At 37.1% G+C, this 57,671-nt stretch carries 51 protein-coding genes and 2 tRNA genes (1 of these 53 running past the window's edge); 32 read left to right on the forward strand and 21 right to left on the reverse strand.

Annotation, left to right across the window (positions count from 1 at the left end):
- Both BM141_RS22935 and BM141_RS10855 read left to right on the forward strand, forming a co-directional pair.
- Window positions 1–319 (forward strand): hypothetical protein (locus tag BM141_RS22935; RefSeq protein ID WP_394331679.1); only part of this gene is annotated, 319 nt, incomplete at its 5' end.
- Window positions 320–347: 28 nt separating this feature from the next.
- Entirely contained in the window at window positions 348–2,018 is a 1,671-nt protein-coding gene (locus tag BM141_RS10855; RefSeq protein ID WP_091545085.1) for an amino acid permease, read from the forward strand.
- A gap of 26 nt (window positions 2,019–2,044) precedes the next feature.
- On the opposite strand, the gene miaB is transcribed toward BM141_RS10855, so the two are convergent.
- The 4 genes from miaB to BM141_RS10880 form a co-directional block, all read right to left on the reverse strand.
- Window positions 2,045–3,541 carry a tRNA (N6-isopentenyl adenosine(37)-C2)-methylthiotransferase MiaB gene (miaB, locus tag BM141_RS10860; RefSeq protein WP_245764043.1) on the reverse strand — a complete coding sequence of 499 codons (1,497 nt, stop codon included), beginning with the start codon at window positions 3,539–3,541 and terminating at the stop codon, window positions 2,045–2,047.
- A gap of 120 nt (window positions 3,542–3,661) precedes the next feature.
- The gene (locus tag BM141_RS10865) at window positions 3,662–4,270 is read right to left on the reverse strand and encodes a metallophosphoesterase (RefSeq protein ID WP_091545089.1); all 609 of its coding nucleotides are present in this window, start codon (window positions 4,268–4,270) and stop codon (window positions 3,662–3,664) included.
- 356 nt (window positions 4,271–4,626) lie between these two features.
- Entirely contained in the window at window positions 4,627–6,720 is a 2,094-nt protein-coding gene (locus tag BM141_RS10875; RefSeq protein ID WP_091545093.1) for an OmpA family protein, read from the reverse strand.
- Window positions 6,721–6,916: 196 nt separating this feature from the next.
- Window positions 6,917–7,900, reverse strand: a complete 984-nt coding sequence (locus tag BM141_RS10880) for a M23 family metallopeptidase (protein WP_091545095.1) — start codon at window positions 7,898–7,900, stop codon at window positions 6,917–6,919.
- 418 nt (window positions 7,901–8,318) lie between these two features.
- Here BM141_RS10880 and BM141_RS10885 point away from each other — a divergent pair, with 418 nt between their 5' ends.
- Together BM141_RS10885 and BM141_RS10890 are read left to right on the forward strand one after the other, a co-directional pair.
- Window positions 8,319–8,666, forward strand: coding sequence for a 4Fe-4S dicluster domain-containing protein (locus BM141_RS10885; protein WP_091545097.1), 348 nt, complete (start codon window positions 8,319–8,321; stop codon window positions 8,664–8,666).
- A gap of 98 nt (window positions 8,667–8,764) precedes the next feature.
- On the forward strand, window positions 8,765–10,723 hold the full coding sequence (locus tag BM141_RS10890) for an ATP-binding protein (protein WP_091545100.1): 1,959 nt from the start codon (window positions 8,765–8,767) through the stop codon (window positions 10,721–10,723).
- Window positions 10,724–10,741: 18 nt separating this feature from the next.
- Here BM141_RS10890 and BM141_RS10895 read toward each other — a convergent pair whose 3' ends face one another.
- Entirely contained in the window at window positions 10,742–11,812 is a 1,071-nt protein-coding gene (locus tag BM141_RS10895; RefSeq protein WP_143090892.1) for a hypothetical protein, read from the reverse strand.
- 202 nt (window positions 11,813–12,014) lie between these two features.
- Window positions 12,015–12,806: a metal ABC transporter ATP-binding protein gene (locus tag BM141_RS10900; RefSeq protein ID WP_091545106.1), complete on the reverse strand. Its 792-nt coding sequence runs from the start codon at window positions 12,804–12,806 to the stop codon at window positions 12,015–12,017.
- 71 nt (window positions 12,807–12,877) lie between these two features.
- Here BM141_RS10900 and BM141_RS10905 point away from each other — a divergent pair, with 71 nt between their 5' ends.
- A complete protein-coding gene (locus BM141_RS10905) occupies window positions 12,878–13,420 on the forward strand; it encodes an RNA methyltransferase (protein ID WP_091545108.1) in 543 nt (180 codons plus the stop codon).
- On the opposite strand, the gene BM141_RS10910 is transcribed toward BM141_RS10905, so the two are convergent.
- The 3 genes from BM141_RS10910 to BM141_RS10920 are packed head-to-tail and all read right to left on the reverse strand — an operon-like array spanning window position 13,390 to window position 15,452.
- Complete coding sequence (locus BM141_RS10910) at window positions 13,390–13,941, reverse strand: hypothetical protein (RefSeq protein ID WP_091545111.1); 552 nt, start codon at window positions 13,939–13,941, stop codon at window positions 13,390–13,392. The genes BM141_RS10905 and BM141_RS10910 overlap by 31 nt on opposite strands.
- 12 nt (window positions 13,942–13,953) lie before the next feature.
- Window positions 13,954–14,715 (reverse strand): sulfite exporter TauE/SafE family protein, encoded by a 762-nt coding sequence (locus tag BM141_RS10915; protein WP_091545113.1) that lies wholly within the window; start codon window positions 14,713–14,715, stop codon window positions 13,954–13,956.
- 23 nt (window positions 14,716–14,738) lie between these two features.
- Window positions 14,739–15,452 (reverse strand): hypothetical protein, encoded by a 714-nt coding sequence (locus BM141_RS10920; RefSeq protein ID WP_091545115.1) that lies wholly within the window; start codon window positions 15,450–15,452, stop codon window positions 14,739–14,741.
- Window positions 15,453–15,665: 213 nt separating this feature from the next.
- On the opposite strand from BM141_RS10920, the gene BM141_RS10925 reads away from it, so the two are divergent.
- The 3 genes from BM141_RS10925 (at window position 15,666) to BM141_RS10935 (ending at window position 20,952) form a co-directional block, all read left to right on the forward strand.
- Window positions 15,666–17,786: a peptidylprolyl isomerase gene (locus tag BM141_RS10925; RefSeq protein WP_091545117.1), complete on the forward strand. Its 2,121-nt coding sequence runs from the start codon at window positions 15,666–15,668 to the stop codon at window positions 17,784–17,786.
- Window positions 17,787–18,395: 609 nt separating this feature from the next.
- Window positions 18,396–19,583 carry a porin gene (locus BM141_RS10930; RefSeq protein WP_091545120.1) on the forward strand — a complete coding sequence of 396 codons (1,188 nt, stop codon included), beginning with the start codon at window positions 18,396–18,398 and terminating at the stop codon, window positions 19,581–19,583.
- A gap of 67 nt (window positions 19,584–19,650) precedes the next feature.
- Complete coding sequence (locus tag BM141_RS10935; protein ID WP_091545122.1) at window positions 19,651–20,952, forward strand: ammonium transporter; 1,302 nt, start codon at window positions 19,651–19,653, stop codon at window positions 20,950–20,952.
- Window positions 20,953–21,152: 200 nt separating this feature from the next.
- Here BM141_RS10935 and thrC read toward each other — a convergent pair whose 3' ends face one another.
- From thrC to BM141_RS22595, 5 genes are all read right to left on the reverse strand, one after another.
- Window positions 21,153–22,451 carry a threonine synthase gene (gene thrC / locus BM141_RS10940; protein ID WP_091545125.1) on the reverse strand — a complete coding sequence of 433 codons (1,299 nt, stop codon included), beginning with the start codon at window positions 22,449–22,451 and terminating at the stop codon, window positions 21,153–21,155.
- Between the two features lie 25 nt (window positions 22,452–22,476).
- Window positions 22,477–23,385 (reverse strand): PfkB family carbohydrate kinase, encoded by a 909-nt coding sequence (locus BM141_RS10945; RefSeq protein ID WP_091545127.1) that lies wholly within the window; start codon window positions 23,383–23,385, stop codon window positions 22,477–22,479.
- Window positions 23,386–23,439: 54 nt separating this feature from the next.
- Window positions 23,440–23,937 (reverse strand): hypothetical protein, encoded by a 498-nt coding sequence (locus tag BM141_RS10950; protein ID WP_143090893.1) that lies wholly within the window; start codon window positions 23,935–23,937, stop codon window positions 23,440–23,442.
- A gap of 184 nt (window positions 23,938–24,121) precedes the next feature.
- Window positions 24,122–24,613: a hypothetical protein gene (locus BM141_RS10955; protein WP_091545131.1), complete on the reverse strand. Its 492-nt coding sequence runs from the start codon at window positions 24,611–24,613 to the stop codon at window positions 24,122–24,124.
- A gap of 126 nt (window positions 24,614–24,739) precedes the next feature.
- Window positions 24,740–25,048 carry a hypothetical protein gene (locus BM141_RS22595; RefSeq protein ID WP_143090894.1) on the reverse strand — a complete coding sequence of 103 codons (309 nt, stop codon included), beginning with the start codon at window positions 25,046–25,048 and terminating at the stop codon, window positions 24,740–24,742.
- A gap of 150 nt (window positions 25,049–25,198) precedes the next feature.
- Here BM141_RS22595 and purQ point away from each other — a divergent pair, with 150 nt between their 5' ends.
- The 15 genes from purQ to BM141_RS11030 all read left to right on the forward strand — a co-directional run bounded on the left by purQ (window position 25,199) and on the right by BM141_RS11030 (window position 41,978).
- Entirely contained in the window at window positions 25,199–25,903 is a 705-nt protein-coding gene (gene purQ / locus BM141_RS10960; RefSeq protein ID WP_091545133.1) for a phosphoribosylformylglycinamidine synthase subunit PurQ, read from the forward strand.
- A gap of 214 nt (window positions 25,904–26,117) precedes the next feature.
- A tRNA-Ser gene (locus BM141_RS10965) sits at window positions 26,118–26,205 on the forward strand.
- 135 nt (window positions 26,206–26,340) lie between these two features.
- Window positions 26,341–27,132: a MotA/TolQ/ExbB proton channel family protein gene (locus tag BM141_RS10970; RefSeq protein ID WP_091545135.1), complete on the forward strand. Its 792-nt coding sequence runs from the start codon at window positions 26,341–26,343 to the stop codon at window positions 27,130–27,132.
- Between the two features lie 52 nt (window positions 27,133–27,184).
- Entirely contained in the window at window positions 27,185–27,514 is a 330-nt protein-coding gene (locus tag BM141_RS10975; protein ID WP_091545137.1) for a hypothetical protein, read from the forward strand.
- A 9-nt stretch (window positions 27,515–27,523) separates the two neighbouring features.
- Window positions 27,524–28,087 (forward strand): ExbD/TolR family protein, encoded by a 564-nt coding sequence (locus BM141_RS10980; protein ID WP_091545139.1) that lies wholly within the window; start codon window positions 27,524–27,526, stop codon window positions 28,085–28,087.
- A gap of 15 nt (window positions 28,088–28,102) precedes the next feature.
- Window positions 28,103–28,570, forward strand: coding sequence for an ExbD/TolR family protein (locus tag BM141_RS10985; RefSeq protein ID WP_091545142.1), 468 nt, complete (start codon window positions 28,103–28,105; stop codon window positions 28,568–28,570).
- A gap of 83 nt (window positions 28,571–28,653) precedes the next feature.
- On the forward strand, window positions 28,654–29,769 hold the full coding sequence (locus BM141_RS10990; protein WP_091545145.1) for a glycosyltransferase: 1,116 nt from the start codon (window positions 28,654–28,656) through the stop codon (window positions 29,767–29,769).
- A gap of 13 nt (window positions 29,770–29,782) precedes the next feature.
- Window positions 29,783–31,156, forward strand: coding sequence for an ABC transporter permease (locus BM141_RS10995; protein ID WP_091545148.1), 1,374 nt, complete (start codon window positions 29,783–29,785; stop codon window positions 31,154–31,156).
- A gap of 16 nt (window positions 31,157–31,172) precedes the next feature.
- Window positions 31,173–32,420, forward strand: coding sequence for a PP2C family protein-serine/threonine phosphatase (locus tag BM141_RS11000; protein ID WP_245764045.1), 1,248 nt, complete (start codon window positions 31,173–31,175; stop codon window positions 32,418–32,420).
- Window positions 32,421–32,478: 58 nt separating this feature from the next.
- Window positions 32,479–33,831, forward strand: a complete 1,353-nt coding sequence (gene mtaB / locus BM141_RS11005; protein WP_091545294.1) for a tRNA (N(6)-L-threonylcarbamoyladenosine(37)-C(2))-methylthiotransferase MtaB — start codon at window positions 32,479–32,481, stop codon at window positions 33,829–33,831.
- 55 nt (window positions 33,832–33,886) lie between these two features.
- Window positions 33,887–34,585 (forward strand): YjjG family noncanonical pyrimidine nucleotidase, encoded by a 699-nt coding sequence (locus tag BM141_RS11010; RefSeq protein ID WP_091545154.1) that lies wholly within the window; start codon window positions 33,887–33,889, stop codon window positions 34,583–34,585.
- A 102-nt stretch (window positions 34,586–34,687) separates the two neighbouring features.
- The gene (locus BM141_RS11015) at window positions 34,688–38,887 is read left to right on the forward strand and encodes a DUF445 family protein (RefSeq protein WP_143090895.1); all 4,200 of its coding nucleotides are present in this window, start codon (window positions 34,688–34,690) and stop codon (window positions 38,885–38,887) included.
- Window positions 38,888–39,041: 154 nt separating this feature from the next.
- Entirely contained in the window at window positions 39,042–40,373 is a 1,332-nt protein-coding gene (locus tag BM141_RS11020) for an MFS transporter (RefSeq protein ID WP_091545160.1), read from the forward strand.
- Window positions 40,374–40,383: 10 nt separating this feature from the next.
- Window positions 40,384–41,163, forward strand: coding sequence for a 5'/3'-nucleotidase SurE (gene surE / locus BM141_RS11025; RefSeq protein ID WP_091545163.1), 780 nt, complete (start codon window positions 40,384–40,386; stop codon window positions 41,161–41,163).
- Between the two features lie 47 nt (window positions 41,164–41,210).
- Window positions 41,211–41,978, forward strand: coding sequence for a segregation and condensation protein A (locus tag BM141_RS11030; RefSeq protein ID WP_091545165.1), 768 nt, complete (start codon window positions 41,211–41,213; stop codon window positions 41,976–41,978).
- A 19-nt stretch (window positions 41,979–41,997) separates the two neighbouring features.
- Here the strand turns inward: BM141_RS11030 and BM141_RS11035 are convergent, their stop codons facing one another.
- Window positions 41,998–43,980, reverse strand: a complete 1,983-nt coding sequence (locus tag BM141_RS11035; RefSeq protein ID WP_091545168.1) for a hypothetical protein — start codon at window positions 43,978–43,980, stop codon at window positions 41,998–42,000.
- An 84-nt stretch (window positions 43,981–44,064) separates the two neighbouring features.
- On the opposite strand from BM141_RS11035, the gene BM141_RS11040 reads away from it, so the two are divergent.
- Entirely contained in the window at window positions 44,065–45,540 is a 1,476-nt protein-coding gene (locus BM141_RS11040) for a hypothetical protein (RefSeq protein ID WP_091545171.1), read from the forward strand.
- The gene (locus BM141_RS11045) at window positions 45,537–46,280 is read left to right on the forward strand and encodes a glycosyltransferase (RefSeq protein ID WP_177217346.1); all 744 of its coding nucleotides are present in this window, start codon (window positions 45,537–45,539) and stop codon (window positions 46,278–46,280) included. Before BM141_RS11040 ends, BM141_RS11045 begins: the two co-directional genes overlap by 4 nt.
- 11 nt (window positions 46,281–46,291) lie before the next feature.
- Here BM141_RS11045 and BM141_RS11050 read toward each other — a convergent pair whose 3' ends face one another.
- Window positions 46,292–46,729, reverse strand: a complete 438-nt coding sequence (locus BM141_RS11050) for a hypothetical protein (protein WP_091545177.1) — start codon at window positions 46,727–46,729, stop codon at window positions 46,292–46,294.
- A gap of 220 nt (window positions 46,730–46,949) precedes the next feature.
- On the opposite strand from BM141_RS11050, the gene BM141_RS11055 reads away from it, so the two are divergent.
- The 6 genes from BM141_RS11055 (at window position 46,950) to BM141_RS11080 (ending at window position 53,072) form a co-directional block, all read left to right on the forward strand.
- A complete protein-coding gene (locus BM141_RS11055) occupies window positions 46,950–47,969 on the forward strand; it encodes a beta/alpha barrel domain-containing protein (protein WP_091545180.1) in 1,020 nt (339 codons plus the stop codon).
- A 101-nt stretch (window positions 47,970–48,070) separates the two neighbouring features.
- Window positions 48,071–48,982: a coiled-coil domain-containing protein gene (locus BM141_RS11060; protein ID WP_091545183.1), complete on the forward strand. Its 912-nt coding sequence runs from the start codon at window positions 48,071–48,073 to the stop codon at window positions 48,980–48,982.
- Window positions 48,979–49,878 carry a phytochrome family protein gene (locus BM141_RS11065; protein ID WP_091545186.1) on the forward strand — a complete coding sequence of 300 codons (900 nt, stop codon included), beginning with the start codon at window positions 48,979–48,981 and terminating at the stop codon, window positions 49,876–49,878. The genes BM141_RS11060 and BM141_RS11065 overlap by 4 nt, the downstream gene beginning before the upstream one ends.
- A 116-nt stretch (window positions 49,879–49,994) precedes the next feature.
- On the forward strand, window positions 49,995–50,600 hold the full coding sequence (locus tag BM141_RS11070) for a hypothetical protein (RefSeq protein WP_143090896.1): 606 nt from the start codon (window positions 49,995–49,997) through the stop codon (window positions 50,598–50,600).
- Complete coding sequence (locus BM141_RS11075; protein WP_091545191.1) at window positions 50,597–51,103, forward strand: dihydrofolate reductase; 507 nt, start codon at window positions 50,597–50,599, stop codon at window positions 51,101–51,103. The genes BM141_RS11070 and BM141_RS11075 overlap by 4 nt, the downstream gene beginning before the upstream one ends.
- 64 nt (window positions 51,104–51,167) lie before the next feature.
- Window positions 51,168–53,072, forward strand: a complete 1,905-nt coding sequence (locus BM141_RS11080; RefSeq protein ID WP_091545193.1) for a tetratricopeptide repeat protein — start codon at window positions 51,168–51,170, stop codon at window positions 53,070–53,072.
- On the opposite strand, the gene BM141_RS11085 is transcribed toward BM141_RS11080, so the two are convergent.
- Genes BM141_RS11085 through BM141_RS11095 form a run of 3 tightly spaced genes read right to left on the reverse strand, consistent with a single transcriptional unit; the run spans window position 53,059 to window position 56,512 of the window.
- Window positions 53,059–53,817 carry an FkbM family methyltransferase gene (locus BM141_RS11085; protein ID WP_091545195.1) on the reverse strand — a complete coding sequence of 253 codons (759 nt, stop codon included), beginning with the start codon at window positions 53,815–53,817 and terminating at the stop codon, window positions 53,059–53,061. The genes BM141_RS11080 and BM141_RS11085 overlap by 14 nt on opposite strands.
- 29 nt (window positions 53,818–53,846) lie before the next feature.
- Window positions 53,847–54,290 (reverse strand): nucleoside deaminase, encoded by a 444-nt coding sequence (locus BM141_RS11090; protein ID WP_091545198.1) that lies wholly within the window; start codon window positions 54,288–54,290, stop codon window positions 53,847–53,849.
- A gap of 35 nt (window positions 54,291–54,325) precedes the next feature.
- The gene (locus BM141_RS11095; protein WP_091545200.1) at window positions 54,326–56,512 is read right to left on the reverse strand and encodes a 7TM diverse intracellular signaling domain-containing protein; all 2,187 of its coding nucleotides are present in this window, start codon (window positions 56,510–56,512) and stop codon (window positions 54,326–54,328) included.
- A 215-nt stretch (window positions 56,513–56,727) separates the two neighbouring features.
- Between BM141_RS11095 and BM141_RS11100 the strand changes: the two genes are divergently transcribed.
- Window positions 56,728–56,801 (forward strand) — tRNA-Arg (locus tag BM141_RS11100).
- Window positions 56,802–56,904: 103 nt separating this feature from the next.
- On the opposite strand, the gene BM141_RS11105 is transcribed toward BM141_RS11100, so the two are convergent.
- Complete coding sequence (locus BM141_RS11105; protein ID WP_091545203.1) at window positions 56,905–57,351, reverse strand: hypothetical protein; 447 nt, start codon at window positions 57,349–57,351, stop codon at window positions 56,905–56,907.
- Window positions 57,352–57,481: 130 nt separating this feature from the next.
- On the reverse strand, window positions 57,482–57,671 hold the end of the coding sequence (locus tag BM141_RS11110) for a PKD domain-containing protein (RefSeq protein ID WP_143090897.1). It continues 4,292 nt past the right edge of the window; 190 of the gene's 4,482 nt are visible here — the last part of the coding sequence; the start codon falls outside the window, past its right edge — the gene reads right to left on this strand; it ends in the stop codon at window positions 57,482–57,484.

Raw genomic sequence — 57,671 nt, forward strand, 5'->3', positions numbered from 1 at the left:
AGCTATTGGCGATAAAGGGTATGTAGGGTTGGGAAAAAGGCTTGAGAATACACTTGATTATGAGCTAATTATACAAAATAGAGCAAACCAAGTAGCTAATACTGCTACTGAAAAAGCATTTCTTGGTATTTTTCGTAAAACCATTGAAACAGTAAACTCAATACTGACAGAGCAGTTTAACATACAATATACACGTGCAAAGAGTGCTTGGGGACTAACAAATAGAATTATCGCAAAAATAACATCCCTAACTTTTGCTATTTATTTAAACTTTATAACTCAACAACCTATCTTAGATATAAAAAACTTTATATTTTAACTAGCACAATTGGTTAAAAAATAATACGGTGGATATAAAGTCATTATTTCGCAAAAAATCTGTTGAACACCTATTAGCTGATGCCGAGCATGGGCATCACAGCAGTTTAGTGAAAAGTTTTACTGTTACTGACCTTACTTTGTTTGGTATAGCTGCTATCATAGGAGGGGGGGTATTCTCTACCATTGGGCGAGCCGCTTATGATGGAGGTCCTGCTATTGCCCTTTTGTATTTGGGTTTTGCAGTCGCTTGTGTTTTCTCGGCTTACTGCTATGCCCGCTTTGCCTCTACTGTACCTGTAAGTGGAAGTGCTTACACGTATGCTTATACTTCCTTAGGAGAAATTATTGCTTGGATTTTGGGCTGGAACTTGATTTTAGAATATGCAATTTCCAATGTAGTAGTAGCCATTTCTTGGTCTGACTATTTTACTACTCTTTTAGAGGGATTTGGCATTCATTTCCCTGATTTTCTTACTACAGGCTACTATACTGTTAAAGAGGCTCATGAAGAACTCCTAAACAAAGGTACAGCTACTTCGCCTCAAATTGCAGAACTTTGGAATACTGCTCCTAACTTATGGGGAATTCCTATTATCGTGGACTTACCTGCTTTTTTGATTACTATAGGGCTGACTTATTTGGTGTATGTAGGCATTAGAGAGTCCAAAAATGTCAATAATGTATTGGTTATTTTAAAAATATTGGCGGTGCTTTTGGTAGTTTTGGTAGGTTTATTTTTCATCAAGCCTGAAAATTGGATTCCTTTTGCTCCTAACGGTATTGGTGGGGTTATGGCAGGAGTAGCGGCGGTTAGTTTTGCCTACATAGGTTTTGATTCTATTTCCACTACCGCAGAGGAGTGCAAAAACCCACAAAGAGATATTCCTAAAGCTATGATGTACGCCTTACTGACTTGTACGGTGCTTTACATCGCTACGGTTTTTATTATGACAGGCATGGTTAGCTACCAAGAATTGAGAGTTGGAGACCCTTTGGCGTATATTTTCCAAAAAGTAAATATGAACTTTGTAGCAGGAGTAGTTTCTGTAGGGGCAGTCATTGCTACCACAAGTGCTATGCTTGCTTATCAAATTGGGCAACCGCGTATATGGATGGTCATGAGCAGAGATGGACTTTTGCCAAAAGCCTTTTCTAAAATCCACCCAAAATTCAAGACACCTTCTTTTTCTACTATAGTTACGGGGGCTTTGGTTGGTATTCCCTCCTTAGTGATGGACCAAGCCTATGTTACAGATTTGACGGCAGTAGGGACGCTTTTTGCCTTTGGTTTGGTATGTGCAGGGGTGCTGGTGTTGGACTTGCAAGGCATAGAGTCTAAGTTCAAAGTTCCTTATATCAATGGGAAATATTGGGTAGGCGTTTTGTGGATAGTAATTTTAGGAGTAATTTTTATTTATACAGATACGCTTGCCAACTGGCAAAAAGCCTTCTCTAATGGCGAAGGCATAGGAGATGTAGCTTTAAAAATCCTATTTATTCTTTGTTGGGCGTGGCTATCAGTAGAAAGTTTCCGCAAAAACTTCTCCTTGATTCCCGTATTAGGCTTGCTTACTAACTTTTATCTCATGACCGAACTCGGTACAGAAAATTGGATACGCTTTATTGTGTGGTGCTTAGTAGGTTTTGGAATTTATTTTGGATATAGCTATTCTAAGAGTAAGTTACATGGGAAGTAAGCTAAGTACTTCTTCCCATGTGCTTTCTATACTACCTCTCCCAACAGCGTTGCCGCAGTAAAGTCAGTAACCAATACATCCACGTATTCACCTTTTTGGTGCTTACCTTTGGGAAAAATTACTACTTTATTTTGTGAATTTCTACCTTGCAAGTGTTCCTGAGAACGTTTAGAAAAGCCTTCTATCAAGACTTTATGCACTTGACCGACATCTCTTTGGTTTCTTTGGTAAGAAAGTTTACGCTGTAAATCTACGATTTCCTGTAACCTACGTTTTTTTACTTCCATTGGAATATCGTCTTTGTATTTACGCGCCGCCAATGTACCAGGACGCTCTGAATAGAAGAACATATAGGAAAAATCGTATTGGACGTATTCCATAAGAGAAAGCGTATCTTGGTGTTCTTCCTCAGTTTCAGTGCAAAATCCCGCAATCATATCAGAAGAAATGCCACAGTCCTCGCCCAAAATCCTACGGATAGCATCTATGCGTTCTATGTACCACTCCCTGTCATAAGTGCGATTCATCAGCTCCAGTACACGGCTATTGCCACTTTGCACTGGTAAATGAATGTACTTGCAAATATTTTCATATTTAGCCATAGTGTGTAGCACCTCATCGGTCATATCTTTGGGGTGCGAGGTAGAAAAACGCACTCGTAAATCAGGGCTAATTTGCGCCACCATTTCCAACAAGTTCGCAAATGTTACCGCAGGTTTTCCTTGGGCTATCGCCAAGTCGGTTTCTTTTTTGTTTGCTTCGCCTGCCCACTTGTAGGAGTCCACGTTTTGCCCTAAAAGCGTAACTTCTCTATATCCTTGACTAAATAAGTCTTTCGCTTCCTGCACAATAGATTCAGGGGATCTACTGCGCTCACGCCCACGAGTGAAAGGTACTACGCAGAAAGAACACATATTGTCGCACCCCCGCATGATAGAGATAAAAGCAGAAACTCCGTTGGAATTGAGGCGGATAGGTGCAATATCGGCGTAAGTTTCTTCACGAGAAAGTAAAACGTTCACTGCTTTATCTCCCTCGTCGACTCGCTCTACCAAATTGGGCAAATCGCGGTAAGCATCGGGTCCTACGACTATATCTACAATTTTTTCTTCTTCTAAAAACTTGGTTTTCAAACGCTCAGCCATGCACCCCAGCACCCCAATAATCAATTCTGGTTTTTTCTTTTTCAGGCTATTAAGGTGGTCAAGGCGAAAACGCACGGTCTGCTCCGCCTTTTCTCGAATAGAACAAGTATTCAAAAAGACCAAATCAGCCTCTTCCACATTGGAAGTAGTCCCAAAGCCATGCTTTTGCATCACCGAAGCCACTATCTCACTATCAGAGAAATTCATCTGACAACCATAACTTTCTATATATAATTTTCTCTGCCCTGCCTTGAAGTTATCGGGAAGGATTTTTGTATCGCACACCTCAACTTTCTCGTCTATGATGATGTCTATGTCTGAAATTAAGTCCATTTTATCTTTGTCGTAATTATTTGATTTTGAATAATTAAACTTCATTTGTTTCTTTTATAGTATAGGACTTGCTTTGTGGGTGAGAACACACCGCAAAGGCGACCATCATGTTGCACGTGTATCACGTGCAACATTAAGCTAAAGTCCTACTTCCTATTATATTCCTTATTCATCAATATTTCTTTGTAAAATCAATTCTTTTGTATCCATATTCAAACAGCACAGATTGCCAACTTGCTTGTAATCATATATCTTATGTGGTTTGGAATATACACACCCATTGTCCAAAGGAATAATATTTTTGTTTTCTTTTATAGCAATTTCTATCTCACTCAAATAGATGACTTGATGTCCATGAATTACTTTTTTGCCTTTTAGTTTTTCTTCATCATACTCAAATCTTCTTGTTTCTAACATAGCAAGAGTATCTGAAAACGTATCTTCTATGTTGGTATTAAAGCCTGCATGAACCAGCCAAAAATCTTCTAACTCTATGAAATAAGGTAAATTTAGTACAAAATCGATGTATTTAGTTTTTAACTTTCCTTCCTCATCAAGCAGATTTGCACTTTTATTAATGCGTTCTACAAACTTTTGAAACAACTTAGGTTCGTAGTTTTTATGTGCATCAATGAGATTTTCTTCGTGATTTCCTCTTAAAGTATAAACATCATAGTCTTGTTCTTTTAAATTCATGATAAAGTCAATCACTCCTGCACTATCTACACCTCTGTCTATATAATCTCCTAAAAAAGTAGATTTTATCTTGTTTATTTAATCCAATTTTATCTACTAATGCTTTTAATGTCTTTGAACAACCATGAATATCTGAAACAACGAATCTGCTCATAAATTTCATATTTAACGCCTAACGGAGTTGTGATTTTTTGTTTTACTCTTTTTTCTACTAATATAGAAGCCCTAACAGGATAAAATATATTTTTAAACTCATTATGTGCCGTTAGGCACTTTATATTGGTAGCACTATGAAACACCGCACCTACCCCAACTCTGTGGGGAGTTGAATATCTAATCATCTACAAGGGAAACCAAGTTTTTTATTCCGCAAAATTACAAAAAAAATTTCTGACCTAACGAAGTATAAGAGGCTTAAATGTAACAACTTCTCTTTATTCCAATATCCGCAACTCCACTCTGCGGTTGCGTTTTTTACTTTCTTCATCTCTGCTGCGGGTCAGGGGTTGGCTTTCTCCTAATGCCAAAGTGCTAATTCTTTGTGGTTCAACACCTTTGCTTATCAAGTAGGACTTGATGAAATCAACCCTATCTTGGGAAAGTTTCAAGTTATTCTGAGGTTTGCCCTCTATGTCTGTATGTCCTTCTAAGCGAATTTTCATGCTGGGGTTTTCTTTTAGCGTTCGCAACAAGCGTTCTAATTCAGGGTAAGACTGAGCAAGTAAAGTAGCTGAACTTTGCTCAAAAAATATGTTATTTAGCTTGACTGCTTGCCCTACTTCTATAGGAGTTAAAAATAAATCTTTGGTAAGCTCTTGATAACTATTGATTTCAGAGAGGTCTATGTTTTCACTCATTGGTAAAAAGCCTTTTGCTTTTGCCCAAAAACCATAGCTATTGCTGGCAGGAAGAATAATTTTGTACTCGCCTGTCGTTGGGTTAGCCAGAGCGTAGCCTGCTTCTATGCCTTTTTCTAAAAACTCATAAATGATTTCTGCACTCACAGGCTGATTGGTCTTGGTATTTAAGACTTTCCCAGAGATGAGGACAACAGGGTTAGGTCTAACCTCTTGAGGGAGTTTTGCCCTAAAAATATCTGCACTTCTGTTATTTGAGTTTTGGTAAGAAACGAAATACACGTACTCCCCTTTGGCATCTATGGTACAAGAGGCGTCCCAGTCTTTGGAATTGAGGAAACTACCCATATTGACAGGCTCAGTCCAATTTTGCCAAGTATCATCTAAGCGGCGGCTCATAAAAATATCTGTTTCTCCAAAACCACTAAACCCATTAGAAGAAAAATATAAAGTGCGGTCATCTGCCGCCAAAAAGGGAGTTAGCTCTATGCCCGCAGTATTGATGATGCTTCCCAAGTTTTTAGGACTTGTCCATGAGCCATTGGGCTTGGCAAAACTTACGTACAAATCTCTTTCTCCATAGCTGTCTTCTCGTTGGATAGCTAAAAGCAATGATTTTCTGTTATTTGCTAAGAAAAACTCTGCATATTTATTTAGGTTGTAATACTCGTCAATATTGACCGGCTCTGGGAAAGTCCATTCGTCTAAAGTGTTGATTCTATGACTAATAGAAATACCTCCAATTGATTTTCCTCCTTTAATGTATCTATTTGCCACTAAGAGTGTATTGCCGTCAGGAGTTACCGTACAAACATAATTATGACTATCGTTATTAAGTGGCTCTGGCAGGTGCTTGGCTCTGCTCCAAGTGCCATCAGGGGTCAATGTGGCGTACCAAATATCGTCATTGGGAAATATTTTTCCGCTATTATCTCTTTTGCTTGGTATGTTATCCTTGTGATTTTTGCGGTCTATGTAAAGAGTGCGTCCATCAGAGGAAATAACAGGCATGATTTCATCAAACTCTGAGTTGATGCTATCGCCTAAATGCTCTATATTTTTTTCACTGCTTTCGCAAGCCAAATTGATGCTTGCTTGAATCGGAACAGGTGAGGCTGAGATACCAATAGCGTCTATGTGATTCCAGCCTTTTACATCGGTGATATTTAGCACTACTTTCACTGCACAAACATTATAGGCGGTCAATGGGAAAAAAATATGAAACATGCGTCCTAAAGAATCTCTTGCTTTAGTGTCCATGTTTTCATAGATAAGATACTCCTTATTTTTTTCATCATACAGGTACACATGGGAAACTGCCCCTGCATTAAAACTTTCCCCAATACCTACTTGCCTGATTTGCATAGGACTGCTAAACCCTACTTTTATCCACTCATTTGCTCTTGCATTTTCATTGGCGGGCGACCAAGCACAAGGACTGCTCCCCATAGCTGGCAGCTTATTGGGCTTGCCTAAAATCTGAATTGCTCTGTATTGAGGAGAGGGAGGGTCAGTAAAATACTCAGAAGAAACCTCTATTACCTTTGATGCCCACTGTACCTCTTCTTTTTGTGCAAAAGATTTTTGTTTGATAATCAAACAACTATACAAAAAAATAAATACAAAAACTAAGGAATAACAACTAATTTTTTGCCGTAAAATGTCTATCATGCCGTATTAGGATTCGTGAATTGGGTAAGTTTCTATCTCAAAGTTTTGAAACTTACTTTTAACAAAAAAATAATCTAAAATTATTCCAAATTTTTAGAGGTGCATTTTTAATACAAAAAAAGCGACACAAAACTGTATCGCTCTACTGAACTTTAATATATGAAATTGTAAGTAAGGTTTTTAAAATTAAAACTACTTAGTAACCTCCTCCCATAGACTGACGGTCTTGTTTAGCTATTTCTAATAGTTTTTCGTACTGAGCAGGCGTTAAGTCATTAAAGAAATAGTTTACAGGGTCGACCTTGTTGCCGTTGTGCATTACTTCGTAGTGTAAGTGAGGCGAAACAGACACTCCACTGCTACCTACTGCACCTATTTTTTGCCCTCTTTTTACTTTCTGTCCCTTTTTTACGCTAAAAGCAGAAAGGTGTGCGTACTTAGTAATGTATCCAAACCCATGGTCTATCTCCACCTGATTGCCGTAACCACCTACCGACTCGGCGGAAATTACCACCCCATCACCCGTAGCATAGACGGGCGTACCATGAGGAGCAGTAAAATCACAACCTGTGTGCATTTTTAACACTTTATAAATAGGGTGCATACGCATTCCAAATCCAGAGGCAAATAAGGTAAGGTCTTGATTAGAGATTGGTTGGATAGCAGGAATAGAGGCGAGCATTTGAGCTTTTTCTTTGGCTTTTTCAAACAACTCATCGTAAGATTTTGTTTGAATATACATTTGCTTTTTTAGCTTATCTAAACGTTGTACAGTGCTTATTATCAGCTCTTCGCGTTTAAGTTTTTCATCTAACAAATCTCTGTACTTTTCTGTACCTCCTGTACCTGCGTTCCTGATTTCTAATGGAATAGGCTCTGCCTCAAAAACTACTCTGTAAACTTTGTCGTCTCTTTCTTGTAAGGTTTTGAGCATATCAGCTACACCAGCGATTTCTTTATTGAGAATGTTGTATTTTAAGAGCAACTGTTGGTTTTCTTTGGCTAATTCGGCTTCTTTTTCAGAAGGGAAGTAGTTGATATATAGAGAAACAAGTCCTAAAGAAATCACCAAAGAAAAAATCATGAAACCTGCAAAGTTGATAATAATGTCGGTAGTGGAAGTCTTAACAGGTTCAAACTTGCAAGTCTCAGTGTCGTAATAGTATTTAATCCTTGCCATAAAATATGGATTAGTTTATTAATATGGTTTATCAATCAGTAAGATGACTATGCAAATCGAAAAATTGCGTTGCAAGTAAAGAAAAAAAAACGCTTTTCCAAAAAAATTACCTCTTTTTTGTCTTTTTAAAAGCTAAAAATATAAATATACCCATAAAAAATTGAACTTTTTATCTTTCATGCAAATCTAAATAAGCGTAGGACTAATTGATATTTGTTAGAATAGGGTAGATAGATAATTTGACAACTCCAAAAATAGTTATCAAATAATCAATATATCATTCGTATCTGAACATTCAAGTATGTAATTTTGTTAATTCAAAAGTTATATGATGGTTTTATACCTAATGGCTAATAAACAAAAGTAATTTTTTAATCAGGTTTGAAAAACTAAAATATAAAAATTCAAAGGAATTATCATGGCAATAATGATTACTGAAGAGTGCATCAACTGTGGTGCATGTGAACCAGAGTGTCCCAACACAGCTATATACGAAGGGGGAGTAGAATGGACTTGGGCAGGAGGAACAAAGTTGAAAACCATAGAGTTAGAAGATGGCACCACGATAGACGGCAACAAAGCGATGCCTCCTTTTTCAGACGAATTTTATTACATAGTGAGCGATAAATGTACTGAATGTATTGGTTTTCACGAAGAACCTCAGTGTGCAGCGGTATGCCCTGTGGACTGTTGCGTGCCAGACCCAGAGGTGGAGGAAACAGAAGAAGAACTTCTTGCTAAGAAAGCATGGCTTCATGCTGAGTAGCTTACTTAATATGAGGGAAAGCTTTGTGTCTGTGATATTGACGAGAAATTTGAATAGGAAGTGGCTAATTTGATAAGCTAATCTAACCAACTGGATTCATGCGTTATTCCTTTGTCTTGCTTTTATTTTTTTTTCTCTCGTTTTCTTTGGTCTTTGCTCAAAGAACAAAGATTGATAGCTTGCATAATCAAATCCGCAACTATCCTGCACAAGATTCTGTCAAAGTAGATATGTTGATAGATTTGGCATATCGCTATTACCAATCCTATCCCGATTCTACTTTGTTTTTTGCACAAAAGGGCTTGACCTTGGCAGAGCGACTCAAATATAAAAAGGGTATTGGCAGGGCATACAATAGGATAGCTATTGCTTATTCAGTCAAAGGAAAATATGCGGAAGGATTGACTTTTTATTTTAATTCGCTCAAAATAGCCGAGCAGCTTGGCGATGAGGTAGGCACAGCCAGCGCACTCAATAACATAGGATATATACTTAGGCTACAAAAGCAATACAAACAGTCCCTTGATTATACCTTACAAGCACTTGCCATCTCTCAGCGTAATCAGAATATAGGAGCGATGGCGGTCAATCTGACAAACTTAGGATGGCTGTATTCCAATATAGGAGATTACCAAAAGGCGTTGGGATTTGCGGCGAGAGGAATGAAAATGGCTGATGCCATAGAGGATAATTACCATGCGTCTATCAGCAGACACATCGTTGCCAAAGTATATGCGAAGCAAGAAAGATTTGACTTAGCACTTGTGCATTACCAAGAGGGGCTAAAAAAAGCAGAAACAGCCCAAATCAAACAGCAGATTGCTTTTCACCTCTTAGGGATAGGCGAAATCTATTTTATAAAAAAACAACTAAATGAAGCACAACTATATTTAAGAAAAGCCTTAGAAATAGCCCAAGAAGTTAAATCTCCTGAAATTGTCCAAGAAGCAAGTTTAGCATTGGTCAATTTGCATAGAAGCAAAGGGGAGTATATCAAGGCTTTTGAATATAATGACATCTTTAACATTGCTAAAGACAGTATTTTTACTTTAGAGCAGCAAACTCAGATAAATAGGTTACAATATGAATTTGAGGTGGAAAAAAATAGGAGAGAAATCGCTTTATTAGAAAAAGACAATGAATATCAAAAAGCAAAAAAAGAACTATTTTTAAATTGGCTGTATGCGGCTTTGGGCTTAGTATTTTTAGTTTCTATTTTGACATTTAGCCTTTACAGGAGCAGGCAAAAACTATGGCAGGCAAACCGACTGTTGGCTTTTCAAAAAACAGAGTTAGAGCAGAAAAACGCAGAAATAGACGAGCAGAATAGGTCTATTTCTCTCCAATCTGCACAACTCCAAGAAATGAATAAGTTTAAAGATAAGCTTTTTTCTATTATTGCCCATGATTTAAGAAATCCAGTGGTGGCTCTCAAAAATACCATTGACATTTTAGAACCTGAGATACTACATGCCTCAGAACTGACCTTTATTAAGACCGAATTGTTAAAGCAGTTCAATAGCATGGACTTCACGCTGACTAATCTATTGGAATGGGCGCGTAGCCAAATGAAAGGAGAAACTTATCTCAAAGAAAATCTCAACCTTCACGAAATAGTAGAAAATACCATTAAGTTATTGTTGCCACTTGCTCGGTTAAAAGAAATTGCGATTTGTAATCAAATACCTGTCTCGACCATTGTTCATGCAGACTTAAACCATGTTCGCTTTATTATTCGCAACCTTCTCAATAATGCGATAAAGTTTACTGATAAACAAGGAAGTATCACGATTGCTGTAGATAAAAAAGACAAACAATGCGTCATTGCAGTCAAAGATACAGGAATAGGTATGAGTAAGGAAGAGCAAAACAAGTTGTTTGCTATGAGTACAAACATAAGCACACAGGGAACAGAAGGAGAAAAGGGAACGGGCTTAGGATTGATTCTTTGTAAAGAATTTGTAGAAAAGAATAACGGCAAAATTTGGGTAGAAAGCGAAAAAGGGCAAGGAAGTACTTTTTATTTTACCTTACCTGAAGTTGAGCTAAGCAAATAAGTACTTTTAGAAAAATACTTAATCAAACTTTTCTGCTACCATTTCATAAAATTCTTTTACTTCATCTTTTTCCAAGTCCCAGCTATATTTTCGGAAATAGCGGTCTTTGATGAACATAATAGCTTCGTGGTAATTGGGGCATCTGTCTATCATTTCTAAGGCTTCCTCGAACTCTCCTATATTACCATTGAAAAGCACTCTGGTAAAACCACTTCTCTTTTCAAAAGGAATAATCTCTTTAATGCTTTGATGCTTAGATTTTTCCATGATGCTCCGAGCAAGCTCAGGATTGCTTAGTGGAGAGAATTTTTCTTCTACTATGGGTTTTTCCTCTGCAATAGGTCGCGAGTAAGAGGATGTTACATTTGACTTACTTTCTTCTTTAAAATTCAGGTCAAATTTAAGTGGAGAAATATCAAAAGTCGTTTCCTCTAAATTATTGGCAAAAAATGGGTTTTCTTGCTCACTGACAAATAGTTGGCTGTAGTTTAAAGGAATCACCTTGTCAAAGGTTTGCAAAATCAATTCCTTGTTGTCTAACATAGATTTTTGATTGAGCAATATCGCCACTAAAGCAATAGCCCTATCCGTTTTTACTATACTTCCTTCTCTTTCCAATTGGGCTAAAATGTGGTCAAATAGGGTACGGTGTACTTTGAAATACTTAGCAATTGTTTTTACTTGTAGGGCTACGTCTATCTGCTTGCCCATAGCAGAAAATTCTTTGGTGTAATAGTCAAGTGGTGAAATAGTAAGCAAGAGCGTATCTACTACCGCATTTGCCAAAATAGGCTCAAAGGTTTCTCGCTTAATGCTAATGTAACGAGAAAGTACATTCATTAGAGCGGTCATAGCTTGCATCACCTCTGGGGCAGAGTAGTCAAAATAAGGACTTCGGATATTGTTTGCCTCTTCCTGCCATTTGATATAAATGGTCTTGATAACAAAGAGGTTTATCTGACGATTTTCACATAGTTCTACAATCTGCTTGCCGTTGATAGCGGCATTGAGCCTGAAAAACTTATCACATATCACTCTGGCAAACCTTCGTGAATAATCATTAATCTCGGAAATATTGACTTTTCGCATGACCTTTCTATTTTGATACGTTCTATTAGTTTGACTTTATAAAGCCTTGAAAATACGTGAGTTAAATGCAATTCTAAGTACTTTTGTAAGTGAAAATTTGGAGGAGGTACTGATATAACGAAAAATTCCCAACAAATTATTTGATAAATCTAATCATTTCTAAGAAAAATAAAAAAAATCGTACCAATTTCTTTATTTTTCATTATTTTCTTTCTCTATTTGGATAGTTGCCTTTACGCACCAAGTCGCTCACCTCTGCCAAAATATTGAGCTTGCCACCATAAGTTTCTTGCAAGAGAGCTGTAGTAAAAACATCTTCCGTTTTTCCACTCGCTACTAACCTCATGTTCAGCAAAATAATCCAGTCAAAGTACTCTATCGCAGACTGCAAGTCGTGGTGAACTACGATGACGGTCTTGTTTTGGGAGCGCATTTCCCTAAGTAAGTCCACAATAGCACTTTCTGTAGCCGCATCTACCCCTGTAAAAGGCTCGTCCATGAAGTACAAATCTGCTTTCTGTGCCAAAGCCCTTGCTAAGAAAACCCTTTGTTGTTGTCCGCCTGAGAGTTGTGCAATTTGTCGGTCTTTAAAACCTTCCATGCCTACCTTCCGCAAGCAGTCCAAAGCTATCTCTCTATCTGACTGCCTTATATTGCGGAAAAGCCCTAATTTGGCATACCTTCCCATGAGAACTACGTCTAAGACTGAAGCAGGAAAATCCCAATCAACGCTTTCTCGCTGAGGAACATAGCTTACTCTCTCCCTAACTTCGTTCAAAGATTTGTCAAAGAGTTTGACGTAGCCACTACTGAGGGGAATCAGTCCCATGATGCTTTTGATGAGGGTGGACTTGCCCGCCCCATTAGGACCGATAATACCGACCAAAGAACCTTGGGGAATACTCAAATCTACGTCCCAAAGCACAGGCTTGCGATTGTAGCTTACTGTCAAATCGTGAACTTCTAAAACAGGGTTACTGACTTGGACTATCATTTTGTTGATGTTTTTTTACAAATATAGTATTTTGGCTAAATTGGCGGCCCAAAAAATTAAATAAAACTCCTATGCGAAAACTTACGATGGACGAGCTGAATCGGATTTCTGCCGAGCAGTTCAAGGAAGAAGCCAACGAAAACTTAGTGCTTGTATTAGACAGTATCCGAAGCATGAACAATGTAGGTTCTGTTTTTCGTACTGCCGATGCCTTTAAAGTTGGGAAAATCTATCTTTGTGGTATCACTGCCGTCCCCCCGCATAGAGAGATTCATAAAACTGCCTTAGGAGCAACTGAGTCAGTGAGTTGGGAGTATGTAAAACAAGTCAGTGAAGCTATTTTATCGCTCAAAAATCAAGGCTACCAAATCGTAGCCGTAGAGCAAACTAACCAAAGCACTTATTTGCAAGATTTTCAGCCTAAGAAAGATGAAAAGTACACTTTTATTTTTGGAAATGAGGCATTTGGCGTAAGCGATGAGATATTGCCTCTATGCGATATTGGCTTAGAAATACCCCAATTTGGCACAAAACACTCTTTTAACATTGTGGTCAGTTTGGGCATTGTACTCTGGCATTACGCTTACTTAACGGCATTTACCAACCTCAAATAATCCAACATGGTTTTGCGAAATACCTCTCTTTCGTCTTCTATGTGCATGAACTCTTGCCATTTTCTGCCTACCTTGATTTGAAAATAGTGATTTTCTTGGAGACTATGGTACAATTTTACAGCAAAATAATAGTGCGTTTCCATGTCCCCAAAGTCAAAAAAGTAAGTTCCTTGCGCTTGATTGTTAGGGTCTTGCCATTGGACTTCTAAGCGGATTTCATTCGCTATCAGTTCATTAGGCTCTAACATAATGTAAGCCTTATCATTTCGCCAATGATGCACAATCGCCAAGTTGATAACAGGGTGGTCTTGGGCTGCTATTCTATCTTTGTTTCGGTAAATGTCTGCTTTGGCTTTGGTATTTTCTTGTTTTTCGTAGTAAAGCCCTCTCACGTTTTTAAAGAAAAGCACTGAACTTTCCGTAGTTTCAAAGGAAAAATCCCCCTCTTTTACTTTTTTATGCTTGTCGACATTGCAAGCAAACAGCAGGATTAGTAAAACGTAGAATTTAGACAAAGACATATAGTATTATAGCTATTTCCAGAAAAAGATATGAATAATAGATAAAACAACCACTACAATCAACATTCTGTACGTCCAAAGACTTGCAGAGGGGTGCCTCATCGCAAAATGAGCGGCTGACCATGCGCCTATGCTTTGCCCTATGGATAACAGAATTGCTAACCCCCACTCCACTTGTCCACTCCATATAAAAATAAACAAAGAAGGAATAGTAAATAAAAATACCAAGAAGGTTTTTAAACTGATAGAGTCTTTGATAGAGTATTTTGCCCCTAATACAAAGGCTACGTGCAACAATATTCCTACTCCTGCTTGCAGAAAACCCGCATAAAACCCTACAATAAAAAATATAATGACAGTAAATATCTTGCTATTGGGCTTTCCCTCGTTTTCTACTTTGAGCCAACGCTCTGGCTTTATTAAAATCACAAAAAGCATGACCACCATAATAACTCCTATGGCAGTGTCTATTACCTTTTCACTCACATTTACAGCAAGTTGAGTTCCGATAATCGCCCCTAACACTGAAGGAACAACAAACCAACCAGATGATTGATAATTTAGTTTTCCATTTTTGTAAAATGTAGCTACGGCTACAGTACTCTGGGTTAGCACTCCCAGTCTATTGGTGGCATTGGCATAGTTAGCGGGCAAACCTACAAACATGAGCATAGCCAAGGTAACTAACGAACCACTGCCGGTAAGCGTATTGATAAAACCTGCCAATGCCCCTGCCAAGATAGAAAGAAGATACACATACCACTCGTAGTTCATAAGCAAAATTTATTTAAATAGGTTTATTTTGTAGTCGTAGAGTCTGAGGGAATTTCTTTACGTGAATCTCCTATTAGCTTGATTTTGCCTTCATTCGTAAATTGGTAGCGTTTTTCAGAAAGTATCTGTTTCTTTAAACTCAAAGCGTCTTTCTCTTTACCAAATAGATAGTCAAGCAATAAATGACTTACTACCACAGAGCTATCAGTATCAATTATGGAATAACGCTTCAACTCAGTAGGAGGTAGGGTAGATACAGGTTTGTGGAACAGTATCTCATCTATTTTTTTGCCTTCCTTATCCATAGTAGCCAAGAAAATATAAATATCATCATTGGGGGGGAGGTTATTGCGAGCATACAATACCGCAGAATAATTGGCAGTTTCAAATACTTTACCGACAAAGTAGAATTTGCAACAGGTAGTTGCTGTATGATGCGAAACTGAGTCAGGGTGTTCTTCCTTTGTCAAGCTATCTAAAACAAATACATGCCTAAAAGTAGAATCGATGTGGCGATTCTCGTCCAATAAGGCAGTAAAGGTAGAATAGCTTGAATTGTCAGTGAGCATTTCATAAGGTAGAGTTAAAGGGGCGAAATGCTCATTGAATTTCTTGTATGCACCAAAATTGCTTTGATTGCTGGTTTGCTGACCGCTGCAAGCAGATAAAATACTCAAAACAGCAAATATGAATACAAAGTATAAATTTATTTTTTTTAGGTCTATATGAGTGTTCATGCTTAGCGAATTTTGAATTTAAAAATAGATTTCTTGAAAAAATTTTTAACTACATCAAAATATGATAAGGCAAAAATAAGAGATTCATTGTATTAAAAGAGGCTTTTAAGTAGATTTCTCAAATATTCTTTCTACTTGCGTTAAAAAATCATAAGTTTTATTGACATAAAGAGAATATCTACATAACTTTGCACCCTAAAAAATTTTTAGTGTATGGCAATTATTTCAAAAATCAGAGAAAGAGCAGGGATAGCCGTAGGTGCAATCGCTATTGGCTTAATTTTATTTATCGTAGGGGGGGATTTATTTTCCTCTAACTCTTGGATTATGCAAAGTCTTAACCAACCTACTGTTGGTACTATTGACGGCAATACCATATCTTTTCAAGAGTACAACAATGAACTTAATGATTTGAAAAACAAATATTCACTCCAAGTAGGAAGGGCTTTGAATGAGATAGAGTTAGAATACATCAGACCTGAAGCCTTTAATAACTTAGTGGATAAATTGGTCTTACAAAAAGAATTTGAAAAAATCGGTCTGGTAGTTACCAAAGAAGAACTGCAAGACATGATTCAGGGCAATAACCTGCACCCCGGCTGGGCGCAGAGTTTTACCAATCCACAAACAGGGGAAGTTGATAAAAACATGATTATCAACTTTTTGAAAAATATAGGGCAAGCAAGACCTGAACAGCAAGCACAATTTTATAACTTTGAGCAAGGGCTTACCCCAGAGCGTTTGAAAGAAAAATATCAAAAACTGTTCGACCTTTCTACCTATGTAACTAAAAAAGAGGCAGAAACATACTACAAAGACCAAAATTCCAGGGTAAGCGTAAAGTACGTAGCTATTCCTTTTTATTTAGTACCTGACTCGGTAGTCAAAGTTAATGATGACTTGCTGATAGCTCAATTTAATAAGATAAAAGACAAGTACAAAGATAAAGAAAATAGAGCAATAGAATACGTGCCTTTTTCGTTTAAACCTTCGTCTGCGGACTCTGCTTCTATCAAAAAGAGCCTTGAGGACTTAGTAGCACAGTTTGAAGCAACGACTGACAATGAGTCTTTTGCCAATGCCAACTCTGATGTAAATCAAAATATTGGGTCTTTGAAGCCCTCTGACTTGCCTAAAGATTTAGCCAGTATTTCTTTGGAGGAGGGCAAAGTGTACGGTCCTTTCTTGGATAAAGATAAAGGAGTTTATGCCTTGCATAAGTTTATCGCTACTGAGCAAGATTCCGTTTACTCTGCTAAAGCAAGCCATATCCTGTTCTCTACAAAAGAAAAATCTGACGCAGATAAAGCAGAAATAAAGAAGAAAGCACAAGACGTGTTGAATCAGTTGCAAAAAGGAACAGGAGATTTTGCTACTTTTGCAAGGATATACGGCGAGGATGGCACAAGAGAGAAAGGAGGAGATTTGGGCTGGTTCACTGAAAAGCAGATGGTTGCTCCTTTTGAAAAAGCAGTGATGGACGCAAACAAATTAGGTTTAATTCCTAATCTCGTAGAAACAGAGTTTGGTTATCACATCATAGAAGTTACTGGTTTAAAGAATAAAACCAAATACAAGTTAGCAACTATTGTCAAAGAAATTGCTCCAAGCGATGCTACCAGAGAAAAAGCATATAGAGATGCGTCTAATTTTGCATCGGCAAAGAATATTAAAGAATACGTGGATAAAGTAGCAGAAGCAAAACTTATTAGTTTACAAGCACTTAACATTGCCAAAGATGCTAAGTTCATCAATAACATCAACAGCCCGAAAGTAAGAGAAATTGTACGCTGGGCATATAACGATGCTAAGTTAGGTCAAGTATCACCTATTTTTGAATTAGACGACCAATACATTGTAGCAGTTTTGAGAGGTGCAGTAGATAAAGGAGAGGCGACTTGGGAAGACGTAAAAGACGAGTTAGCCATAGAAGTCCGAAAAGATTTAAAAGCCCAATACATTATGGACAAATTGAAAGCAGTGGCTAACAGCGACCTTACTTCTATTGCCAATGCTTACGGCACTAATGTAAGCGTAACCAATATGTCAGATATAACTATGCAAACCTCAGCATTAAATGGAGTAGGTTATTCTCCTATTGCAATAGGTAGAGCTTTTGGTATGAAAAAAGGAGAGAAAACTCCACTTTTTAGAGATGAAGAAGCTATTATCGCATTAGAAGTAACAGAGGTAAGCGAGGCGGCGGAGATTGCAGATTACAACTCTTACAAAGAGCAAATCGTAGGAAGAAGGACTGCACAGACGCTGGACAGGCTATACAAAGCGGCTAAGAAAATCACTAAGACAGAAAGTGATATTGCTAAGTACTACTAATAGAATACAATAGAGTTCTCACAAAAGTACCTATTTCCCCTCTCAGAAAGAGAGGGCAGGGGTGAGGCGATAAAAAAATACTTTTGCAAGAAGTCTAATATAAAATACACTAAAAATAAGGGAAGAGGGATGGCTTGTAAAGCTACCCCTCTTTTTCTTTTTTTATCGCTTCAATTATAGATAAATACATTTAAGTTTTATCCGTCAGTGATGTGCCTTGCCAATAAGTAGTCCTACCGATTTGCTTCATTTACCCAAATCCCTCCATGCAATAAAATTATACTTTTGGTTATAAAAATACCTTTTTGGCTTCAAATAATTGTGTTTTTATTAATTTTAAGTTGATTTCAAGACTAAAATTTTCAAAAAAATATACTTTTTATTAAAAATAAGCTAAAAAAGTAAGCTAAAAATTTGAAAATTTAAAATTTGTTATTAGCTTTACATTAAGTTTTGGAAAATCAATAGTTTTTTTGAAAAATAGCTATTTATTTTAACCTACTATGTTAGAAAAAATAGCTTTTTAAAATAAAATGGATATTTTTTTGACTACTTGAACCTATTTTATCTAAATCATAACTATTAAACCTTATCTAAAATCTAACGAACATGAGAAAAAACTTCTGTTGCATTTTGACTCTTTGTTTGGTGACTCTATTCGGTTTGTCAGCAAACGCACAGGTGGTAGAGGACTCTACTGCCAGCAAAAAAAGTAAACTTTCGTTTTCAGGCTACATCGATGCCTTCTACTTTGCCAATCTCAACAATCCTCTTTCAAGGAAAAATACGGGCAATGCAGGTGTAGAGCGAGCATTTGACCAACGAGCAGGTCAGTTCCAAGTGGGTTTAGTCCAAACTAAAATGACTTATTCTACGGATAAGTTAGAAGCAGTAGCCGATTTGACTTTTGGTAACAATGCAGACTTAGGAAACTATGGAAACTTGGTAGGACCTTTGGGACCAGGAAGTACAGCTTTGGCTATCAAACAAGCCTACCTCACGTACAAGCCTACTGAAAAATTAAGCTTTACAATGGGACAGTTCAACACACACATAGGCTATGAAGTCATAGAATCTTATGCGAACTACAATTACAGCCTTTCTAACCTATTCAATAACGGTCCCTTTTACCATGTAGGTATCAAAGCAAACTTGGCAGTAAGCGATAGATTTGGCTTGATGCTCGGTGCAGTAAACGGGGTGGACAATCTCTATGATAACAACAAAGCAAAAGGTATCATCGGACAGGTATTTGTTTCTCCTGCTGAGGGGTGGAATGTTTACTTGAACTGGATAGGGAGCAATGAGTCTTCTGCGGGCAAAGACAGCACAGGGTATTTCTCTTTGTTTGACTTGACTACTACCTACCAAGTTACTGAAAAGTTCTTTGTAGGTATGAATGCGGCGTATGGTACTCAAAAAGGTGATTACCAAGGGGCTACACCTTTTTATGACAAACCTCAGTCTTGGGGTGGGGTAGCTTTGTACTCTAATGTGGCGTTCACAGATTTTGCGGGCATAGGTATTAGAGCAGAGTATTTTGACAATACAAGTGGAGTGAGATTTTTGAGAAATAACTTAGCTGATACAGGCACAGATGTATTCTCTTTTACTATTACGCCTAACTTTACTTTGGCTGATGGATTGCTCATGCTCAAGCCAGAGTTGCGAATTGATAGCTTCAAGAAAATAGCAGGGGCAGGGAACGAAGGTTTGCAACAGTTTGAGGACAAAGATGGCAACTTTACTAAAAATTCGCAAACTACTATTGGCATGGCAGCTATTTTCAAGTTCTAACCCAAACAAAAACCAATAAGGAAAACATAATCTATTCATAATCAAACTTAATTTAAAAAAACTCATTATGGAACAAGCAGTATTTACAGTAAACAATGTGTGGATGATGGTGGCTACGGCTTTAGTTTTCATCATGCACCTCGGTTTTGCCGCTTTGGAGTCTGGTCTTACTCGGTCAAAAAACACGACCAACGTCTTATTCAAAAATACTTTAATTCCTGGTATCGGTCTTTTGACTTATGCTTTGGTAGGTTTTAACCTCATGTATCCCGGTTTTGCTTCTGGGACTTCTATGGATTTCTTTGGCTTTTCAGGATTTGGATTGACGCTTCCTGAGGGCGGTGAAACCAATGCTTACAATGCAGGTTATACCTATTGGACGGATTTCCTTTTCCAAGGAATGTTTGCGGCTACTTGTGCCACTATTGTATCTGGGGCAGTGGCAGAAAGAATAAAACTACATAGCTTTATGATTTTTTCAGTGCTTTTTGTAGCTATTACCTATCCTATCATAGGTAGCTGGAAATGGGGCTATGGTTGGTTAAATACTCTTGGCTTCTTAGATTTTGCAGGCTCTACTTTGGTACACTCTGTAGGAGGCTGGGGTGCCTTGGCAGGTATCTTATTGTTAGGTGCAAGGATAGGCAAATATGAAGGCAAGAAAGTAAATCCTATTGCTGGACACAGTATGCCTTTGGCGGTATTGGGAACGTTTATGCTTTGGTTAGGCTGGTTTGGATTTAATGGTGGATCAGTGTTGAGTGCTGACCCTGGAGCAGTATCAAGGGTATTGGTAACTACTTCTTTGGCTGCCGCCGCTGGTGGGTTAGCTGCCGCTTTTACTATTTTGTTCACTACAAAGAAATATGATTTAGGGATGGTGCTAAATGGTATTTTAGCAGGTTTAGTAGGTATTACCGCAGGGGCAGACGTAATGGGGGTTTTAGACGCAGTACTGATTGGTTTGATTTCAGGGGTAATTGTAGTATTTTCTGTATTGGCATTTGACAAGTTGAAAATAGATGACCCAGTAGGAGCACTTTCTGTTCACTTAGTTTGTGGTATCTTTGGAACGCTTGCAGTAGGTATTTTTGGCTCAAAAGCAGGTTTGAACCAATTAATGATTCAAGCACTGGGCGTAGCTGCCTGCGGTGCAGCCGCTTTTGGTACAGCTTTCTTGTTCTTCTTTGTTCTGAAGAAAACCATGGGCATCAGAGTAACACCAGAAGAAGAAATAGAGGGTTTAGACCACCACGAACATGGCATGAGTGCCTATGTATTGCATAACGCAGAGGTTTCAAGCAAAGTAGAGGTAACTGCCCATACAAACGGAGCTGTAACAAAGGAAAAACCTGTAGCAGTTCACTAAAAATTGAATAAATTAACTTCTTATCTTATTAAACCTTATTTATTTGACTAAACGCTATTGGTAATTACCGATAGCGTTTTTTATTATTTGTATTTCATAAAAGTAAACACATAGGCAAATGTAAATTAATCGTACTTATCTCATTTACATTTGCCTATGTGTTCATTAACTAATTGATTATAAGCAAATAAGCTCTGTTGCTATTTCTTCATCAAAAAGGTTTTAAAATCTTCAAAGTTAGCACTCATGGGGATACTCATTTTTTCCTTTTCCAAAAGGTATCTCATGCGCTCAGGAATGGCTACTTCTTCGCCTATTTGTGGACTCACTACTTCAGCAAACTTAACTGGGTGCGCTGTTTCCAAGACAATTCCGTTAATATTTTCACCAAATTCTCCCATATAACTTTTTAAAGCCAAATAGCCTACTGCTCCATGTGGGTCTATGATGTAATTGTATTTTTCTTTGACTTCGCTCATTGCTTGCTTGGTTTGCTCATCGCTAAAAGCATAACCTTTGATTTCATTTCTCATTTTATCTACTTCTTCAAACAAATCTGCCATACGAGCAAAATTACTTGGATTACCCACGTCCATGGCATTAGAAATAGTCTGGATAGAAGGGCGAGGCTGATAAGTTCCTGATGATAAATAGTAGGGAACAATGTCATTCGCATTGGTAGCCGCTACAAATTGGCTGATAGGCAAGCCCATGCGTTTTGCTAATAGCCCTGCGGTCAGGTTGCCAAAGTTGCCACTTGGCACAACAAAAACAGTGGGTTTCTGTTTGTTTTTTATTTGTTTATATGCCTCAAAGTAATAAAAAGCCTGCGGAATAAGGCGCGCAATATTGATAGAGTTAGCGGAAGAAAGTCTTAGCTTTTCGGTTAATTCTTTGTCTAAGAACGCCTGTTTAACAAGAGCTTGGCAGTCGTCAAAAGTGCCGTCTATTTCCAAAGCAGTAATATTATTCCCCAAAGTAGTGAACTGTTTTTCTTGGAAATTGCTTACTTTTCCTTTGGGGTACAAGACAGTTACGTTGATGCCAGGGACATTCAGGAATCCATGTGCTACTGCACTGCCCGTATCTCCCGAAGTTGCTACCAATATCTCCAAAGTATTTTTGTCATCTCTGACAAAATAGCCCATGAGCTGTGCCATGAACCTCGCTCCAAAGTCTTTGAAAGCTAAGGTATTTCCATGGAAAAGCTCTAAAATATGCACATTTTCGCTTAGGCTTACTAAGGGAGCAGGAAAGTTAATTGCTTCGTAAACTATTCTTTCCAAATCCTGAGCAGGTACGTCCTCCCCCAAAAGGTTGGCGGCTACTCTGTAAGCAATTTGCTGAAAACTAAGATTTTCTAAGTTTTTAAAAAAATCATGGGGAAGTGCTGGGATATATTCAGGCATAAAAAGTCCGTTGTCAGCAGGAAGCCCTTTCAATACAGCTTCTCTCAAACTGACGGGAGGTGTTTGTTGTTTAGTGCTATAAAATTTCATGAGTAAAAAAAAAATTTGATTGTTATTACACAGTAACCAATTCCATGAATTGTCTTGCTCTTGCTTCTATTTGTTGATGAGATAGGTTGATGATCCCGTCTGTACCAAACTTTTCCACGCAAAAAGAGCCTAAGGTAGAACCGTAAATCACAGCCCTTTTCATAGCCCCAAAGTTAATGATTTCGGACTTTGCAAGGTAGCCTACAAATCCACCCGCAAAGGTATCGCCCGCACCAGTAGGGTCAAAAACCTCCTCCAAAGGTAAGGCAGGAGCAAAAAATACTTGGTTTTCTCCAAATAACAAAGCACCATGCTCTCCTTTTTTGATAATCAAATATTTAGGACCCATCGCCATGATTTTTTTTGCCGCTTTTACCAAAGAATATTCCCCACTGAGCTGTCTTGCTTCTGCATCGTTGATGGAAAGTACATCGACTAACTTGAGCGTAATCATAAGCTCGTCCCAAGCTACATTCATCCAAAAGTTCATGGTGTCCATGACAATTAGCTGAGGTCGCCTTTCCAAACGCTCCACTACGGTACGCTGGATAGAAGGGGTCAAGTTTCCCAACATCAGTATTTTGCAGTCTTGGTATTTTTTAGGGATAATCGGGTCGAAGTCTGCCAATACGTTTAGTTCTGTAATGAGCGTATCTCTTGAATTGAGGTCTTCGTGGTACTTTCCTGCCCAGAAAAAAGACTTTTCGCCTTGTTTGATTTGCAATCCTTCTGTATTTACGCCATGATTTTCTAAAAGCTCTATGTATGATTTGGGAAAATCTTCTCCTACAACAGCGACAATGTTGATTTTTGGGGTAAAGTAAGAAGCCGCCAAAGAAATATAAGAAGCCGCTCCCCCAATGATTTTATCCGTCTTGCCAAAAGGTGTTTCTATGGCATCAAAAGCTACCGTACCGATTACTAATAAACTCATCTGCTTTTATTATTTTTTGAGTGAATATAGATTTTAGATGTTTGATATTGGATTTTAGTCGTTTTCAGTGCTTGGTATGTGGCTGAACCAAAAGTAGTAAGTAACAAACCAAGCAAGAGAAATGATACTCACTAAGATATACAACCAAGCTGTGGGAATAAAAATAGCTGTTTCATTTTCATCATACACATCTATCATACCGATAATTAGCACCAAATTAAAGCAAACTCCTAAGCCCTTTGTCCATGCTTTGAGGTTCAGATAGAGTTCTTTGCGTAGATAGCTGTCCCCCATCCAAAGATGGCGTTTAGGCACAGGCATCAAAAAAGAAGGAATAAAGCGAAAAGCTCCTCCTAATAAAAGGATTGCCCCATTGATAAATGTAGCTACGGCTACTGCACTGTAAAAATATTGTGATTTTTGCAAAAACCAACTCTCTGCTCCGCTTCCTTGCACTCTCACCAAATTAGGCAGATATACATTGCTGTAAACCAGCACTGTCAAGAAAATAAGCAGAGAAATCACCCAAAAAAAAGTAGCCAACCTTCGCATAGTATAGTATAATTTATGAATAGTCCAATTGTTTATTTGCCTCAAAATCAAATAAATAACCAATATTATATGAATTAGTTTTGCAAAAGTAGAATAAGTTTTGCATACTTAGGTGAGAAAAAGCAAGATTTTAGCAAATAGTGAAGGACTTTGATAGTAAAAGTAGGCAGTGAAAATATCATTTTTATTCTATTTCTAAATTATTTTCCATTACTCTATGTTCTTTTTGAGAAAGTTGGGCATACTTGTAGAAATTGGAAGGTGTAGCTCGATAAAAGGCAAGCACCATCACCGAAGACAAGTACCAGAGAGCATACATCTGATTACCTGTGAGAAAATAGGCTGCTATGGCAAATAAGCCCCCACTTTCAATCAAAGCCCACTGTATGAGCTTGCCCCTAAAATAAGTGGATAATTTTTCCTTTAAACTATCCATAGAAGGAATTTTTTTTGCCGTTAAATCAAATAAAAAAACAGCCAAGCCAAATTCCATGATACACACAAAGGGAACGATATAATTAAAAATACTCACCAATTCCGTTGCGGAGGCTTCTAACTGATTACTTTGGAAAGCCAAATAGGTGACAAGGAAAAATATCAGCCCCCCTGACATAAAACCATAAAATAAAATATTGAGTGCATTAAAAAACTGAGTAGCATTTTTAAAGTTGTCCATTGGGCAAGTATTTTAAGTAATGATGAAATTTTATTAAAAAGCGAAGATAATTAAAAAAATCCAATATTAAGCCAACTATACCCAAAACCTAATTGATTATGTAAAACTTTTAGAAATAAGTTAGAGTTATTTGCAGCAAGCAGGAGTGGTCTTGATAGAATCATGGCTCATTCTGATATAACCATTGCCAACCAAAAAGTTATTAATCCTACGCATACTAAATCCTGTTGTATCATACTTGACTATTAGGCTACTATCCGACTTATTATAGCTTACATAGTGGATACCAGACATCGTATAAAGAGTATCTACTAATATTTTTGCACATTTTGGACAGTTAATGTCCAATTTAATTTGCTTTTCTTGTAACTTTATACAAGCAGTAAGCATTATGGCTTTGCACAGTATAATTTTGAAAAAGATATGTTTTCTCATTTTTACAAGAGTTAAGTTTTCATCAATTTTATTGGTGCTAAATGCTAAATTTTAACTTTTAAAACAAAATAATTGCCAATAATTTTTCAAACTCATAGGTTTTAATCCATATTTTTGTGTTTTGATTCAAGAAATAAAATTAAGAATAAAATGAAATTTGGTGTAGTAGTTTTCCCGGGTTCTAATTGTGATGAAGATATGTTTTACACACTAAAACATCTTCTACATCAAGATACTGTCAAACTTTGGCACAAAGACCGTGACTTGCAAAATTGTGATTTTATCATTTTACCGGGAGGATTTTCTTATGGAGATTACTTGCGTTCAGGAGCTATTGCTCGCTTTTCTCCTATCATGGAGGCAGTCATTAACCATGCTCAGGCAGGCGGCTATGTATTAGGTATTTGCAATGGCTTTCAAATTCTTACAGAATCTCACTTACTTCCGGGAGCCTTGCTCAAAAATGAAAATCATCAATATATTTGCAAAAATGTATTTCTGAAAGTAATGACCAATCATAGCCTACTTACACAAACCTTGGACAGGGATAAGGCTTATAAGATTCCCATTGGGCATGGAGAGGGTAGGTTTTACGCTCCAGCCAACATATTAGCAGAGATGAAAGCCAACGACCAAATCCTTTTCAAATACTGCGACGAGCAGGGTAATATCTCCTTAGAAGCTAACCCGAACGGCTCTTTGGAAAACATTGCAGGGATATGTAATAAGGAGCGAAATGTCTTTGGCATGATGCCACACCCAGAGCGAGCCGCAGATACTATCTTAGGAAATACAGACGGAAAATTGATTTTAGAGAGTATATTAACGGAAATTCATGCAGAAATATTGGGCTAAAATAGAAATTTTGATAGGAATATTTTGATAATTGTAAAAATCGTTTTAATCTTGAAGTCAAAAATATGCCTATTTTGCTAAGTAAGGAAGCATTTTATTAGATATTTTTCAAAAAATAGGATTATTCCTGTATCAGCAAATAAATTTTGAGCAAATATTTGGATTAAGTTAATTTTATTGATTTATTTGTGCTTATTTGCTAATGAAAATCTCAGGAGAGATGGCCGAGTGGCTTAAGGTGCTCGCCTGGAAAGCGGGTGTACCCCAAAAGGGTACCGAGGGTTCGAATCCCTCTCTCTCCGCATTCAGTTTATAGCATCTACTTTTTTAGGAGTATTGCAAAAGTTGAATTCTAATCTAATTAATAAACTAATTTTCAGTCTATTTAAACTTAAAACTCTATTAATCAATTTTAAAGTCTATTTAATGTATTGACTATGAAAAAAGTTTTCAAACTACTCGTATTGATAGGTGTTATCACCTTTTCTCTCAACTTTAGTGCTTTAGCTCAGGATGATTCTACTAAGACAGAGGAAACTCCTGCAACTACCGTTACCGAAGCTACTGCTGAGACTACTCCTGCTGAGGAAAAGACTTTTCACCAAGTTTTAAAAGAAAAGTTTATCGAGGGCGACCCCATTTGGATGACTCCCGTATTGCTTTGCTTAATCTTAGGTTTAGCCATTGCAATTGAGAGAGTAATTACCTTAAATTTAGCAACAACTAATACCAGTAAGTTGTTGAAAAGCGTAGAAGAATCTCTGGAAAGCGGGGGCATTGAAGCGGCTCGTGAGGCTACTGCCGCAACCAAGGGACCGGTTGCATCTATTTTTACACAAGGACTAACGCGTTACTCTGAAGGGGTTGATATGGTAGAAAAATCGGTAGTTGCTTATGGCTCAGTAGAAATGGGCAAGTTGGAGAGAGGTTTGGTATGGATTTCATTGTTTATCGCACTTGCTCCTATGCTTGGTTTCTTGGGTACAGTTGTGGGTATGATTGGTGCGTTTGATGCGATTGAAGCAGCGGGTGATATCTCTCCTTCATTGGTTGCGGGTGGTATCAAAGTGGCTCTTTTAACTACGGTAGCAGGTTTGATTGTAGCGATTATCCTCCAAGTATTCTACAACTACTGCGTATCTAAAATTGATAGCATTGTAAACCAAATGGAAGATGCTTCTATTTCCTTGATTGATATTTTGGTAAAATACAAGGTAAAAAGAGGGTAAGTAATTTATTTTTAATTGATTAGATTTATTTCAAATAAAAAATATATATATCATGGATTTCATTAACCTTGGCTTATGGACGACCTACATACTGTTTTTCATAGCAGTAGGGGCGGCTGTTATCTTACCAATTATCTATTCCCTCAGCGACCCTAAAAGTTTGGTAGGCGTAGGGATTTCCGTGGCGGCTTTGTTGATACTGTTTTTCATCTCTTATGTATTGTCAAGTGATGAAATTACTAATCCTAAGGCTGCGGCGGTCTATAATGTAACTCCCGGTGGAGCAAAACTAATTGGTGGTTCATTAATCATGATGTACCTCCTGTTCTTTGGTGCAATCATAGGTGTAGCAGTAAATGAAGTTGTTAAATTCTTTAAATAAGGTAAAATTATGGCAAGAGGAAAAAGAGGTACACCCGAAGTGAATGCCAGTTCTATGGCTGACATTGCTTTTCTTTTGCTTATCTTTTTCTTAGTTACTACTACCATCGCTTCTGATAAGGGTCTGACCTTGCGTCTTCCACCCAAAAGACCACCAGATGCCATGGACGAAGTAAAGTTAAAAGATAGGAACGTATTTAATGTATTGGTAAACTCCAATAACCAACTTCTGGTCGAGGAGGAGTTGATGGACATCAAGCGATTGAAAGAAGAAGCTAAGAAGTTTATCATGAACAATGGTAGAGATGAAAGGTCTTCTGAAAGTCCAGACAAAGCCGTAATTTCTTTGAAGCATGACCGTGGTACCAAATATGAGGTATATATCAGCGTTATGGACGAATTGAAAAAGGCTTATAATGAGTTACGTGCTGAGTACATGGGAGTTACGGTAGCTGAATACTTAGAAATGGAAAATGATGAAAAGAAAAGTAAAGACCCTAAGTTAGAAGAAGCTAAACAGAAAATTCCTTATCAGTTATCTGAAGCAGAACCTACTAATGTTGGAGGAAATTAAAAAAAATTAAAAGCTATGTCAAAGTTTGCAAAAAAATCAAAATCAACTCCTGCAATTTCTACGGCTTCGCTACCAGATATTGTATTTATGTTATTGTTTTTCTTTATGGTAACTACTGTACTAAGAGAAACTACGCTATTGATTGAAAACAAAGTTCCAAGAGCCACGCAGTTGCAGAAATTGGAGAAAAAATCCTTAGTAAGTTTCATCTATGTAGGTAAGCCAAAAGAAACAAATAGGTACGGTACTGAACCAAGAATTCAGGTCAATGATGCCTTAATTGCACCGAGAGATATTCCTCGCTTTGTTTATCAAGAAAAAGATAAATTGGACGAGGCAGAAAGAGATAAACTGACTGTTTCTTTGAAGGTGGACGTAGAAACAAAAATGGGTATAGTATCTGACATTAAGCAACAACTTAGAGAAGCAGATGCACTCAAAATCAACTACTCCGCTGTCCAAGCATTGGCAAAAGATAATTAATGGTTTTTATCTCTATAGTTTGAAATTTTCAAGTAGAGCCTTTCTTTTGAGGAAGGCTCTTTTATTTTAATAAAAAGGCTTTTATGGCTTATATTGTCTTAGGATTTACCATACTCTATGCAATTTGCGTGTGGCTGCTCTACAGAGGCTGGCAGCAAACTCCTTGCTTTGTATCTCCCAAAGATTTTCCTTTGATTTCTGCCTCTGTTGTGATTCCTGTCCGAAATGAAGCAAAAAATATTTATTTACTTTTAACAGATTTATTTTTGCAAACTTATCCTAAATCGCATGTTGAGGTAATTGTAGTAAACGATAACTCAGAGGATAATACATTAGAACAAATAAAAAACTTCCAAGATACCTACCCTACGACAGGCTGGCTAAGAATAATTGATATGCAAGCTCCATTGATAGGGAAAAAAAAAGCACTTTATCAGGGCATACAGGTTGCCCAAGGCGTATTGATACTTACTACCGACGGCGATACGCGCATTGGGCAAAATTGGTTAAGTACCATAGTCAATTTTTACCAACAAAAACAAGCCAAGTTTATCAGCTCTCCTGTAGCTTTAGATTTCCCTCAAAGTTTTTTTGAGAAAATGCAAGTAATGGAGTTTGCAAGTTTAGTAGGGACAGGTGCGGGGACATTGCATTGGGGCAGACCAACGATGTGCAATGGTGCAAATATAGCCTTTGAAAAAGCAGTATTCGAGGAAGTAGGAGGCTATGAAGGGAATTGGCATATTGCTTCTGGCGATGATGAATTTTTAATGCAAAAAATTTTTAGACAGTATCCTAAGCAGGTTTTTTTCTTAAAAAATAAAGAAGCAATAGTGCGAACCGCTCCCCTGCCTTCTTGGAAAGTTTTTTTTCATCAAAGAAAACGCTGGGCAGGTAAGTGGAAAGTACACCATAGTATGACAGTAAAAGCGGTTGCTTTATTTGTCTTTTTTTACCATCTGTTAAATATTTTTTCCTTTTTTTTACTTATCACTGATTATGTAGTAATTTTGATTCATATTCTATTGAAATTTAGCATTGAGTTTATATTTTTGAGGCAGGTTCACTCTTTTCTTAATAAGAATAAATATAGCCTTTATTTTTTGCCTTTATTTGTAATATATTCATTTTATGCAGTTTATATAGGTATCATGGCAAATTTTAAGGGATATGAGTGGAAAAATAGAAAGTTAGCATAATTACAAGCCAACCATGTCAGCCAAAGAAATACATCACTACTCGCCTTCTGAAATTATCCGAAAGCGATTTATTAAAAACAAACCCGCCGTTTTTGGTTTGTATGTGATTATTTTTGCTCATCTTATGGCTCTTTTGGGTTATCTGATAATGCCTGACAGCACCCCCAATGCAGCAGATGGAGGAGCGGTATATATGAAAAGGCTCGCTCCTATGGAAACAATGATTATTCTTAAAGAAAATAAAAATGAACCCGTAGAACGGGTAAATATTTTTAAGAAAATGCTCTCAGGGCAGGAAAATGAATTTCAGAATATTAGTCCTGTCATCTTTTATGAAGTAAAAGATGATTCTTTATTTTACAAATTATATCCTAATCCCATAGTCAGAGGTACACCTACGGATACTATTCAGGTCTTTCTATTGGATTACCTTAAACCCTTATATGTGGGAAATAACTCCTTAGAGCAGTTCTTATTTACCATTAAAAAAGACGCAGTGTTTGCGGCTGATACTGTCGTTTATCAAGGAATAGACAAAAGTAAAAAAGGAATACTAAGACCAGATACGCTCATTTATAGGAAGATAGGAGATAGGCACTATTATAGAGGCGATACATTGGTCTATTTGGACAGTAGAGGTATGCTGCAATTTACTAGCCTCCCTCGCTTAGTCAAGGAATTTAATACGAGAAATGTAGAAGAAAGAACCTTCTACTTGGGGACTGACCAACTCGGAAGAGATGTGCTTAGTAGAGTTATTTTAGGAACGCGTATATCTCTTTCTATTGGTTTTGTAGCCGTACTTATTTCTTTGGTAGTAGGCATTACTTTGGGAGCAATAGCAGGATACTATGGCGGGGTAGTTGATACAATCATCTTGTGGCTAATGACGGTAGTATGGTCTGTACCAAGCATTATGTTAGTCATTGCTATCAGCTTAGTGCTTGGTAATAAGGGGATATGGGTAGTTTTTGTTTCTATCGGACTGACTACTTGGGTAGATATCGCAAGGGTAGTCAGAGGTGAGGTAATGAGCATCAAGCAAAAGCTATATATAGAATCCGCAAGAGCCTTTGGATTAAGTAATTACACCATTATTTATCGTCATATCTTACCAAACTTATTGGGTTCTATTATTGTAGTTTCATCTTCTAATTTTGCTTCGGCTATTTTAATGGAAGCGGGGTTAAGTTTTTTAGGCATAGGGGTTGAGTTACCTGTGCCTTCGTGGGGAAATATGCTTAAAGATGGTTTTAACGAAATGAGTCCAAGTAATTGGTTCTTAGTAGCTATTCCGAGTTTTTGTATTATCACCTTAGTATTATCTTTCAACTTATTGGGTAATGGATTAAGAGATGCCTACGACCCTAAGGAAAATATGAGTTAAAAAAACAAATGATTCAATGATGAATTTAGAGATGACCGAAGACTCCATAGAATACCGATTGCAGATGAAAGAGATGGAACTGAATACCCTCTTTGAAACTATCCAGGCAATCAATGACAATGCCCCAGAGGAGCATCTTTATAAGATATACAAGCTAACTTTGCGTTCTATACAACATATCAGTAAGTTAGCACTCTTTGTTTTCGAGGAAGAAGAAGAAAAATGGGAATGTAAAGCTCACTTCGGAGTAGAAAATAAGTGCAATAGTATAACTCTACCTCCAAGTATTACAAAAATTACTAAAACAACGGAAAGAATAATTAGTAATTTGCCTAAAAGTGGTGAAAAGGCAGACTTTTTTAACCAATTCCAAGCAATTATTCCTGTCAAACATAAAAAAGATATTTTAGCATACGTGCTTATTACCCCACTGGAAGGAAACAAACTACAAGACATTGATTTTATCGAAGCACTCAGTAACATCATTATCGTAGCGGTAGAGAATAAAAAATTAGCACGCAAACAAAGTAGGCAAGAAATTATTAGGAGGCAGTTAGAAATTGCCAAAGACGTGCAAACTTTGCTTTTTCCAAAAAAATTGCCTTATAATGAAAAAATCAAAGTCGTAGCAAGTTATCAACCTCACCATACCGTAGGGGGCGATTACTACGATTTTATAGAAATAGACAAAAATCGATTTATTCTTTGTATAGCAGATGTCTCGGGAAAGGGCGTGCCTGCTGCTATCCTCATGTCCAACTTCCAAGCCTCTTTGCGAACTCTAGTAAGAAAGAAAACTCCTCTAAGAGAAATAGTAGAGGAACTCAACTATCTTATCATGCAAAATGCGCAAGGAGAAAATTTTATTACTGCATTTTTTATGGAGTATGACTCTACCAGTCATGAACTTAACTATGTAAATGCGGGACATAACCCTCCTTTCTTATTTACTGACAAAGGCGTATTTTTCTTAGAAGAAGGCTCCACTATTTTAGGGGGATTTAATAAACTCCCTTCCCTGAACATTACTACACTCCAAGTGGATAGCTTTTTACTTTTCTGCTTCACCGACGGGTTTACAGAAACTTACAATGAGCAAGGCGAAGAGTTTGGCGTACAACTTTTAGGAGATTTTATAGAAAAAAACAAGTCCTTAGACCAAAAAGAGTTGCATATCAAGCTATTAGAGTATCTTAATACCTTCAAAGGTAACAATGCCTATGCAGATGATATTACTTTGCTTTCGTGTAAAGTATCTGCTTGAAATCATCTTTTTTTCCAAAAAAAACCTTACCTTTGCACCTCAAAAACTCAAAAGGGAAGTGAAAAAGGTCGCATTTTATACTTTGGGCTGTAAGCTGAATTACTCTGAAACCTCTACGATTGCTCGCCAATTCGAGCAGAAAGGGTATCAAAAAGTGGATTTTACAGAAACTCCTGATATTTTCATTATCAATACCTGTTCGGTTACGGAAAATGCAGACAAAAAGTGCAAAAAAATAGTCAAAGAAGCAAGGGCAATCTCGCCTAATGCTTATGTGGCTATCATTGGTTGCTATGCCCAGCTTAAACCCAAAGAAATTAGCGAGATAGAAGGAGTAGATGCAGTACTTGGTGCTGCGGAGAAGTTCCGCCTCATAGAACTTTTAGACGGCTTTGTCAGACCGCCACAAGCCCAAGTATTTGCCTCCAATATTGAGCAGGCTACAAATTTTCACCATTCTTTTTCCTACGGCGACCGTACCCGTACTTTCTTAAAAGTACAAGATGGTTGCAATTACAACTGTTCTTTTTGTACTATCCCCTTAGCCAGAGGCGAAAGCAGAAGCGATACCTTAGAAAATATCCTTGCCAAAGCCAAAGAAGTTGCCCAAACAGGAGAGGTCAAAGAAATAGTACTAACAGGCGTAAATACAGGAGATTATGGCATCATTAACGGGAAAAGAGTACATCGTTTTATAGATTTGATTAGAGCCTTAGACGAAGTAGAAGGAATTGAACGATTTAGGATTTCTTCTATCGAGCCTAATTTGCTTACCGATGAAATCATCGCTTTTGTTGCCCAATCCAAAAAATTTGTTCCTCATTTTCATATCCCTTTGCAATCGGGGAACAACAAAATCTTGCGTCTGATGTATCGCCGCTATCAAAAAGAACTTTATGCAGATAGGATTCGCCAAATCAAGACCTTGATGCCTCATTGCTGCATTGGGGTAGATGTCATTGTAGGCTTCCCCTCAGAAACTAATGAAGATTTTTTAGAAACCTATAATTTCCTCAATGAATTGGATATTTCTTATCTGCACGTATTTACTTACTCAGAGCGAGCCAATACAGATGCTCTCAAAATCAAGGAAATAGTACCTCACAAAGTACGTAACGAACGCTCTAAAATGTTGCATATCCTTTCTGACAAAAAAAGAAGATTTTTTTACGAGCAAAACATCGGCAAGATAGCGACCGTACTTTTTGAAAATGATGTAGAAAACGGCAGAATGCACGGATTTACACAAAATTACATCAGGGTAAGTGCCAAATACGACCCTCTGCTCATCAACGAAATAAAGACCGTTTTGCTAACAAATATCGATACTAATGGTTTTATGGAAGTAGAGGAAGTCGTGGAGTCCAATTTTCCAAATCGGATAATATCCAACAGTTTTACTGTAGCTTAGAGCTTAGGACTCCACGATAAAGTCCACTGATGCAATTTTTCAAAGCAAAATACTCATGTCCAAAAAATACCAACACCTCTTTTTTGACTTAGACCATACCCTTTGGGATTTTGAGAAAAATTCTGAGGAAACACTTAAAGAACTGTTTGATGAACTTGCTTTGCAAGAATTGCTAAAAGTAGATTTTCCTATCTTCATGCAGTGCTTTCGCAAGATAAATCATGCCCTATGGGACGCTTACAATCACCATCAAACAGATAGAAAAACCATTAGAACACAGCGTTTCGAACTCATCAGAAAAGAGTTAGACTGTCCGCCAAGCGAAGTTTTTGAGCAAATGAATCATGCTTACTTAGAGCGTTGCCCGCAAAAACCCCACTTAATCCCGCATAGCTTAGAAGTGTTGGAATATTTGCAATCGGATTACATACTGCATATCATCAGCAACGGCTTTGAGGAAGTGCAAAAGCAAAAAATGCAAAGTAGCGGAATCCTACACTTTTTTGCTGAGATTATAACCTCAGAAACTACTCAATACCGCAAGCCAAGCAAGGAAATTTTTGAATTTGCGCTTGGTAAAATTCAAACAACTAAGGCAGATACCCTAATGATAGGAGATAACTTGACTACTGACATCGCCGGAGCAAATAACGCAGGTATAGATGCCGTATTTTATAACCCTGAGAGGCTAATTCATAATGAACCAATTACTTTTGAAATCACAAGTTTAAAAGAAATAAAAACAATTTTATAACTTCACAAAAATAAAATTCGTGTAAATTCGTGAAATTCGTAGCAAAACAGACAAGATTTCGTGTAAATTCGTGAAATTCGTGGCAAAACTTCCCAAAGCACTTTGATTCTCACACTTCTTTCAAAAATTTTCAGTGGTGCAGTCGTAGGCTACATCACTAACGACTTAGCAATTCAGATGCTTTTTCGCAAGCGATTTGGCTTGGGCGGAATCGTTATCCGCACCAAAGATGAGTTCATCACCAATGTCAGTAAACTTGTTGAGAGAGAAATCATTAACCACCACACTATTGAAAAAGAAATCAACCAAAACCCTGAGCTATTATCCCGAGCAATAGCCCAAATCAGTGCTGACTTCTTTGAAAATCAGCTATATATCATTTTCCCTGACAACTTTACAGTAGCACAAATCAGAGGCATAGAAGAAAGCTATCGAATGCTTAAAAACTGTAAGGCATTCCAAGACTTCCAAGCTACCCCGATAGTAGATTTTATCTTCACTCATGCCCCTATCACTTCTTTATTGTCAGAAAACCAGCTTGATTTCGTTGTAAACTCATTTGCAAGTGAACTGAACCAAGTCTTAGATACGCCGCAAAGTTTGCATCAAATCTTTCAAAATGTGTATAAAGATATAAATGACAAAACATTATTTAGCTTGCTTACTGCCGATTTCAGTGGACAAGTAAGAAAGAACATTGTAAATACTTTTGACAATTTCCACCAAGACTTGCAGAATAACTTTGCACTTCCTATAGAGGAAAATATACAACAAATAAGCAACTTGTTAGAAGTAAATACTTTGATTAGTAGCATCAGTCAGCAAATTGCACAAAGAAAACTTTACGATATTTTTGGAGAAAATAGTACTGATTATATTGCTTCAGAGCTTAATCACCGGCTTTTGGAAATTGTAAACTCAGATGAAGGCAGGAAAATGATAACTTCATTTACTGATTTTTTACTCAAAGTGCTTGAAAATGAGAAGACTACTATTTTTGAACTGCTTTCTGATGATTTGGCAAAAAACTTTGATAATTTTCTTCACGCCAAACTTCCTATTGTTCTTAAAAGTCTAATTACTTGGTTAGAAGAACGAAAAGAAAAATTAGAACTGCTCATAGACTCTACATTCAAAAAAAATGTCAAGTCCCGTTTCCAAGACCTTATTTTGCGATTTTTCATAGGTAGCGTAAGCCAATATGCCAACATTGTAAAAAAAATGACCGAAATCATAGACCAGCATCGCCAAAATCCTGAGGAAACAGCTAATCGCTTAACAGAACAACTTATTAACTTCTTGAAAAACAATACTATAGGTGATATTATTGCCCAATTAAAAAGCAACCCTACTTTTAACCAGAAAGTCGACCTTGGCAATTTACTGTTAGAAAATCTCGTGCATACTTTAGAGTCTGATGCCTCTAATCAGGAAGAAACAACCGATACCTTACCTAAAAAATCAAGCACTTTATTCAATCTCTCTGCGTTTTTCAATCGTACCTTAGGGGAGTTGGTAAGCGTAGAGGAAATAGAAAAATTCTTGCATAGCCTTATTCATCAGCTTACAGAAGTGCAGTTAAAAAATCAGTTCCTTTACCATGAGCGTTTTAGCAAGCTATTAATGGAAAAACTGGAAAATGAACTTACTAAGCTATTCAATCAAAAACTTAATGAGGTATTACCTTTGACTACTTTTGATAAATTCAGTGAGTTGATAGCCAAAAATCTACACGATTTACTGCAAAGTAAGCAAAACCAAATAGTACAGTTTTTCAAAGAAGTCATTGCCAAACAACTCAAAGACAAAACTTTTTCGGACTACATTACACCAAAGCAGATTGAAAAGTGGAATCCTTTTATCATACAAGCCACTGAAAATCTGTTAGATAAAGAGTTTGATAAATTGAAACAAAGAGAAGTGAGAACGCTCATACAACTCTTTAATCAGACCGATTTGAAAACACAAGTGCCTATTTTTCTGGAAAATACACTTATCCAAAATCTACCCAACCTCCTTACAGGCAAGGTAGAAATGGCTGTCAGTAGCAGTATGCAAAAAATGAATGCAGACAAGCTACGCGACTTAGTAGAAAAGTTCATGGGTAAAGAGCTCAAACCTATTACCGTTTTTGGTGCATTTTTAGGAGCCTTAGCAGGGGGAGTTCTCTATACGCTACCATCTGACAATCTCTTGAATCTGATGAACTTAGGCATTGCCTCTTTGGCTTATGGCATTACAGGCTACAGCACTAATTGGCTGGCTCTGAAGATGATTTTTAGACCATACCAAAAAAAGTATTTTCCTCTGACCAAACTTCCTGTGCCTTTTACGCCAGGAGTAGCAGCAAAAAATCAGACTCGTTTTGCTCAAAACATGGGTAAGTTTGTCGTCAATGGCTTGCTTAATAAAGCTCATTTGACAGATACTTTCCTTAAAAACAAGGAAAATCTGAACAATAGAATCATCGAGTTTTTTTCTGCCAATGATTTTGAGTTTTTGCGAAAGCAGGTAGAAAAAAATAAGCAACATTGGGGGCAGAGAGGTGGGGAAGCAATATTTGAAGCGATTAATAAAAACCAAGATTTTGTTAATCAGCAAATTAATAAGCTCGTCATAGCCAATGAAAGCAAAAGTGTAGAGGATTTTGCACAAGCAGAGCAGTTGGTATGCCTACTTGAAAAACAGCTCATTGAATATACTGAAAGCGAGCGTTTTCAAAAGCAAGCACAAAACTTCCTTTACGATACGCTGAAAAAATTAGGAGAAAATACCAACACTTTGGACACCCTGCTCTCTGCCAAAGTGAAGGACAATACTTATCCTAAAATCAGTGAATTTATTGAAAATCAACTTGTTCAGCTTTTTAAAAATCTCAGTAAGATACTTAAAGAAGACCTTTTCACCAAAGAGATTATTCCTTTTGAGAAGTATAGCAAAAGAATATTGAACTCCTACATCAATACTACTCAAAAAGAAAATTTGAAAGAAAAAATCTCTTTCAATTTACGCAATAAGCTAATAGATAAGGAGATAAAGCAAGTAATTTTCAAATTTATAGACGATAGACTTAGCCAAGAACTTGACCCACAAAAAAAGATTAGTGAGTTATTTGCTGGGAACTTGATTAGGATTATCCAAGAAAATATGGACACTGTAGTGGACAACCTCATCAAGTTCGGCATGGAATGGTTGAGCAAGAATAAAGACAACTTAGCAGACTTAGTTTATGAAAAAGCCTACAAAGAAAACAAGGCAACAGCCCTTTACAAAGAGCCTATTAAAAACACTGTTAAGGAGTTAGCCGAGGAGGGAATACCCTTTTTCTTTAAAAAAGAAAGTACGAGCCTCAAAGAATTGGTGGCAAATGGTGTACATCAGATAGGAGAAAGTCCCATGTCCCAACTTAAACTCAACATAGATAATGACTACCTCAAAAAGAAAGTTGATGAGTTTTTGGCTCGTGAGGAAATCTTAGAAGCTATCCAACGCCTGTTAGATTTGTTATTGGAGGAGATTTTCAAACTGCCCATGACTGTTTTTTTAAAGATTCTTTCTATTCACGAAGTTACTGATTTACAAAGAATTTTACACAAAGAAATAGACACACTTGCTACACATCTTAGCGAAAATGGGCTTCGTAAAAGTAAAGGAATCAGTGAAATAGCCTCTACACTCATGTTGAATATTGCTGAAAAGCATTTGGCACGGGTTCCCGTCCAGCAATTATTTGATGGAATAAGTGCAGAGAGTTTCCAAGAAGTAGCCCAAAGGTGGACAGCCCTGCTCTTTGAGGGGAAAGCCATCCAGCAGGTCAGAAACGAAATGATAGCTGATTTCCTCAACCAAGTTCGCCATAAAAAATTTGGTCAGATACTAAACCCTGCTCTTTTTAAAGAAGAGGTAAATCTTTGGATAAAAAATCTACTTTTGAAAGAAAACACCAAAGCATTTTTCTCTACCCAGTTTGCTACTTTAATTGATGCCAACTTGACAAACTTAGTGGAAAATATCTCTACTGAAACAAAACATTTCCTTATCGATGCTTTGACAGAGGCAGCACTAAAAGCTTTAGAAAATAATTTAGATGGTCTTTTAGCTGGCATAGACCTGAAGAAAATCGTAGAAAATGAGGTAAGCAATATGCAACCCAAAGAAATAGAAAGCCTTTTTTACAGCTTTGCAGACAAGTATTTTACCCAACTTATCAATTATGGATTTGGCTTTGGGATTATTTTTGGCTTATTAGTAGATTTTATATTTACTTTTGCTATGCTATTGTCAGATGAAATACGCCCGTAAGATTTTGTCAAATCATACAGGCATACAAGGTTGCTAAGACTATTTTACTCTGTGCGGATGCTTAGGCAAAGAAAAAAATAAACCTTCCTATTAAATTTTTGAATAGCTGAATAAACTTATTAGCTTTGTAAAAAAGGGATAAAGACTTTTTTGCATGGATAAAAACAAAATCATTTTTATCGTATTTTTTGTTTATTTTATAGTAGCTATGCTCATGCACAGCACACTCATCACTATTGAGCAAGCAATTTACACCTATGCCTTAGACAAAAGCAAGTCCTCTATACTGCTTGTCATAGAATATATAGCGGTGATTTTGGCTGCTTTTTTGATGAGTGAGCTGATTCGCACTATTTCTTATAGGAAGTTACTTGTTCCTTGCTTAATTTTTATTTTATCGTTAGGCATCATTATTCCATTTTCCAATCATTTCCTTTTCCCACAGCTTTTGTTTCTCGGGACAGGCGTTATTTTCGTCATAGCAAGAACAGTAGGATATATGCTGATTAGAGAGGTAGCTAAACAAGATAAAGTTTTTGCAAGCCTCTTGAATCGCTTTGAGGCAATGTTTGTGCTTGCTTTTATCATCAGTTGGGCGATAGCAGGAGGTTTTGCCAATACGAGATTTTCATGGACTTACTTGTTTTGGGTAATAGGCGGCTTAAGTTTGCTTGCACTTGGGCTGATTTTCACCACTGATTTCAAGAAAAAAGAAGAAGTGCGTGAATTGCATTTAGAAGAAAAAAAATCTCTGTGGCATGATGTATTTTTGCACTTATTTTCTCGATTATATCATCTTATATTTTCTTTATTTTCAAAATCTAAAAAAGGGGCATGGTCTTTTTTTGAAATTTTCCGCTACTCTATGGTACTAATGCTTGCCCTTAACTTAGCATTTTTGTCGATGGCACAAGTCCACTTTATGCAGTGGATTCCTTCTTTGAGCAAACAGTACATTGCTAACCTCAACGCAGACATTTACTTAGTGATGTTGGCTTTTGCAGGTTTGTTTTTTGGGAGGATTTTTGCAAGTTTTATCTTACACATTTTCAATGTTTTTTATGTACTTATTGGCTCAATGGCATTATGTATTGTATGTATTTTTATGACTTCCTACTACGCAAATGTAAATTCAGAGCCTATTCAAATTTCTGCTTTATCTGACTTGCCTTCTTTCTTTTGGGCTATTCCTCTCTTGGGTTTTGTTTGGGGGCCTGTGATGCCTACCCTTTCCGCTATCATTCTCAGCAGTGTGAGCAAAGAAAAAATCCCTGTGATTACTTCTCTCATCATTGCTGTTATTTTTATTATCGAAGCGATTTGTACAGGGGTGAGTGCCTTTATTTTTGAAAGCCTTAGTGTAAATGTAGCTTTTCTTTTGGGAATGTTACCCATGATAATGTTATTGATTATCACTCTCTTATTTATCAATGACATCAAAAATACAGAGAATAAAAATATAGAAAAAATCAATCCTACCATTTGAATTTATCAATATGTCAAAAAGAAAACCACTTATTGTCGTTTCCAATGATGACGGAATCACCGCCAAAGGTTTAAGAGTATTAGTGGAAGTAATGCAGGAAATTGGGGAGGTACTGGTAGTAGCCCCCAATAGTCCGCAGTCAGGCATGGGACACGCCATTACGATTCACTCTCCATTAAAAATCTATAAATCGGAAGTGTTTGAGGGAGTAGAGGCTTACGAATGTTCAGGAACGCCTGCTGACTGCATCAAACTTGCCAAGTATTACGTACTAAAAGGTACGCCTCCAGACTTAGTGGTGAGTGGAGTAAATCACGGAAGCAATACCTCTATCAGTATTTTGTACTCAGGCACAATGTCCGCTGCTATTGAGGGAGCGATAGAGGGAATGCCCGCTATAGGTTTTTCTTTGGAAGACTACGGGTCCAATGCAGATTTTTCTCATACAAAACCCTACATTAAAAAAATAGCCGAGCAGGCTCTAAAAACAGGTTTGCCCAAAGGAACAGCCCTCAATGTCAATTTTCCGAGAAAGCAGTCTCAAGAAATACAAGGCATTAGGATTTGTAGGCAAGCAAGAGCAAAGTGGCAAGAAATTTTTGATGAGCGAACTGACCCGTATGGGCGCAAGTACCTTTGGCTGGCAGGCAATTTTGTGAACCACGACCACGGGGACGATACTGACGAATGGGCAGTGAACAATAACTATGTTTCTGTTGTGCCTTGTGTTTTTGATTTAACTGCTCACCATGCCATTCCCTTGCTCAACGACGAGTGGGAAATTTTGTAAACATTTAAAATACAGTTGAAAAAAATTTGATAAACAGCGATTTAAAAATGTCTTTCTCTATCAAACTTCCGCTTTTTGAGGGACCTTTTGACTTATTACTGTTCTTTATAGAACGCGATGAGTTGGATATTTACGATATTCCCATAGCTAAGATTACTCAAGATTTCTTGGACTACATTCACCACTTGGAGCAGATGAACATAGAGGTTGCCAGCGAGTTTATTTTGGTAGCAGCAACGCTAATGCGTATTAAAGCAAAAATGCTGCTCCCGCGTATGCCAAAAGACGAAGCAGGCGTAGAGATAGACCCCAGAGAGGAATTGGTCAAGCATCTCTTAGAATATAAAAAATACAAGTCAGTAGTAGGCATCTTGGCGGAAATGGAAGAGCGTCGCTTGGCTATGGAAAAGCGCGGGAATGTAGTGGAAGAAGTGAAAAAAATAGCAGAAATGGCTCACGCAGAAGCAGAATTGGAGGATTTAGACCTCTATAAACTGCTTACTGCTTACCAAAATGTGCTAAAACGCTTAGAAGCTGATAAAAATAGACCTGTTCATCAGATTATTCCTTATCCCTACACCATAGAAGGACAAAAGCAAGTCTTAAAGCATCTTTTAAGCCAACGAACAATGCTTTCCTTTGAGGAAATTATTGCAGAGAACCCCAGCAAAATTGCCGTAGTGTTTAACTTTTTAGCTGTATTGGAAATGCTCCAATTGGGGGAGATACGCCTCATTTATAGCGATGAGGAGGCGAGGTATAATAATTTTGTGATTGCGGAGGCTAAAGCAGCAGTGCTTAGAGAAGTCATATAATAACCAGTCAAATCATAATTCAAAAAAGCAATAAAAATTTTTCCCCAGACATTTCGTCTATGATTGTTTCTTTCACTAAGGATTGTAAGGCTTCGCTGATTTGAGCATTTTTAGAAACAATAAGAAATCGGACTTGGTATTTTTGAATAAAAGCAATTTGGCTACTATCTATGTCTTTAAACTCTCCTCTCTTTTTCTGCTCCTCTACAAAATAGAAAAAGGGGAGTTTGATAAGGTAGTGTTCCCTTATTAATTTATTGTCAGGGAGGTCTAAATCATTGAGCGAAACCGTATAGCAGTCATTACTCATCAATCCTAAGTATTCCCCCAAGCGCATGATGTGAGGCAGTATCGCATAAGGAGAATTTTCGTAGTCTGCCTTTGCAATGAGTGAGCCTCCTAAACCTTTGATTGTTTCTTTTTTTATCATAGAGGAGAGTTGTGTTAAATATTTCTCGCTGTAGCCAGCATACAGATTCAGGGGTGATTGACGTTGAGGATATTGGAATTTTTGTCGCTCTATTTGCTGATAGACATTATAAATCAGTACCACACACAAAGTAAAATTAATCGCCCATTGCTTCCAACTTGAAAAAGAAAAGATTTTTACATAGCTGATAATCAAATATATGATTATTACATTCAAAACAGAAAGTGTAACAAGAAAAAGTTGGAACATATCTTCTATTTGATTAAGGACTGCCCAAGTCATCAATCCTGCCAATAAACAAGTCAAAGAAAAAATAAAGGCAATTGAGTGTTCTTTCCAAATCAAAACTAACTGTTGTGGCTTTACCGAAACTAAAATCAATAAGACAAAAGGACTTAGCAGTAAGCCAACTTGCATACCTGTTCCTACAATTAATTTTATTTTTGTCCACCATTCTCCCAAATTATTTTTTAAAAAGCCCGATAAAGCGTAGGTAGGTGTCATTACTGCATTGGTATCTCGCAACAATAAGTAGATACCCAAGTAACTTACTACGAAAACAAATAAAAATAGAGCTAATACATAAACCTCTTTTCGCTCTAAAATCTTAAAAATAAATGAGATAAATAGCATCAACCCTGTGCCTCCCACTAAGAAAGGGAAAGCAGTTACTGTCATTATAGGTAAGCAAAAAAGAGTGCTAAATGCGATAATTCTCTGTTTTTGATGAAGCAAAAGCACAAAAGCAAGCAGCAATACGTAATAAATTCCTGTTTTTTTGGCGATATGACTCAAAAAGTTAAAAAAGATAATATCTGCGTATTTTAAAAATTCTATCTTTCCATAAAATTGGAAATAAACTGCGCTGACGAATAGTAATAAGAAAGCGATAATAAGTTGAAAAATACTGAATTGAGGATAAAAATGCTCTATCAAAGCTAATACACCTATAAAACCAATGCAGTGAAAAGTCGGCTGCGCTACGAGCAGAAAAGTAGGTAAGGTAAGCAGTCCAAAAAGTCGACTGAGCAAACTGCCCAGCCACATCTCATAAAAATGATACAAGGCAATACCTTCTGCATCTTTGCCAAGTACATAGTCTTCCATACACCAATAGTTTTCTTGCCCTGTAACTCCCAAAAAATGAGCAAGTTTGCTGTAATAAACATTGTCTATAAAGGTAAGTGTAAAAGGGAAACCATCAGCTCGCAAGAAAAAAACGGCTTCCCAAAGAAAACAAATCAGTACTACCGCCAAAATAGCCAATAGCTTTGGGTAGCAGGTATTTCTTGAAAGGGCAACTTTCTGATTTTTATTGAGTTTTCTCATGATAAAAAAGGCAGGGACAAGAAAAACCCATTGGATAGTTTGCCCTTTGGAGCAGAAAATAGTGTAGAGAAATACACTCACTATTTGTCCAACCAATAGACTAAAGAAAATATCTGAGAAAAAATTTTTTGGAATAAAACTCCTTACCCAATACCACCTCACTGCTTTCCCTATGCAATAAAATAAGGTAAGTGAAGCAAGTAAGCTAAAAAAATAAGTAGTCCCTACGGCCAATCCTGTCATGCTGTATCAAATTTTTGAAAATGCAATAATAGGAGAAAGCAAGCAAAAAAATTTACCTTTGCCTTACTAAATTCAAAAAAACAAATGGCAAGAATAGAAAATACTTGGTTTTGGCTTTTGTTGGCTCTACTTCTTAAAACGCTGGTTATCTTATTCCTTATTTATAATCTCCACTTACTCAATGGAGATGGATTGATAGGAATATGTAGTGGCGATTGTCCTGACTATCTGCACACTGCCCAAAATGTAGCTAAATATTTCACTTTTGGAAGAATCTACGAGGGTGTACTTAGTCCTTATGCAGGACGAATGCCCGGGTACGATTTGGTACTTGCTCCCTTAAGTTTATTTTTTGATGAACTTACTGCACAAAATTTAACTTTTTTATTACAAATCATTCTTTCCATGATTTCCACTTATCTTTTGGCAAGAATAGCCTACTTTATTTTCCCTTCAAAGAAGGTATTTTATTTCACTTTCTTTGTCTATGGAATTAACTCATTCGTAACCTTTTATGATTTATTCATTCTCACGGAAAGTTTTTTTGTATCTGCCTTTATTATCAGTTTTTACTTTTTTATCTCAGCGAAAAATACTTGGCATTATGTACTGTCAGGGGCTTTTTTGACTTGGGCTATCCTAATGCGTCCTTATATCCTGCCTATTTGGGTATTACTCAATTTGTACTTAATTTATCTTTTTTTTAAAAAAATATTTTCTTTCCCTGTACTTGCCAAAGTCATATTGAGTTTTAACTTAGTCTTAGGAGTTACCGAAGCTATATGGATTACAAGGAATTACGTACATTTTGGTAAATTTATTCCTGTAGTTACAGATGTACATGCAGGTTTGAAAGAAGGCAAATTTTTGGCTTTGATGGAATTTGTGCAGTCTTGGGGAGGGGACATGGTTTCGTGGAATCCTGATTCTGAAATGGTTTTGTTTTATAAAATGCCACAAATCAATCATTTACCCAATAAGTACCAATCTTTCAAAGACTTACCAGAGTACGTATTTACATCTGCTTACAATGCAGACTCTCTGGAAAAAGTAAAGAAAATCTATGCAATTACCGATGATTCTACCTTCTCAGGCTCAGAAAGAATGGAGGCGGATAGACAAGTAACGGCTCTCCTTCGCAAGTATCGTCAGTCTTTCATAGAGGAGAAACCTTTTTATTTTTATATAGTAGCTCCACTTAGGTTATTGCCTAAGTTTCTTTTCCACAGTGGTTCATATTATTTAAGCAATTTGCCTTTTGCCGAGCAGAATTTTTTTCAAAAAACAGTAAAAATTATTTATTCAGGGCTTTACTATTTTACGTTACTTGTAGGGCTATCTTTTGTCTTTTATAGTATTGCTAATTTTAAGCAAATTGCTGTTAATCAATGGCTTATTTTGCTTATTCCACTTTATATCATTGCCCTTTGCCCTTTGGTACTTCGCCGTATAGAGTATAGATATTTTATTTTAGCCTACCCTTTTCTGTCTATTTTGGCTTGCTATATGCTAAATCTATTGCTGTTGTATTTTTCTAACCCCAAATTATTAAAAGATTGAGTGATAATTTGAAGTTTGTATTTATTATTCCTTGTTTTAATGAGGAAAAAAGATTAAACGCCGAAGCATTTTTAGAATTTTGTCAAACGTATCCTTTTGTGCATTTTTGCTTCGTAGATGACGGAAGCAGAGACGGAACTGCCCAGCTATTAGAAAACTTGCATAAGGCGAACAGTATGCAGATTCAGTTTTTACAATTACCTAAAAATCAGGGAAAAGCAGAAGCAGTAAGGCAGGGAATCCTGCACACAGCAAAACAAAGGCAGTTTGCCTATATCGGTTATTTAGATGCAGACCTTGCCACACCTCTCTCTGAAATTCCTTTTTTTATCGACTTAGTTGTGCAAAAACCACATCTAATTTTAGTGGCTGGCTCGCGTATCAGTCGCATGGGAGCATCAATAGAGCGTTACTTATTTAGGCACTATTTTGGGCGCGTGTTTGCTACGATAGTCAGTGCTATGCTCAATCTTCGTTTTTACGATACGCAGTGCGGCGCAAAGCTCATAAAGAGCGAAATCGTAGAGGAAATCTTTAAGGAATCTTTTATTTCTCCTTGGCTCTTTGATGTAGAGATAGTTTTTAGAATAATGAAAATGAAAGACTTAGAAAATCCTGTCACACTTATCTACGAACTCCCACTCAATCAGTGGGAGGAAAAAGGTGCAAGCAAAATAAAGCTAATAGACCTTATTAGAATCCCGATTGAGCTTTGGAGAATAGGACGCAAATACAGATAAAAAATATTCTGTCAATTAATCTCCTCTACAATCTCGGCATCTTTGAGTAGATAAACGAGATGGTTTACGTCAGTGGCATTCAGTTCCAATTTACCTTTTACCCTGATTTGCATAGCTTTCACTGTTTTTTTCTTTTTGAGATAGACCTCCATGACTGATTCTACCCCTGCCCCTCCACAGTAAAAGCAACTTTGGTAAGGGAAAGCAGAAATGACGATATAATCTCCCTCTACTTCTACAGGCAACAAATAACCTTTAATAATTACCTCTTTCTTGTCAAAAGGCTTCACTATGTTGCCAAACTTAGGGTAGTTGATGTGTTCATCATATTCTTTATTGTACTTACGTTCCCAACTTACGTCAGCCAAGATTTTCCAAGTAAGTTCCTGACCAAAAGAAGCCACAGAGGCAAGCATAAATAAAGCAAAAACAGGGAAAAACTTTTTCATGGTGTATAAAAGTACTTAAACAATAAATAAATATTCAAACGGTAAAAGCTCGTGTGTCAAGAAAATCCTGCACAAGGATAGCTTACAAAGAACAAATGCTTTGCAAAAATAGCATTTCAAAAACTGAAATTCTCTAAAAACCATAGCTTTTTTATAACTTTGCTTTTGCAAATTTTGTTTTGGTTTTATCATTAAACAGAACCCATAAAACCTCATTAGATTGGAAACAGAAATACAAGACTCAAATGCCTCTGCCAGAAAGCAAGACCACATTAGTTTAGCTTTCAAATCTCAAATTGCTCATAGCAAAATAGATAGTAGATTTTATTACGAGCCTATCTTAGCCGCACACCCCAAAAAAGAAACAACCTCTTTTTCTTTCTTAGGCAAAACAATGAAAGTCCCTATTTGGGTATCGAGCATGACGGGAGGGACAGCTTGGGCAAGAAAAATTAACTACCATCTGGCGCGAGCCTGCGGCGAATACGGCATGGGCATGGGTTTAGGGTCTTGCAGGCAGTTGTTATATTCCAATGAGTATTTTGAGGATTTCAATGTAAGGAAACTCATAGGAAACCAACCTTTATTTGCCAACTTGGGTATTGCTCAAGTGGAAAAAATGCTCTTTGAAGGAGCAGTACACCAAGTAGAAGAATTGGTCAAACGCTTAGAAGCAGATGGACTGATTATCCACGTCAATCCTTTGCAAGAATGGCTACAGCCAGAGGGCGATTTGATTACTCGTCCACCTATAGACACTATCAGCGAGCTATTGCAACTTACTGATTTAAAACTGATTGTCAAAGAAGTGGGGCAGGGAATGGGCTATGAGAGCCTCAAAGCACTTTTCCAACTTCCCTTAGAAGCCATAGACTTTGCGGCAAGCGGAGGCACAAACTTCGCCCAATTAGAACTGCTCAGAAGCAATGCCCAAAAACAAATGATATACGAAAATCTGGCTAAGATAGGACATAGTGCTGAGGAAATGATACAGTTCACTAACTTGCTTATCCATGAGTTAGGAGATAAGATGAAGTGTAAGCAAGTCATTATCTCTGGTGGAGTAAAAAACTACTTGGACGGGTACTATTACATCAACAAAATCCAACTTCCTGCTATCTACGGTCAGGCTTCTGCCTTTCTTAAGCATGCTCAAGAAAGCTATGAAGACTTACAAACCTACATAGAGGCTCAGGTACATGGCTTGGCTTTGGCAAAGTGCTTTTTGCGTGTAAGATAATTGTGCGTATTATATTTTTTGACTTATCTAATCAGGTGGAAAATGTCAAGTTTTTTGCTTGAAATTAGTCTAACAATACATATATTTAGTATTAAAAGTTTATGCATGTAAAACCTTATTTGTATGAGCTAAATGAAAAAATAGCTTATGGACTTATTTCATTTATAATAATTGTTTCCTCTATTTATACCATTTTTGATATTTTTCAACAACATTTTTTATCAGCCGCAGTGAGTGCTGCTTTGGCAGTAATATGTATGCTGAGTTATTACCTGATTAAGTACAAATATGCTTACAAAACCATTATTTTATTAGTAACTCTTCTTATATTTTCCTTGTGTATCACAGAGTTTTTTCTCAACAAAGGTTTTTTTGATGAGAACAAAATCAATTTTCTACTTACAGGTTTGCTTTGGTCGCTTATTTTCACTTCCTATACCCGCTCAGTTCTCTTGATTTTTTATATCATAGTTACCTCTTGTCTTTTCTATATCCAGTACAAATACCCACAGTTTATCCCTAATCTCTACGTAGTACAGCCCTTGTCCGAGAAATTGTTTGATTTTGTTATCTATGCCTCAATGATGGTCTATTTAGGCTTTCTTATTCAAAAAGAGTATTTGAAAGAAAAAAGTAGAGCAGTAGCACAACAGGAAAAATTGGAACAGCAAGTACAGAAGATTAAGGAAAAAAAACAAGAGATATTAGCCCAGCGCGAGGAATTAAGCATCTTGTATGAGCAATTAGAAGATAAAGTAGCCCTACGCACCGCTCAGTTAGCTAAGCAAAACCAGCAAATCAATAGCTATGCTAATTTTAACAACTCAAAAATCCAGCAACCCTTGCAGCAACTTACTGCTCTGTCAGAGCATATCTCTGCTCTTTTGTTACAAAATCGCTTAGCAAATGCTCAGGATACCCTTCCTCAAATACAAGACCTAAGCAATGAGTTGGATATGCTTACCAAAGAAGTCAATCAAATTCTAACCACTACTCAAGAGCTAAACCTATGAAAATACTATCAGATAGAAATGATATGCTGGCTCTGGGCATATTGATAGTAACTCGTTTTTTGCTGACTGTTTGGGCGATTACTTTGGGATATGTCTTATATAATCTCTGGCGGGGTAGTTATCTATTTGCAGCTATCAATAGCGTTGCTTTTCTTATCAATTTTTGGGGCTTCTATCTGATCAAGTTCAAAAAAAAACACCGCCCTATCATCTTACCTTTAATCATATTCAACTTTTTTTTGATAATGCTCAGTATTGTGCTTACTTACGGCTTGTACAGTTATAGCATGGTCAATATATATCTCCTTTTTTTTATTACTACCTTGATTTTTCCTACTCCCCAGCGATATTATCTTCTGGGATTTTATAGCCTTTCCTTGCTAAGCATTGCCTATGCACAGGCTACCTGCCCAGAGTGCTTCAAGCCTTATATTCCTGAACAACTATATCCTACTAATCTACTCATCACCTTTGCCACAGACAACTTTTTATATATTTCTATTGGATTGATTATCAGTCAAGAATACATCAGAGAGCAGAAACTAATTTTGAGAAGGGAGCGCATATTAGCCAAGCAAAATGAAGATATTATGGTTCAAAACCAAGAAATTGAATCGTATAACGAAGGTATTACCTATCTCAACCAAAAATTAGAGATATTGGTAGAGGAGCGCACCAAGCAGTTAGAGATACAAAACCAACAACTTGTCCATTATGCTTTTTACAATGCCCACAAAGTTCGCGCTCCTTTAGCAAGGATTTTGGGACTGATTCAATTATTAGCTATGGAATACCAACCTTCCGAAGATACGACTAAGTTTTACCTGCAAAGCATTAACGACAACATCAAGGAGCTAAACGAAGTAGTTAAAAATATTCATCAGGAAACTATATAGCTGTAGCACTGATTTCCCAAATCGGTCATCTCCAATTTTGGAAAATCGAACTCCTAAGCAGGAAAGAATATTTGTTGAAACTTGATAAGATTAACAGAAATTACTTATTTTTGAATATGCTCACTAAAGAAGAAATTATAGAACTTGCTGATAATGAGTTGATAAAAAAAGAAATATCAACTTTGCAAAAAGATTTTAGCCAAATAAAACAATGTTTTGCAGAAATAGAAGCAGATGATTTTGCCGCTTTTATGCTACTCACGCCTTCGGTAAGTATAGCTTTAGCAAATCGTGAAATTACTTTTTTTGAGGAAATGATGCTCAACAAAAAAGCTCGCCAACTCTCCCAAGATGCTTACTTTATCAAGCGCGACCCGATAGTCCATGCCTTGCAATCTTTGGTCATTCACTTTGAGGAGTGGGAAGATAGATTTTTAGAAGTCATTAGATTAATGGTAGAAAGCCTATTAGAAAAAAATCAACTCAGTAAGGAGGTGATGTGTATGCAACAGCACTTAGACAGGGAAAGTTTGCTTGCCCTTACTCCGCCGCTTTTCACCAAACTGCTTGCCTTTTTATTTTTAGACAGAGAAGAACCCTTTTTTACTCCAAGAAAAGTGTCTGCCTTTGACTACAAGAAAATCTTGGAAATCAGCAAAAAATTAGGAATCAATGAGTTTACTATCTTTCAAAGATTTTATGAAACCTTTTCTTTACTATGATAATCTCAGCAATTGTAGCAAAATCTCTCAATAACGTCATTGGTAAAAACAACCAACTGCCTTGGCACTTGCCCGCCGACTTGCGACATTTTAAAGCACTCACCCTGAACCACCATATCTTGATGGGGAGAAAAACTTTTGAGTCTATCGGCAAGCCTCTACCCCAGCGAGTTTGTATAGTTTTGAGCAGAGGAGCGGACGCTTTGAAGGAACAGGTAGAAAGTTTGGTGTGGGTCAGTGCTTTGGAAATGGGCATTGCTTATGCTAAAGAACAAGGTGAGAAAGAGCTTTTTATCATAGGAGGAGCAGAGATTTATCGCTTGGCAATGCCCTTGCTTCATCGATTGTATGTTACAGAGGTGCATACTTACCTTGAGGGCGATGCTTTTTTCCCAGAAATAGACAAAAAAATATGGATAGAAAAAAGTAGAAAATCGCATATCAAAGATGAAAAAAATCCCTTTGATTATGATTTTATAGTCTATGAAAAGTCGTTAGAATAGAGTAAATTAACGACAAATTATTATATTTGTACGATTAAGAAGACAAAATAAAATCTACTACACTATGCGTTACCCCTTGTTAAAAATTACTTGTGTAGTGCTCTTGCTTGCTTGTACCCCTTTTAAACCATTAAAAGCACAGCAAAGAGGAACTATTCCTGAAAATCAGCTAATGGCTATAGCTGAGTCAAAAAACATGGCAGAGAAATATCAAGCCTCTGACCCCAATCAAGCTACTCAATTTCTCAATAAAATTGCCTTTATCTACTGGGAACATGGTTACAACAAAGAAGCCATAGACTATTTCAAACGCTCCCTCTCTATCAATGAAAGCATAGGCAATAACAACGCTATCACGATGATTAATCATAATATTGGCTCTCTATACTCTGACATGGGCTACTTTGATGAAGCATTGAATTATTATTATAAAACCTTAGAAATTAGAAAGTTTAAAAAAGATAAAGAGGGCATTGCCTCTGCATGGCTTACTATTGCAGATACCTACTCAAAACTTAAGCAATATGACAAAGCCGTACAGATATTGGAAAACGATGCCTTGAAAGCAGTAAAAGAACTCGACAACGAAGAACTCATTAGGAACTGTTATGGTCGTTTGGCAGAAAACTATGAAAAAATGGGCAATGCCGAGAAATCTATACAGTATTTTAGGTTTTTTACCATGTTGGACGACAACCTAAGAAGAAAAACAGAAGAAGAAAACAAGAGAAAAGTTTTGGAAGCCCAGCTCAAAGCAAAATTAGCGGAAGCTGAGAAAATAGCCCAAGAAGGAAAAATCCTCAACCAAGAGCGAAAACTCCTCGCCGCAGAGAGCGAAAAGGAAAAAATGAACCGACAAACCAAAGAGCAACAAAAACAACTACTTATCCTCCAACAACGTCAAGAAAACGCTAAACTTTTGGAGGAAAAACTCAAAAAAGAACTTGAATTTGACAAACTGGTGCAAAGGTCGCTCATAGGCGGGCTGGGTTTAGTATTTATTTTGGGTTTCGTAGTCTTTTATGCTTACCAGCAAAAGAAAAAGGCAGGAGTGAAACTTGCCTTACAAAATATGGAAATTTTGAAGCAAAAAGAAGAAATCCTTTCCCAAAGAGATAACATCGAGAAGCAAAGTCAAGAACTCCAAAAAACCTATCACGAAGTCAAAGAAGCTAATGCAAAAATTACAGGAAGCATCAACTATGCCCGCCGTATCCAAGATTCTATGCTTCCTGACGAGGCTACTTTGCAAACTTTACTGCCAGAAAGTTTTATTTTATTTAAGCCCCGAGATATAGTAAGTGGTGATTATTATTGGTTTACGCATACTGAATACCCTGATAATCAGCACAAAGACACCCCTATTCATAAAATTCTCATTACAGCGGCAGACTGTACAGGACACGGCGTACCCGGTGCTTTACTTACTATGATGGGTTTTAATTTATTGAATGAAATCGTGCAAAATCGACATATTACAGAAGCTGATTTAATACTTAATGAACTGCACAAAGGCGTGAGAAAAGCCCTCAAGCAAGAAGAAACAGAAAATAGAGACGGCATGGACTTAGCAATGTGTGTTTGGAGGCAGGAGGATAAAATCTTAGAGTATGCAGGTGCAAACAATCCGCTCATTATCATTCAAAATAATGAGTTACAATATTTTAAAGCTGACAAGCACGCTATTGGTGGATTACAAAAAGAGGCGAATAGAACATTTACAAAGCACGAAATTTCTATTCAGCAGCCTACAGCTGTCTATATGTTTTCAGATGGCTATGCCGACCAATTTGGGGGTGAGCATGGACGAAAATTTACTATCAAAGCCTTGAAGGAACTTTTGCTTGCGATTCATCACAAACCTATGCAAGAGCAAAAAGAAATCTTAGACGTAGAAATTACCAAATGGAAGGGCTTGCATCACAAGCAGATAGACGATATTTTAATGTTAGGATTTAGGTTAGGCTGAGCGTATTTTTTACACCAATAGTATCTCTGCCTACTCTGTATGCTTTGAAGCCTTGTTTTCTTAAAAGGAGTAAGATTTTTTTATAAGAGCTAAAACTCAAAAAAATATGCTCAAAAATAACTATTTCTGTGTTAAGTGCTTGTAAATCTATGCTTTGTAAAATCTCAGCATCTTGCCCTTCGGTATCTATCAAGATGAGTTGTGCTTGTGAAAATTGATATTTGTTTTTTAAATCATTAAAAGACAAGCAGTTGATTTCTTCTTCTATGATATAGTCCTTCAAATTGGGAGTGCCGGCTCCGTGTTGTAGCAAAAAATGTTTGTTCAGCGTTCCCATTCTTTCATAGTAATCAGGAAGTGCTAAGGAAGGAGCAGTGCGATAAAATTTTTGCTTGCCTGTTTGCTTAGCGATGGCTGAGTTTTCAAATGCAATAGAAAACCCTTGATAATTTTGCTTTAACCTCTCAAACAAGTAGCCAACAGGTTCTACCATAATGCCTTTCCATTGATGTTTTTTGACATACTCGGCAATGGGGTCTTCTGTGATGCCATCATTTGCCCCGATATTGATAAAAAAAACATTGCTTTCTCTCAGGGCGGCATATTGCCTAAGTATATCGTCTAAATCAGTGATATAAACGGGTCGCCAAGATGCTCCTAAGCGATAATAGCTATTTTTTAGCCATTGATATAGCCCTGACTGTGGTGAGAGTATCTTTTTGATAATGTATTTGAGAAATTCCATTAGTACTGATAAGCATAGATTTGTGATAGCTATTTCCTCAGTTTTTTGAAAAAATCCTTTAAGAGCATACTTGCTTCTTCTGCAAGTAAACCATTGACTACTTGTGTTTTAGGGTGAAACAAAGAAACGCCTACTTTGGTACAGCCATTTTTCTCATCGCCTGCTCCATACACTACTTTTTTGAGCATCGCCCAGTAGCAAGCCCCAGCACACATGACACAAGGCTCTAAAGTGGCATAAAGCGTACATTCGCTCAAATAGCGAGAGCCTATGGCGTGAGTAGCGGCAGTAATCGCAATCATCTCGGCATGGGCAGTAGGGTCGTTGAGTGTAACTGTCTGATTATAACCACGTCCAATAATTTTATCTTCATAAACTATTACTGCCCCCACAGGAATCTCTCCCTGCTGTGCCGCTTGCTGAGCCAAACGCAAGGCTTCGTGCATAAAATATTCCTCTCTTTTTTCTGACATGGACAATGAATTATGATAAAATAGATTTGAAAGTGTTATAATACTTTTACCCCGATAACCAGAATATCGTCAGTTTGGCTTTCATTTCCTTCTTCTATCCAAGTTTTTAGCTTCTGTTCTATGTATTGCTTTTGAAAGTCGGCAGGTGCTTGATAAATCTCTAAAAATACTTGTTTCATTTGAGAAAGCATAAACTTCCTTTGTATTTTCCCACCGAATTGGTCTTGGTAGCCATCGGAAAAGATATAAAAAGTAGTAGGCAAAGATAGGTCAATGAGGTGTTTATTGAACAAATGCTCCTGCTCCTGTCGCTCCCCGCCAATGGAAATCCTATCTCCCTTCAAGTGATGCAATTTGCCTTCTTGGAGATAAATAATTGGATTTTTTGCCCCTGCAAATTCCATTTTTCTATTGATTTTGTCTATTACTACTAAAGACAAATCCATGCCTTCTCTACTGCTTGTTTCCTCTTGACGCATTACTCTACGGACAGCTCTATGCAAGGAATTGAGGATTTGGTCGGCTTCGGTAATTTTTTTCTCTATGACTATTTCATCTAAAAGCTGATGACTAATCATAGTCATAAAAGCACCGGGAACGCCATGACCTGTGCAATCAATGGCGGCAAGCACGATTTTGGCTTGCTCTGGAATTTCTGCAAACCAATAAAAGTCCCCACTTACTATATCGCGAGGGCGAAAAAATACAAAAGACTCGGGCAATACTCTTTGCATCAGACTGATATTTGGCAAAATGGATTGTTGGATTCTTTGGGCATAGTTCAGGCTGGAGGTAATCTCTCTATTAGTTTCTGCTAACTTGGCTCTTTGTTCATTGACAATCTCTAAGGTTTGCTGTGTTTCTTCCAAGACTTGGTTCAGTTTTTCATTGGTTATGGCTAATTCACTATTGGCACTGCCCAGCTCATCGGTGCGTTGTTTTACTATATCTTCTAAGTTGTTATTGATTTGACGCATTTCCTCACTCAAATCCTCAACTTTCTGAAAAGCCTTTGAAAATAAGGAAGATAGCAATAAAGTTTGAGAAAAAATAAACGCCAATAATCCCAAAGGAATAGCGATGAATGTATTGATTACCTCGTTGGCATGGAGCAAATCATTGACCGTTGCTGCTATGATGCAAACTACTCCGACCAAAAATGTGATGCTTCCCTCTCGCCTCAAAAAGACAATTCTTACTGTAAAATAGAGCGTATAAGCAAGAAAAACAAGGGTAAAAACTTGAAAGCCTGTTAAGAACTTAGAGTAAAAAACAATTTCCCTAGACAAAGTTACTATGGAGTAAGCAAATGCTACCCACTTGACTACTTGGCAAACTTTGAGGGAAAAGTCTTGTGGATAGACTGCATGAAAAAAGTAGGCGGCACAAAGAAGTCCCAAATAAAACGTAAGATAGGAAATTTTGCTTGAGAGTTGGAAAGAGGTATCTTCATAAAAATCAGTAATGACAAACTCATCAGTTACCAACATTCTCAAAGAAATCGTAAAACACAGCAAGCCGAAATACAAAGCGGCTTTATTTTTCTTCCTAAAAAAATACAAACTCAGGTGATAAAGCCCCATCACTACTAAAATTCCTAAAACAAAAAACAAGTAATTAGTTTTTGCTTGATGCTGCCCAATAATTTGATTTTCAAGCCCTATTTTGAATGTACCTGTAAGTCCTCCGTAACGGTCTTGGTAATTGGCTACCTGAATCAGCAAGTCTAAGGTATCTTGCCTAACCTCAAAAGCATAAAACTGCGGATTGATGTTGGGAATATGGTTTTCTTCTTGGGTTGCTACTTTACCTACACCTCCAAGTTTTTCATTTTGCAAAAAAAAGTTATACGCCGTATTGATGTAGCCTATTTTGAAGGCTAATCTCTTGTTTTTATACTTAGGGTTGAGGTAGATGTGCAAACGATAAGTAGCATAGCCCTTTGCCTCTAAGATAGCATCTTTCCAGCGTAGTCCATTCCATTTGCTTGGAATTGTATGAAAAACAAAGTCTTCACTTTCTTGGTTGGGCATAAGCAAGTGTTGCCAATACAACCTACATTCCCCATTGATGTCTATGATGCCTCCTTGTTCAAATTCCCATTGGCTAAGGTCTAAAACACCTTTTATTGCTTTGGGCTTTGAGAGTAGCACAGGCTGGCAGGAAGAGAAACCTACAAGAATGAACAGTCCAATAAAAAATAAACTCTGAGATAAAGACATTTGATTGAGCGGATAAGCTAAGTAGCAATGTTAGTGAATTTATTTTACTTTTGAGAGATATGAAGGAATTTTATGTGTGTGTAATAGTAAACTTAAAATGTGAATCCTGATACTATAAACTATCAAGGCAATTTTTTTAATAAGTTTAGAAAAATGAAACCTACAATAAATTTTATGGATTTTAATTTTTTATCTAACTTTGTACTATCAATTAAGCACCCATAGTTCAACTGGATAGAATATCAGATTTCGGCTCTGAGGGTTGAGGGTTCGAATCCTTCTGGGTGCATTTTTTTTTAATTTAACAAATTGAATAGCAAACCATTTAGAAAACAAAAAACTGCTTGATATTTTTGTATCAAGCAGTTTTCTTTATCTCGCTGCTTGTGATTTTAGGTAGCTGGAACAAACTCGAAAGTGTATTCAGGCTCGGTTTTGTTGATGCTGGGAGGAATCTTAAAGCGAATAGTAAGTTTGCTTTCGGTTTTTTCTACCAAAGTAACAGCAAACTCATTAGCCGTTCCCTTGTCAAAAATGATTTGGGTTTCTCCACTGCCAATTTCCCACTTTCCGTTGTTGCTGGGATTGATGACTACGCTCACAGGTGCGCCTCCTACCGTAACAGCATACGTACCATTTTGCTGTAACAAGAGTCGGAAATTGTTGTAATTTCCTGCATTGTCCACCTGCCCATTGATGAGTACTCGTGATACTTTCCAATTTTTAGACAGGATTTCTAGCAAAGTTTTGGGCGTTGTAACTTTTTTAGGGCAGGCAGTAAGCAAGCCAATTGCCACAAATAAGGCAAGGAAATGAATGGTTTTATTTAGAATTTTCATGTCATTGATATTTTAAAACTTTGTATTTTAAAAAACTTGTTTTACTTGGTTGATTTACCACAAGTTCACAAGAAAATACAGGACTTGTAGTGTTTGTGTTCTTGTGGTAAATAATTGCTATTTTTGGCTTTTAATGAATCACCAATTTTTTTACTACTCTGTACTGTCCGTTTTGCATCTCTAAGAGGTAAACTCCTTTAGGAAGTACAGACAAATCCAACTGATACTCTGCTCCTTGGATTTCTGACAAACTCCATGTTTTACCCATCAAGTCCGTAATTTTTACTGCGAATGCCCCATTGCCAAGCGTATGTTTCAAA

Source organism: Thermoflexibacter ruber (assembly GCF_900113045.1).
GTDB lineage: Bacteria > Bacteroidota > Bacteroidia > Cytophagales > Thermoflexibacteraceae > Thermoflexibacter > Thermoflexibacter ruber.

Coding starts and splice junctions, on each gene's coding strand:
- miaB (WP_245764043.1), bottom strand. CDS start 3,541: ATGAAGTTTAATTATTCAAAATCAAATAATTACGACAAAGATAAAATG.
- BM141_RS10875 (WP_091545093.1), bottom strand. CDS start 6,720: ATGATAGACATTTTACGGCAAAAAATTAGTTGTTATTCCTTAGTTTTT.
- BM141_RS10880 (WP_091545095.1), bottom strand. CDS start 7,900: ATGGCAAGGATTAAATACTATTACGACACTGAGACTTGCAAGTTTGAA.
- BM141_RS10885 (WP_091545097.1), top strand. CDS start 8,319: ATGGCAATAATGATTACTGAAGAGTGCATCAACTGTGGTGCATGTGAA.
- BM141_RS10890 (WP_091545100.1), top strand. CDS start 8,765: ATGCGTTATTCCTTTGTCTTGCTTTTATTTTTTTTTCTCTCGTTTTCT.
- BM141_RS10895 (WP_143090892.1), bottom strand. CDS start 11,812: ATGCGAAAAGTCAATATTTCCGAGATTAATGATTATTCACGAAGGTTT.
- BM141_RS10900 (WP_091545106.1), bottom strand. CDS start 12,806: ATGATAGTCCAAGTCAGTAACCCTGTTTTAGAAGTTCACGATTTGACA.
- BM141_RS10905 (WP_091545108.1), top strand. CDS start 12,878: ATGCGAAAACTTACGATGGACGAGCTGAATCGGATTTCTGCCGAGCAG.
- BM141_RS10910 (WP_091545111.1), bottom strand. CDS start 13,941: ATGTCTTTGTCTAAATTCTACGTTTTACTAATCCTGCTGTTTGCTTGC.
- BM141_RS10915 (WP_091545113.1), bottom strand. CDS start 14,715: ATGAACTACGAGTGGTATGTGTATCTTCTTTCTATCTTGGCAGGGGCA.
- BM141_RS10920 (WP_091545115.1), bottom strand. CDS start 15,452: ATGAACACTCATATAGACCTAAAAAAAATAAATTTATACTTTGTATTC.
- BM141_RS10925 (WP_091545117.1), top strand. CDS start 15,666: ATGGCAATTATTTCAAAAATCAGAGAAAGAGCAGGGATAGCCGTAGGT.
- BM141_RS10930 (WP_091545120.1), top strand. CDS start 18,396: ATGAGAAAAAACTTCTGTTGCATTTTGACTCTTTGTTTGGTGACTCTA.
- BM141_RS10935 (WP_091545122.1), top strand. CDS start 19,651: ATGGAACAAGCAGTATTTACAGTAAACAATGTGTGGATGATGGTGGCT.
- thrC (WP_091545125.1), bottom strand. CDS start 22,451: ATGAAATTTTATAGCACTAAACAACAAACACCTCCCGTCAGTTTGAGA.
- BM141_RS10945 (WP_091545127.1), bottom strand. CDS start 23,385: ATGAGTTTATTAGTAATCGGTACGGTAGCTTTTGATGCCATAGAAACA.
- BM141_RS10950 (WP_143090893.1), bottom strand. CDS start 23,937: ATGCGAAGGTTGGCTACTTTTTTTTGGGTGATTTCTCTGCTTATTTTC.
- BM141_RS10955 (WP_091545131.1), bottom strand. CDS start 24,613: ATGGACAACTTTAAAAATGCTACTCAGTTTTTTAATGCACTCAATATT.
- BM141_RS22595 (WP_143090894.1), bottom strand. CDS start 25,048: ATGAGAAAACATATCTTTTTCAAAATTATACTGTGCAAAGCCATAATG.
- purQ (WP_091545133.1), top strand. CDS start 25,199: ATGAAATTTGGTGTAGTAGTTTTCCCGGGTTCTAATTGTGATGAAGAT.
- BM141_RS10970 (WP_091545135.1), top strand. CDS start 26,341: ATGAAAAAAGTTTTCAAACTACTCGTATTGATAGGTGTTATCACCTTT.
- BM141_RS10975 (WP_091545137.1), top strand. CDS start 27,185: ATGGATTTCATTAACCTTGGCTTATGGACGACCTACATACTGTTTTTC.
- BM141_RS10980 (WP_091545139.1), top strand. CDS start 27,524: ATGGCAAGAGGAAAAAGAGGTACACCCGAAGTGAATGCCAGTTCTATG.
- BM141_RS10985 (WP_091545142.1), top strand. CDS start 28,103: ATGTCAAAGTTTGCAAAAAAATCAAAATCAACTCCTGCAATTTCTACG.
- BM141_RS10990 (WP_091545145.1), top strand. CDS start 28,654: ATGGCTTATATTGTCTTAGGATTTACCATACTCTATGCAATTTGCGTG.
- BM141_RS10995 (WP_091545148.1), top strand. CDS start 29,783: ATGTCAGCCAAAGAAATACATCACTACTCGCCTTCTGAAATTATCCGA.
- BM141_RS11000 (WP_245764045.1), top strand. CDS start 31,173: ATGATGAATTTAGAGATGACCGAAGACTCCATAGAATACCGATTGCAG.
- BM141_RS11010 (WP_091545154.1), top strand. CDS start 33,887: ATGTCCAAAAAATACCAACACCTCTTTTTTGACTTAGACCATACCCTT.
- BM141_RS11020 (WP_091545160.1), top strand. CDS start 39,042: ATGGATAAAAACAAAATCATTTTTATCGTATTTTTTGTTTATTTTATA.
- surE (WP_091545163.1), top strand. CDS start 40,384: ATGTCAAAAAGAAAACCACTTATTGTCGTTTCCAATGATGACGGAATC.
- BM141_RS11030 (WP_091545165.1), top strand. CDS start 41,211: ATGTCTTTCTCTATCAAACTTCCGCTTTTTGAGGGACCTTTTGACTTA.
- BM141_RS11035 (WP_091545168.1), bottom strand. CDS start 43,980: ATGACAGGATTGGCCGTAGGGACTACTTATTTTTTTAGCTTACTTGCT.
- BM141_RS11040 (WP_091545171.1), top strand. CDS start 44,065: ATGGCAAGAATAGAAAATACTTGGTTTTGGCTTTTGTTGGCTCTACTT.
- BM141_RS11050 (WP_091545177.1), bottom strand. CDS start 46,729: ATGAAAAAGTTTTTCCCTGTTTTTGCTTTATTTATGCTTGCCTCTGTG.
- BM141_RS11060 (WP_091545183.1), top strand. CDS start 48,071: ATGCATGTAAAACCTTATTTGTATGAGCTAAATGAAAAAATAGCTTAT.
- BM141_RS11065 (WP_091545186.1), top strand. CDS start 48,979: ATGAAAATACTATCAGATAGAAATGATATGCTGGCTCTGGGCATATTG.
- BM141_RS11070 (WP_143090896.1), top strand. CDS start 49,995: ATGCTCACTAAAGAAGAAATTATAGAACTTGCTGATAATGAGTTGATA.
- BM141_RS11075 (WP_091545191.1), top strand. CDS start 50,597: ATGATAATCTCAGCAATTGTAGCAAAATCTCTCAATAACGTCATTGGT.
- BM141_RS11080 (WP_091545193.1), top strand. CDS start 51,168: ATGCGTTACCCCTTGTTAAAAATTACTTGTGTAGTGCTCTTGCTTGCT.
- BM141_RS11085 (WP_091545195.1), bottom strand. CDS start 53,817: ATGGAATTTCTCAAATACATTATCAAAAAGATACTCTCACCACAGTCA.
- BM141_RS11090 (WP_091545198.1), bottom strand. CDS start 54,290: ATGTCAGAAAAAAGAGAGGAATATTTTATGCACGAAGCCTTGCGTTTG.
- BM141_RS11095 (WP_091545200.1), bottom strand. CDS start 56,512: ATGTCTTTATCTCAGAGTTTATTTTTTATTGGACTGTTCATTCTTGTA.
- BM141_RS11105 (WP_091545203.1), bottom strand. CDS start 57,351: ATGAAAATTCTAAATAAAACCATTCATTTCCTTGCCTTATTTGTGGCA.